The following is a 55,463-nucleotide window of genomic DNA, read 5'->3' as shown; positions in this document are numbered from 1 at the left end:
GTTCGCCGGATCGAGCACGATCTTCAGATGCTTCGATCCCATTTCGGCGATCAGCCTGGTCGCGTCCCTGGCCGAGGTGACGATGTTGGCCTGCTCGGGCTCGATGCCGAGATCGACGCCGGCGTCTTCGGCAAGCGCCAGCGCTTTCTCCATCTCGGCGGCCATGTCGGACCAGGCCGCCGGGGTGCTATTGTCGGGATGATACGCCCACTGATCGGCGGCGTTGCGCGAGCCGGTGCAGAGCGTGACCAGCGGAATGTCGAGGGCAGCAGCAGCATTGATGATGGCCGCGAGACGCCTGAGGCCACCGTCGCGCACAGCCTTGTCGGGATGCGCCATGTTGTAGGTGCCCGACAGTGCGGCGAGTGCAACCCCGGTCGATTGTGCTGCGGCGCGGGTGGAAGTGACTGCTTCCGCCGGCACGACATCCGGCATCGATGGCAGGCCGGCGCAGGCTAGATTGAACTGCGTCGTCTCATAGCCAGCCTGCTTAACCGCCGTCAGCACGGCAGCCGGCTCTGTGCCGGCAAATGTCTTGGCGAAAATGCCGAGACGCATCAGACCGCTCCCGAAACCGAGGCGAGTTCGACCCGTTCACCTGTCTCGACCGAACGCGCGATGGCGACCATGGCGCGGATCGAGGCGATGCCGTCCTCGACATTGGCGCCGCGCATCGGCGTGCCGTTCAGGACTGTATCCGCTAGGCCTTCCAGTTGGCGGCGGAAGAAGTGGCCGTCGGCGCCGAGCGGCTTGTGGGCGGTGGCGGTCTTCTCGTAAAAGATCTCGACCTCGCTGGCGCGGAAGTACCAGGGGTTGAAGGTTTTCGCGATGACGGAGCCGTTCTCGCCATAGAGCTGAAAACCTTCGTGCCAGTCCATGCGGACGGCAACCGTCAGGTCGAGATGGCCGAGCGCGCCGCTGGCGAATTCGGTCTCGACGAACCAGCAATAGGCGCCGAAGCGTTCGTTGAGGCGGGCGCGCACGGCAACGATTTCGCCGCACAGGAAACGCGCCGTATCGACGAGATGCGAGCCGTGCGCCAGCATGAAATATTGCCTGAGATCAGCCTTGGGATTGCCGGTCGGCTTCTTCGCCAGCTTGCTGGTGACCGGCAGCGGCTGAATGGCATCGGTGTTGGTGTAGCGATGGGTGGAATCGCAGTACCAGGCCTTAAGCGCCAGCACCTCGCCCATTTCATCGCGGACGAAGTCGCGCGCCGCCTCCAGCGCCGGGTCGAAGCGCTTCATGTGACCGACCTGCAGGACCTTGCCCGAGCGCCTGACCGCCTGGGCCAGCGCCTCGCCTTCCTCCACCGAGGTGCCGATCGGCTTTTCGCATAGGACATGCTTTCCCGCATCGAGCGCCTTGATCGACATCGGCACGTGATAGGCGTCCGACGTGGCGACGATCACCGCTTCCAGTTCGGGATCGGCGAGCATGGCGTCGTAGTCGGCATACATCTTTTGCGGCTCGTAGGTGGCGCCCATGCGGGCGAGCAGATCGGGTGCCGCGTCGCAGATGGCGTGGAGGTCGGCATTCCCAGCCTTCACGCAGGATTGCAGATGCGCGAACTGCGCGATGGGGCCGCAGCCGAGCACACCGACCCTGAGGCGTCTGTCCTGTTTCTTGATCATCGTCTCGTTCTTCAGGCGCCCAAGCTGCGCATTGTCTGGCGGTTGGTTTTTACCGCGCCGGCGGGATCGGCGGCGGCCGTTTCGGATTCCTCCTCCAGCACCAGCCAGCCGTTGAAGCGCGGTGCGGTGTTGGCGATCTCGATCACCGCCGGCGTGTCGCAGACGCCCTTGCCGAGCATGGCCCAGCTGCCGTTGGCATCGACGTCCTTGAGGTGGATGTAGCGGATGCGGTCGCGGTAGGTGCGCAGCGTATCGGACATGTCCTTGTGGCCGCGCAGTATATGGCCGGTATCCGGTACCCAGCCGACCAGGTCGGGGTCGAGCAAGGCAAAGATCGCGTCGTAATCGGCGCGGTCGAACAGCAGCGTGTTGTGGTGCGAGCTGGGATGCACCGCGACCTGAACACCGGCCTTGCGTCCGATCTCGCCGGCGTTGTTGTAGACATCGGCCGCGATGGCGAACTTATCCTCACGCGGGCCGTCGGACACCACCGTCGCCGAGCCCATCGACACCAGCGCGCCCGGGAAGGCGGCGGCGAAATCGATCCAGCGTTTGGCGGTCTCGAGGTCGGCGCCGATCTCCTCCTTCGACGTAAAGCCACTGTCCGAGCCAAAGGCGAAGGAAACCAGCGTCAGCCCCGACGTCTTCAGCGCGGCGGCGAACTCCTCCGGCTTGTTGCCATAATGTCCGATCATGGTGTCGGTGATCTCGATGCCCGCATAGCCACCGTCAGAGATCGCCCTCAGCAGATCGTCGGGGCCGCCGGTGAACCGGTCTCCCAGCATTTCCCAGGTGAAGGTCTGGCAGCCGACTTTGAGGTCTTTCACGTTCATCCTTTCAATCCTTGATACCGCTTACCCTGCGTCGCCGTGGGATGAACATCCTACTTGACCGAGCCCGCGGTCATGCCGGCGAGGAAGTATCTCTGGGCAACGAGGTAGATGAGCAAGAGCGGTAGCGAGCCGAGCACGCTCATCGCCATCATCTGGTTCCATTCGAAGGCATGCTGCCCCATCAACAGCTGGATGCCGATCGGGACGGTTCGCATGGACGTCGATTTCGTCAGCGTCAGCGCAAAGAGAAATTCGTTCCAGCACAACAGGAAGGTGTAGACCGACGTCGCCACGATACCAGGCAGTGAAATCGGGACAATCACCCGCCAAAGCGCGGTCCAGCTGCTGCCGCCGTCGACAGCCACGGCTTCATCGAGATCGCGGGGCAAGGTGTTCAGATATCCCGTCATCAGCAGGATCGCGTAGGGCAGCGTAAACACCAGGTAGGTCAGGATCAGTGCGACATAGGTGTCGAAGATACCGTATGAGACGACAAGCCCGAAGAAGGGGATCAAAAGTGTGATCGGCGGAATCGTCTGCGTGCTGATGATGATTGTGTTCAGGCTACCCTTGCCGCGGAAATTGAAGCGGCTGAACCCGTAGGCCGCTAGCAAGGCGATCAGCACCGTCAGCACGGTCACCGCTCCCGCCACGAAATAGCTGTTGAAGAAGAAGCGCAGCTTTACCGGGTCGCCAAGGATGGCTGCATACGCTTCCAGCGTGAACGCCTTTGGCAGGATGGTTGGTGGCAGGGCAAAGATTTCGGTATTCGATTTGAACGAGCTGCTCAGCATCCAGTAGATCGGGAATGCCGCGAAAAAGAGCCCTGCTGCAAGCGCTACATGGAGCGCGACGGTGATCAGCCTGTCTTTCGGCGTGTGCCTTTTCCTCATGGTGATTACCGAGCCTTTTGATAGCGAATATAGAACAGCGTCAGGCCGAGAGAGATCAGCAGGATGACCACGGCGCTGGCCGAAGCCTGCGACAGGTTGTAGCTCGAAAATGCCAGCTTGTACGTGTAGGTGCTGAGGACCTCGGTCGAGTAGATCGGGCCACCGCCCGTCGTTATCCAGATTAGCGGGAAGACCTGCATGGTCCAGATGAAGTCGAGCAGCGAGATGCTGATGATGATCGGCATCAGCTGCGGAATGGTGATGAAGATCAGCTTCTGGTAGGCTTTCGCCCCGTCGATATCGGCGGCCTCGTAGAAATCCTTGGGAATGCCCTGCAAACCCGCGAGCAAACTGACCATGAAGAGCGGGTAGCCCGCCCAGATATTGGCAAAAGTGACTGCATGCAGCGCGGTCTCAGGCGAGGAAAACCATTCGACCTTGGAACCGATGATGCCGATTTGCATGAGAATACTGTTCACGACACCGTTCGGCTCAAGCAGGAGGCGCCAGATCACGGCGATGATCACCGCGGTGAACAGCCAGGGCAGTATGTAGAGCACGCGCAGAATGTTGCGCAGCGCCGGATTGATGCGGTCGCTGTTCAGCATGAGCGCGAAGACCATGCCGATGGTCATGTGGAAAATGACACTCATGCATGTGAAGTAGAGCGTGTGCCACAGCGAAGCCCAGAACACGGGGTCGTCGAAGATCGCCTGGTAGTGCTTCAGTCCGGCAAAGGATGGGTCACGACGCAGCACCGCGCTGTTCTGGAACGAGTAGGCAATCACCGTCACCATCGGCAGCAGCATCAGGAGCCCGATTATGAGCAGCGAGGGCGACAGATAGAGGTAGGGTGCGACCGCTCGTTTGAGCTTGTGGTGGGAGCGCTTTTGCCGGGTCATGTGCCAACCTTGGGATACGCCTTCAAGGGAAGGTAAGCTTTCAAAAACAAGTCCACTCAGAATGCCGATCCGTTGTTGCCGGGTGGCCTGCCCGAAGTCAGGTCACCCGGTCGAAGACAGCAAACGGGAACAGGCCGATCAGAATTTCGCCATCCAGCCCTTCTGAGCGGCGGCGGCTGCTTGTTCCGGAGACTGCTCGCCGGCGAGCATCTTCTGGGCTTGCACGTCGAACTGGGTCATCAGGTCTTCAGCCACCGGCAGGCCCGTGAACTCATTGGCGAGATGACCGGTCTTGAAGATTTCAAAAGCCTTGCCGAAAGCCTTGTCCGAGGTCACGAAATCGGGCTTGGCGTTGACGTTGCCCGGGAAGGCGTTTGCAAGCGACACGAGCTTGGCGTTGACCTTTTCACTCATCAGATACTGGACGAGTTTCCAGGCCTCTTCCTGATGTTTCGAAGCCGCAGAGATGCCGATGCCCCAGGAGGCATAGGGAAGGCCGCGCTTGCCGGTATAGTTTTCCACGACAGGGACCGGGATGAGGTCGAAGTTCAGCTTGGGATTGCGCTTGCGGATGAGGTTCACATGCGCGAGCGAGTCGATCATCATCCCGACGCGGTTGTTGACGAACTCCTCGACCTTTTCCTGCTCGGTCTTAGTGGCGATGCCGGGCGAGATGGTGCCGGCGTCATTGAGTGATTTGACGAAAGTGAGCATATCCACCACCGGTTTGCCCTCAAGGTCCGGCTTGCCGCTCGCCATCATCGACTGGCCCGAAGCCCAAACCCACGACATCATGTCGTTCTGGACGCCGGATGGCGTTTGCAGCGACAGGGGCAGCACCCAGCCATACTGGTTCTGGTCGGCGTGCGTCATCTTCTTGGCGGCTTCGAGAAACTCCGCACGGGTCGACGGCAGCTTGGTCACGCCCGCCTTGGCGGCGAGGTCCAAATTCACGAAGACCGGATAGACGAACGAAGCCACGGGAAACATCACGGCCTTGCCGTCCACCTTGATGATATCCGCGACCTGGCTCTTGTCGAAACCGCTCGCATCCATCATCGGATTCATGTCGGCGAGTGCGCCCTGCGCATTCAGATTGTTCACCCAGGCGCCGTCGAGACCGACGACGTCGCTGAGCGTTCCGGTTGCAGCACCAACCGAGATCTGATCTCGCGTGGTGGCGTAGGGGCCGCTGACCAGCGTCACCTTGATTCCGGGGTTTGCCGCCTCGAACTCGTCCATGATTGACCTGAGCGAGCCAGCCGGCAATTCGGGCTCCCACCATTGGGTGAATTCCAGCGTCGTGTCCGCCATGGCGCCGGTTGCGCCAAGCAACCATGCGGCCGCGGCTATTTTCAGCATCGCGGGTTTAATACGAAACGTCATTTTCTCCTCCTTCTTTATATTCGCCCGCACAATGCGGCCGATCGTCTGATTATTCAGAAGTCTTCTTACGCAGGCGCCTCACCCTCGCCCGCGGGTCTCATCGCTGATATTCAGATTGCCAGATGCGTCTCGGGGTCGAAGAAATGGAGCTTGGTATCATCCAGGGCCAAGCTGATTTCCGAGCCGGAGCGGACTGTGCTGACCGGTTCGAATTTCGCCACCGCATTCGACGCCAGGCCGAAATCCTGCACCGCGTCAGGGTCGCCGGAGTCCACCCGGACCGCGTCGATGTTGAGATGGACGATTTGTTCGGATCCGAGTTCTTCGATCGAGGTCACCTTTGCCGGTATCGTCTGATACTTGCGGCCGGATTCGAGACTGCTGTCATAGAGATCCTCCGGTCGTATCCCGAACACGACCTTGCGCCCCGCATACGACCTCAAGCCCGGCCTGCGCACGAAGGCTGCATCCTGCAGCCGGATGGCCAAGGCGCCGGACATCAGTTCGTCGCCCGTCAGGGTTGCCTCGAAAAGATTCATCGAAGGAGACCCGATGAAGCCGGCAACGAAAGCGTTCACCGGCGATTCATAGAGCCTCTTGGGTGCGTCGACCTGCTGCAGCACGCCGCCTTTCAACACCGCGACCCTGTCGCCCATCGTCATGGCTTCGGTTTGGTCGTGGGTCACATATATGGTCGTTACGCCGAGCTGCTTTTGCAGCCTGGTGATTTCGGCGCGCATTTGAACACGCAGTTTCGCGTCCAGATTGGAAAGGGGTTCGTCCATGAGAAAGGCTGCCGGCTCGCGCACCATGGCGCGGCCCATGGCAACCCTTTGACGCTGTCCACCTGAAAGGTTCGCGGGTTTGCTGTCCAGCAGAGACGTCAGTTGAAGGGTTTTGGCGATCTCGTCCACGCGCTTTTTGCGCTCGGCCTTCGGCTTGCCTGCCAGCCGCATCGAAAAGCCAATGTTTTCGAACACGGTCATATGCGGGTAGAGAGCGTAGCTCTGGAAGACCATCGCGATGTCGCGATCCTTGGGCGGCATGTCGACGACGTCTATTCCGCCGATCCGGAGGCTGCCGCTGGTGACGTCCTCCAATCCCGCGATCATCCGCAACGCGGTGGATTTGCCACAGCCGGACGGCCCGACGAGAATCAAGAACTCGCCGTCCTTGACCGACAGGTTCAATTGGTCGATTGCGTGAAAATTGTTCCCGTATGTCTTGCAGATATTCTCAAGAACGACTTCTGCCATATTCCTCCCTCCACAAGTCTAAGCCATTGATTCTTATGATTGTCCTCGGCTTACGTTCACCTGCGAAATTTTCCTCGGATAGTTCAGGCTATGTTCCGGTATCAAGCCGCGCATATTTCAGTTCGACTGCCGACGGCGCGTTCGTCGATGCCAAGAGTTCCTTGACCTGGTCGTCGGTCGGAAGCGCCTCGCGCCCGCCCCGCCCCGTTATCGAAAGGGCCGCCGCCGCGGCCGCGAATGCGACCCGGCCTGCGGTGTCGGCCCCGCGCGTCAATGCAAGGGCATAGGCGCCATGAAAGCAGTCACCGGCGCCGGTCGAGTCGACGACGGCAACCCGGTGCGGAGGCAGGTGCCAGAGCCCTGTCTCGTCGCGTCCGCGATAGAAGACGCCTCTGCCGCCATCCGTCAGAACCACGGCGGACCGCGACGGCAACCACAATGCATCGAGTATCTCGGCCGGCGAGTGGCGGCCGGTGGCGGTCCGCGCAAAGCCGAGCGGAAGAATGAGATGGTCGCAGAGCCCGATCAGTCTCTCGGTGGCCGGGCCGTGGCTCCATTCGACATCGCCGAGGATCGCAAGGCCGAGATCGCGAGCCCGAGCCACGACATCCAGCGACCCGATCCCGTAACTGTCGACGATCAGGACAGTCGCGCGGCTGAGAACCTCGTCCGGAAAGTCCGGCGCGGTGCCCAGCATCGCTTCGTCGTCATACGCGATGAACCGCTCCCCATCCGAACCGACGGTGATCCGCGAGCGCACCGGGCGCGCGTGCGGGTGGCGCGGCGCGAACGCGGTTTCAACGCCGCTCGCAACGAGATCGCACAACACGGCGTCGTCGGCGGCACTGCCCAGCCATCCGACGAACCCGGCGCTTCCGCCGAGCCGCGCGACGGCGGCAAGTGCCGTCGCGACGTTTCCCCCGAAAGCCCGGGCACTTTGCAAAACCTTCCCCTTGCCCGCCGACAACGGCTGATCGACATAGACGATGTCGTCGATCGCAATAGCTCCGAAGCCGAGGATTGAAGGGACGGCGGGCATCGTTCAGGTACCCGCCTTCGTCAAGGCGTCTTGCGCCGAAAGGCCGTCATGGATGACGCCCCGAAAGGCGATCGCTGCCTTTTCCGGATCGCCGTGCCCCCATAGATTGCGGCCCACCACGGCACCGCGCGCGCCTGCACGGATGGCGTCCGCCGTCTGCTGAAGGGCGCCGAGCAGCGTGTCGGTCTTCGGACCACCAGCGATCACAACCGGCACCGGGCAGGTCCGAACGGTCTCTCGGAACGACTCGAAATCGCCCGTGTAACCGATCTTGATCACATCGACGCCGGACTCGTAGCCGATGCGTGCCGCATAGGCGATCTCGTCGGGGGTGAAGACGATTTTTGCCCCGTCGGTGAAATCGCGAGGGTAGATATGCGCCACCACCGGCATGCCGTAACGAGCCGCCGCGTTCACCGAATCGGTCAGCCAGCGTATGTATTTTCCCTCGGTCGCGCCACGCACCGGAATGGCCACGGCCAACGCATCGGCGCCGGCGCGCACCGCATCCTCGGGCGTTGCAATCAGTTCACTGATGCGATCGTCTGGGGTGAAGCAGCCGGCCTGGATCACCAGGGATGCCTTGCCCGCATATTGCGGCCACAGATGGCGCGCGGTGCCAGGCTGGATGCTGACGTAGTCGGGTTTGCCTACCATGACGCGTGCAAGCGCACCCGGCAGGTCGGCAAGACCTCCTTTGCGCACGTCGCCATAGCCGACAAAGTGGTCGACCGCGCCGCCAAAAAGATTCCCCGATGGATGTGAGAAGAGGCGCGCCAGGCGCACCTTGGTTCCGAGGCTCATGAGTCCAAAACTCTCCAATTGATTGATTTCAAAATCCTGGATCCAGTGTTTGCGAAAGAAATAACAAATGCAATCTTTCGAAATCTTTCGAATTCGCCTATTTTTGGTAGAGTGAACCGAGGCCAGGGCGATCGCTTGGCGCATGGGGGCAAGGACAGGCCAATGTTGTCAGAGCAGAGACGCCAATCGATCCTGGGTGAAGTGCAACGCAGCGGGCAGGTTCGCATCAAGGACCTGTCAGACGATTTTGGCGTGTCGGAAGTCACGGTGCGCTCCGACCTCGAGATACTGGATCGCAAGGGACTGCTGACCAAGACCCGCGGAGGCGCGGTGACCCGGACCACGGATTCGACCACGGCCGCGTTCGCCCGGCGGATGCAAACAAACCTCGATGCAAAGAAACGCATCGCCCGGGCAGCGATAGACCTGTTCGAGGACAACCAATCGGTCATCTTCGATGGCGGCTCGACATTGATGCAGGTTGCCATGCTGTTACCGCCGCTCAGCAATGTCGTGGTCGCGGCCACGGCGATGAATATCGTGCAGCATCTGATGCATCGGCCCGGGCTCGACGTTCACATGATCGGCGGCCGGGTCTACCCGGACACGGTAAGCACGCTGATCACCGATGCCGACACGGCTCTCGGCGGCTTGGTAGCGCATCAGGTCTTTGTTGGAGCGCATGCAATTGACTCGTCACTGGATGTGGTCGACGTGAACGAAGACATGGCGCGAACCAAGCGAAACCTCGTGCGCATGGCCCGGCGCGTTGTCCTCCTTGCGGATTCGAGCAAATGGGGCGTCAGCGGAACCTCCAAGGCCTTTTCGCTGTCGAGCGTCGATGTCGTGATCACCGACGATGGCCTGTCCGGCCCAATACGCAGCCAGCTTGATAGGACAGGGGCCAAGGTGATCTATGCCTGACCCCGTCGAGGTCCCTGGCCGCGGCGGAAATATCCGATGCGCGCATGACCCACGGCATCCGCATCGGCGGTCGGCCGTTTTTTCATGTCGGTCATTTTCTCCTCCCATGACTGGCAGCCTCCCGATATCGCGCCAGCATTTTCGCATGTTGTATAAAAATTTTACGCGCGTCAATATTTAATATGTTGTATAGCCCTTTGCGAAGGCGATCCGTTCCTTCTGGGCGGATTCGGCAGACGGTGACCGCGTTGGGAGGTACGATCGAGAATGCACGGGATATCAACGACGAAACTCGGGATCGGCGTCATCGGATGCGGCAATATCTCGATGACCTATCTGCGCAATGCCGCTCTCTTCGGCGGCATCGAGTTGCGCGCCTGCGCCGATATCTCGGCCGACATGACGGCGCTGCGGGCGAAGGAATATGGCATACGGGCACTCGGCGTCGATGCACTGCTGGCCGACCCCGAGATCGATCTCGTCCTCAACCTGACCATTCCGGCGGCGCATTTCGACATTTCGTTTGCCGCCCTTTCGGCCGGCAAGCACGTCTTCACCGAAAAGCCGCTCGCCACCTCGGCCGCCGATGGACGGCGCCTGGTCGACGAGGCGCGGTCGCGCGGGCTGCTGCTCGGCTCGGCGCCCGACACCTTCCTTGGTGCAGCCGGACGCCGCGCCCGCCGGCTGATGGATGACGGCGCCATCGGCCGCCCGGTCACCGGCACCGCCTTCATGATGGGCCGCGGCATGGAGCACTGGCACCCCAACCCGCAGTTCTACTACCAGCCAGGCGGTGGCCCGGTGTTCGACATGGGCCCCTACTATCTGACCATGCTGGTCAATCTGCTCGGCCCGGTCGAACGCGTCATGGCGATGGCGACGCGCGGCCAGGAGGAGCGGCTGATCACTGCCGAAGGGCCATTCAAGAACACCACATTCAAGGTCGGCACGCCGACCAATGTGCTGTCGCTGCTGGAGTTCCGCTCCGGCGCAACCGTCACCTTCGGCGCCTCGTGGGATGTCTTTCGCCACTCCAACCATCCGATCGAACTGCACGGCACGGAAGGCTCGCTGCGCCTGCCCGACCCCGACACGTTCGGCGGCACCGTGTCGCTGTCGAAACGCGGCACCGACTGGAGGGATTTCGCCAGCGAAGGCGAACTCTATGGCGCCCGCAACTGGCCTTATGCGGCGCCCGATCGCGCCAATTACCGCATGCTCGGCGTCGCCGATCTGGTGCGCTCGCTTCAGACCGGCAACACGCCGCGCGCCTCCGGCAATCTGGCGCTGCATGTACTGGAGATCATGGACGCTATCCTGCGCTCCGGTGAAACACAGGGCTCGGTCGCCATCGCGGGCGATGTCGTCCAGCCGGCCCTGCTGACCGAGGAAGAGGCCAGCGATCTGCTGGCCTGAGGGTATGATCATGACGCTCGATCCGGATGCGCTGCGCGTCCTCGACATGGCTCGTGCAGCCGGCGGCAAGCCATTCGAGACCGGCAGCGTGGCGGCGGCGCGAGCTGCCTACAACGCCTCGTTCCCGACGCTGCAAGGTGAGCATGAGCCGGTCGCGACGACCTTTGAACAGCAGATCGACGGGCCGAACGGCCCCATCACTGTCCGCATCCATCGCGGCATCGACGCACTGCCGAGCGGAGCGCCGGCGCTGCTCTATCTGCATGGCGGCGGCTGGGTCATCGGCAATCTCGATTCACATGACGAGATCTGCCGCCTGATGGCCAATCTCGGCAACGCCGTCATTGTCTGCCCCGACTATCGCCTGGCCCCGGAGCACAAATTTCCCGCCGGGCTCGAGGATTGCCTGGCGACACTTCGCTTCATGGCCGAGAATGCCGTCGACCTGGGCATCGACAAGGTGCGCATTGGTGTTGCCGGCGACAGCGCCGGCGGCAATCTTGCCGCAGTGCTGGCGCTGCTCGCACGCGATGGGCTCGCTCCACCACTTGCGACGCAGATCCTGATCTATCCCAACACCGACGCGCGGCAGACATCGGGCAGCTACCGGCGTTTCGGCGACGGCTTCGGCCTTACCGCGACGACCATGGCATGGTTCCGCGACCATTATGTGCGAACGCCCGACGAAATCATGGACTGGCGCGTCTCGCCCTTGCTGGCGCCTGATCTTGCCGGCGTCGCGCCAGCATTCGTGGCGCTTGCCGGCTGTGACATCCTGGCCGACGAAGGGGCAGCCTATGCGGCGCGCCTGCAGGCCGCGGGCGTGCCTGTGATCCTGCGGCAATGGCCGGGCCAGATCCATGGCTTCGTCTCGATGGGACGCCATATTCCCGCCGCCCGGCAAGCGGTGGTCGAGGGGGTGACGGCCTGGCGCCACTTCGAGGGATCGACGTCGACCGGTTAGGCCGACTGACGCATCACCAGGGTGGCACCGAGCTTGACGGTGCACGCCATGCCCTGCTTCGGCGGATCGGCCTCGTCCAGCAGGGCCAGCAGGATCTCGACGCTGCGGCCGGCCATGGCGGTGAAATCCTGCGCCATGGTGGTCAGCGCCGGACAGGTGTAGCGGCTCAGCGGATGGTCGTCGTGGGCGGCAACGCGCAGATCGCAATCGGGCCTGCGGCCGACCTTCAGGCCGCGCGAGTACGCGGCCGCCATTACGCCAAAGGCGAGACGATCGTTGGCGCACAGGATGGTGCGGCCGGGCAAGGTCCCGGCCTCCAGCATTTTTTCCGTCTGCTCGTAGCCGATGCGTTCGAAGTCCCAGGTGTAATCGCGCGCGGCCTCGATGACGGCCGGCTTGAAGCCGGCGGTCTCCATCGCGACGATGTAGCTCTCCTGGCGTTCGCCGGAGTTGTGGTTGACATGCGGAATGTCGAGATAGACCGGCGGTTCGCCCGAGCGACAGAGATAGTCGACGATGGTCGACACGCTCTGCCGGTTGTCGTTGCCGACGAACGGCGTATCGCCCTCGATATAGGTGTCGAAATAGACGATCGGAATGTCCTGCCCGAGCTTGTCGAAGACGCTGCGGTCGGAGGCAAGGCCGAGCGGGGCGATGATCGCGCCGGCCACCTTCAGCGACAGCAGCGTCCTGACCGACTCCGCCTCCAGCTTCGGCGAGCCATGCGAGGAGATGACGATCGGCCAGTAGCCTTCGTCGCGGCAACGAAATTCGATGCGGCTGACCATCTCGGCGTAGAAAGGATCGGTGATCGTCGGCACGACGATGCCGATGTTGCGGGTGCGCTTGCGGTTGAGATTGCGGGCGAAAAGGTTCGGCTGATAGTCCGAGGAACGCAGGGCGGCTTCGATGCGCGCCCGCGTCGCCGGCTTCACGCTCGCCGGATCGTCGAAATATTTGGACAGCGTCGGGCGCGACACGCCGCATGCCTGGGCGAAGTCGTCCATCGTGCGGTGCGTCTTCTCCGCCATCGATATGTTCCTGATCCCCTGCCAACGATCGGCCCCGCCCACAGTCATGCGGCCGTTGACCGGATGCGACAATGCTCGACGGAACTTATTCAGTCAATTTTCACAGTTCCCATTAGAATGCAAAAAGATTGCGTGCGTCAAATTATTTGTTAACGCTTTAAACCTGATGGCGTCAGTTCGACGAGGATAGGCTGCAGAAGCTTGCCGCTCAGCCCTCGGCTACGGGCCTGCTTGCCAAATGTCGCCATGCCGCCCATACACGGCTTGGAAATCACCCCACCCCGTTCGCCCCCCCTGCCAGGGATACCGTCCAATGTCCGTGACGCCGTGGTCAAAGCCGTGACGGATCACTCCACGCCATCGCTCGCCAGCCTGGGCTGGACCGAATTTTTCGGCGACCAGCTCGAGCCCGGCGAAGCCAATCTTGTCCCGACGCGGATCGCCACCGTCCACCGCGATCGCCTGACCGGCCTGTCCCAGGCAGGGCCGGTCGACCTGACGCTGCCGGCGCAGGCGAACACCGGTGACTATGCCGTCGGCGACTGGGTTCTGGTCGATGGGCATGAACACCTTGTGAAGCGCCGCCTGACCCGCAAGACGGTGCTGGAACGCCGCACCCAGGGCGGTGGCAGGGTGCCGCAGCTTGCCGCGGCCAATGTCGACACGCTGTTCATCGTCACCTCGTGCAATGCCGACTTCAATCCCGCCCGGCTCGAGCGCTATCTGGCGCTGGCCAACGAGGCCGGAACGACGCCGGTGATCCTGCTGACCAAGGCCGATACCGCTGAAGACGCCGAGACCTACCAGAAGCAAGCTGCGGCGTTGCAGCGTGGATTGCCGGTGGTGATGCTGAACCCCCGCACATCGGATGCGGCAACCGTCCTGGCTGCCTGGTGCGGTGTCGGCCAGACGGTGGCGCTGATCGGCTCCTCCGGCGTCGGCAAATCGACGCTGGTCAACACGCTGGCCGGATCGGCGCAGCAATCGCCGCAACAGACCGGGGGCATCCGCGAGCACGATTCCAAGGGACGCCACACCACCACGTCGCGATCGCTGCATTCAATCGCCGGCGGTGGCTGGGTGATCGACACGCCGGGCATGCGGACGCTGCAGGTCAGCGATGTCGGCTACGGCATCGACACGCTGTTTGCCGAAATCACCGAGCTTGCACCGCTCTGCAAGTTCCGCGACTGCACGCATGTGCACGAGCCGGGTTGCGCGGTTCAGGCTGCCTTGAAGGCGGGGACGCTCGACCCGGAGCGCCTTGCCCGCTGGCGAAAACTGTCCGACGAGAACCAGAACAACACGCCGGTCCAGAGCGGGCCTCGCGGAGCCAAGACTTCCGGCGGTCGCGGAAAGAGGCGCTGAACGGCGAGGACTGAGGACTTCAGAGCTGCGCCGTGCCGAAAACGCGATCCCAGAATGCCGAAGTCACACCGAAATTGGCCGTTTCGTCGATGTGGTGATGCACCGCATGACGGCGCTTGAGCGTGTAGAGATAGCTCGGATGCGCCGGGTGCCAGTGATGGATCATGTGGTGGATGCTGATGTACCACAGATATCCCAGCATCAACCCGCAGCTCACCGCGCTCGCGGTGGCGAAATCTGAGACCACCCAAACGGGCACAAACGCGACCAGCGCATGCACGCCGAGACTGAGCCAGGTTGGCGTGCCCACAGAACTGCGTTCCTCGACATGGTGACGGTCGTGCAGGTCCTTGACGTAAGGAATATGGTGAAGAGCGAACCTGTGCAGCACATACTCGATCAGCGTCCAGAGGCCGAGACAGGCGAGGACAGTGCCGATCCAGCCTGGCGCACTCTCTTCGCCAGCCTCGAGCAGCCCGGCCACTGCCAGCACGGCGATCACCAGCGGATACACCACGAAGTCGCTATAGTAGCCAATAAGACCGAGTTGCATCGTCACCTAGCCTTCGAGCCGCCAAATAAGCGATGGTATCAGATTGCCGGACTCGCGACCGAGGTGCAATGCAGACGCGCCTGACATAGCGTCGCAATCCCCTAGTGCAAGGTTCGCATCAACGATTCAAGGACCATCAGCAGGCTGCCGGCTTCGCAAATGGACGCACAAAAATGGCAAAACGCAGTGCGGGATTGCTGATCTATCGCCGCAGCGATGGCGATCTCAGGGTGTTGCTGGTTCACCCGGGCGGGCCGTTCTGGGCGAAGAAGGACGATGGCGCCTGGTCGATACCGAAGGGTCTCGTCGGCGAGGACGAGGATGAGTTGACGGCAGCGCAACGCGAGACCGAGGAAGAGCTCGGCGTCAGGGTCGACGGCACCTTCGCGCGGCTTGGCGACTACAAACAACCCGGTGGCAAGGTTGTCACGGCCTGGTCCGTCGAGGCGCGCATCGACATCGATGTGGCTGCCATCAAAAGCAACATGTTCACCATGGAATGGCCGCCAAGGTCGGGATCCCTGAAGGAGTTCCCGGAGGTCGACAGAGCGGGCTGGTTCACCTTGCCCGAGGCCGAGGTGAAAATCCTCAAGGGGCAGCGCCCGATGCTTTTGGATTTTGCCAGGCAGCAAGGCGCCGGATGATCCGCAGCCCTCAATAGGGCAGGCCGACATAGTTTTCCGCGAGCGCGGTCGATGCGGCACGCGACTGCACGAGATAGTCGAGCTCGGCCTCCTGGATGCGCTGGCCGAACTCGCCGGTGTCGGGAAAACGATGCAGCATCGTCGTCATCCACCAGGAAAAGCGAACCGCCTTCCAGACCCGTGCCAGCGCCTTGCCGGAATAGGCGTCGATGCCAACAGATGATTTCTCGATGTAGAAGTCGCGAAAACCGGCGAAGAGATAGCGCACGTCGCTGGCGGCGAGGTTGAGGCCCTTGGCGCCGGTCGGCGGCACGATGTGGGCGGCGTCCCCGACCAGGAACAGCCTGCCGAAACGCATCGGCTCGGCGACGAAAGAGCGCAGCGGCGCGATCGACTTTTCAAAGGATGGTCCGGTAACGACGCTTGCCGCGGTCTGCTCCGGCAAGCGGCGGCGCAACTCGTCCCAGAAGCGATCGTCCGGCCAGGCTTCGACGCGATCGTCCTGCGGACACTGCACATAATAGCGGCTGCGATGCGTCGAGCGCATCGAGCACAGGGCAAAACCCCGCTCGTGATTGGCGTAGACCAGTTCGTGATCGGCCGGCGGCACCTCGGCCAGCACGCCGAGCCAGCCGAACGGATACTGCCGCTCGAAGATTTTCAGCGCACGCTCGGGCACCGATTTGCGGCTGACGCCGTGATAGCCGTCACAGCCGGCAATGAAGTCGCAATCGATGCGATGCGTGACCCCGTCCTTGTCATAGGTCGCGAAAGGTGCGGCGCCGTCGAAATCGTGCAACGCGACATTTGCCGCCTCGTAGATCGTGGTCAGTCCCTCCGCATCGCGCTTGTCCATCAAATCGTGCGTCACCTCGGTCTGGCCATAGACGGTGACATGCCTGCCGCCGGTCAGTGCCTCGAGGTCGATGCGGTGCAGGCGTCCGTCGAAGGCGAGCGAGATGCCGGAATGCGGCAGTCCTTCGGCATGCAGCCTTGCCGCCGCGCCAGCCTGTTCCAGCAATTCGACGGTGCCCTGTTCGAGCACCCCTGCCCGCACACGGCCAAGCACGTGCTCGCGGCTCGCGCGTTCCAAAATGACCGTCTCGACGCCGATGCCGGCCAGAAGCTGCCCAAGCAGCAGGCCGGACGGTCCGGACCCGACGATGACGATTTGCGTGCGCATCAGTGGCCGAGACTTTCGACCTGTGCGGCCAGCTCAGCGGCAAGGCGGAGCGACGCGGCCGTCGCGATGACCATTTGCGGCAGCAATAGCCATTCCAGCGTCCAGGCAGCGCCCGAGCGCTCCTGCTCATGCACGAGCGCGTGATGCATGCCCGCAAGCTGCGTGGCGTTGAAGCGGGCAAGCGCCACCAGCGCTTCGGCCTTCACCGGGTTCTGCTTGTGCGGCATGGCCGAAGAGCCGCCGCCGCCGGAAAGCTCGATCTCGGTTCCACCTTGCGCCATCAGCGCGATGTCCTGGCCGAATTTGCCGAGGCTGCCTGATAGCAGCGACATCAGGCCGGCGAAATCGGCGAGTGCGTCACGCTGGTTCTGCCAATGCGGTGCGTCGCCAAGGCCGAGCTTTGCGGCCAGTGCTGCGCGCACCGCCGGACCTTTGTCGCCTAGCTTTTCCAGCGTGCCGGCGGCACCGCCGAACTGCACCACCAGCAGACGCCTCGACTGTTCCGACAATCTTTCCTGATGCCGTTGCAGTGGCGCCCGCCACGTCCTGACGCGATCGGCCACTTTGATCGGAATGGCTGGCTGCATGCGCGTCATTCCCTTCAGCGCCCTGCCGCCAAACCGCTCTTCGAGCGAGACGAGCCGTATAATGGTCTCGGTCAGGAGCAGGCCGAGATGCTCGACGATGGACTTCAGCCGAAACACCAGGCCGGTATCGATGACATCCTGGCTGGTTGCGCCGAAATGCACTTTATCGCCATGCGGTTCGCCGACCGCCGCCCTGATCTGGCGTACCAGTTCCGGCACAATGACGCCGTCTTTGGCGACGGCAGCCCGCAGCAAGGCGGTGTCGGGCCGGAATGTGGCAAGTGCGGCCACGATCGCGGCGGCATCATCCTTGGTGATAATCCCGTTTTCAGCTTCCGCTTGCGCCAGCGCCCGCTCGAAGGCAAGCATCGCCTCGATTTCCGCCTCGACGGAAAGATGCCGGTTCGCCTCCTCGTCGCCGAGAAGAGCGGAGAGCAGTGGATGGTCGAAGGGCGATACGGTCATATCCTGCTCCTCCTGACCATCAGCTGTCGAAGAAGACCGTTTCCTTCTCCCCCTGGAGATGGATGTCGAAAACATAAATATCGCCGTTGCGCTCGGCGATCAGCGTCGGCACGCGGACGCGGTGCTCGATGCGCGCCAGGATCGCATCCCCGGCATTGGCCTTTTCCTCATCGGAAAAATACAGGCGTGTGTGCAGGCCGAGATTGATGCCGCGCGCGACAATCCAGAGGGTGATGTGCGGGGCCATCAGGCTTCCGTCCCTGAACGGCACGCGGCCCGGCTTGATCGTCTCGAACGTGCACAGACCGGTGTCCATGTCGGTCGGGCAACGGCCCCAGCCGAAAAAGTTCGGATCGGCCGCGCCGCGCAGTTCAGCCGGCGAATTGTAAAGCCCATCCGCATCTGCCTGCCAGATCTCGATCAGCGCATCCTTGAGCGGCGTGCCGGTACCGTCGAGCACCCGGATGCGCAGGCCGATGCGCTCCCCCTTGGTCTTGTCGTTGACCATGGTCGCACCAAGGTCGGTCGCATAGACGCCGCCGATGCCGCAGAAATTGGGCGTCAGCCCGATATGGACATAAGGTCCGGCGGTCTGCGAGGGGCTTTCCCTGAGCCGGTCGAGCGACTGGGCCATCAATTGCCCTCCAGCCTGTTTTCGAACAGCGACGCGCGGCGCCCGCGCAGCACGATGTCGAATTTGTAGGCGCGCGCGTCGAACGGGATCGTCGCCTGCATGTCGAGCGTGGCGATCAGCGTTTCGACGGCGGCCTTGTCGGGGATGCCGCGCACGATCGGGCAGTGCCAGATCAGCGGATCACCCTCGAAATACATCTGCGTGATCAGCCGCTGCGCAAAGCCGTGGCCGAAGACCGAGAAATGGATGTGCGAGGGCCGCCAGTCGTTCGGCCCGTTCGGCCAGGGATAGGGGCCGGGCTTGACGGTGCGAAAGGCGTAGCCGCCATCCTGGCCTGTTATGGCGCGCCCGCAGCCGCCAAAGTTCGGGTCGAGCGGCGCCAGATAGCCGTCCTTCTTGTGGCGGTAGCGGCCGCCGGCATTGGCCTGCCAGAATTCGAGCAGCGCGCCGGGTACGCCAACACCGCGTTCGTCGAGCACCCGGCCATGGAGGATGATGCGCTCGCCGAGCGCGCTCTCGCCGGGCCTGGCGAAATTGTGGATCAGGTCGGCGTCGAGTTTGCCGAGCATGGCGTGACCGAAGACCGGGCCTGCAATCTCCGACAGCGTGTTGTCGAACGGCAGCGGCGCCTTCTGCGGCGAGCGCAGCACGGAGGTCTTGTAATTCGGTGTCAGAACAGGCGGATGCCAGGTCCGGTCGCGCTGGAAGAAGGCGCCGGTCTCGGGCCTCCGGTTCGAGCCGGACTCAGCGGTCATTCTGGCTTCCGTCCATTTCCGAAAACACGTCCTTGGCAATTTTGAAGGCACGGTTGGCGGCCGGCACGCCGGCATAGATGGCGACATGCAGGAACGCCTCGCAGATATCGTCGCGCGAGGCGCCGGTGTTGACGGTGGCGCGCACATGCATAGCAACCTCCTCATCATGGCCGAGTGCGGCCAGCAGCGCCAGCGTGACGATCGAACGCTCACGCCTGGTCAAGCCCGGCCGCGCCCACACGGTTCCCCAGGCGGCCTCGGTGATCAGCTCCTGGAAAGGCTGGTCGAAATCGGTGGCGGCGATCTCGGCGCGCTCGACATGGCGGTCGCCAAGCACCGAGCGCCGCACCGCGAGGCCGGTGCGATATCTGGCTGCATCGCCGGAGACTTCATCCATGGGTTTCTGCTCCAGGGGCAAGCGACGCGATAAAACTGCGGATCAGGGCGGTGAGCGCTTCAGGCTGTTCGACGCAAGGAATGTGTCCAGCGTCGCGGATGATTTCGAAGCGCGCGCCGGGGATCAGCTCGGCCAGCGAGCGGACGAGATCGGGAGGTGTCGAGCCATCCTGGTCGCCGGCGACGCAGAGCGTCGGCACCGCGATGCGGCGTGCAGCATCGGTGAAATCGGCATCGCGAACGGCCGCGCACGTCCCGACGTAACCTGCAAGCGCTTGCCTCGTCATCATGTTCCAGTAACCGTCGAGCTCGGCCTGACGCGCCGCGTGGAAGGCGGGGGTGAACCACACTTTGAGCACGCCATCGGCAATCGCCTGGATGCCCTTGCTTTCGACAGTCGCGATGCGTGTGTTCCAGCTGTCTGTCGTGCCGATCTTGTGTGCCGTATCGCAAAGGATCAGGCCTTCGACGATTTCAGGCCGCCTGGCATAGAGCCCCTGCGCGATCATGCCGCCGACCGACAGGCCGCACAGCACGACCTTGCTCAAGCCGAAATGATCGATGAGCGCCGAGAGGTCATCGACGTGATCGTCGATCGACCTGATGTCGCCGATGTCGGACAGTCCGTGGCCGCGCTTGTCATACACCAGCAGCGGCATTTCACCATCGAACGTCGAGACAATTTCGTCCCAGATCCGGAAGTCGGTGCCGAGCGAATTGATGAATATGATTGGGCGCGCATTGCCGGTCGCCTTGATGTGGCGATGGTGCAGCGTGATGCCGCCGACGGTGACGAATGGCACGGTTTCGATCCTCCGCCCTCACATTGCACAAGGCGTTTGGTTCGGTAAAATGATATTTTTTGGCGTTTCATTAACTCAGGGGTTATCGAATCCATGTCCGAGAGCCGCATTCGGTTCCGTCACCTGCAGGCATTCCTGGAAGTTGCGCGGCAGGGGAGCGTGGCGCGAGCGGCTGACTTGCTGCATGTCAGCCCGCCGGCGGTGACCAAGACATTGCGCGAACTGGAAGAGGCGCTGGGGGTTGCGGTGGTGGAGCGCGACGGCCGCGGCATCCGACTGACGCGCATCGGCGAGATCTTCCTTCGCCACGCCGCCACGGCGATCACGGCGCTCAAGCAAGGCGTCGATTCCGTCCGCCAGGACGGAGCGGTCAACCGGCACCCGATCCGCATCGGCGCGCTGCCGACGGTGTCGGCGCGGGTGATGCCGCTTGCCATGAGCCTGTTCCTCAAAGAGAGCACCGGTGCGGCGATCAAGATCGTCACCGGCGAGAACGCGGTGCTGCTCGAACAGTTGCGCACCGGCGCGCTCGATCTCGTCGTCGGACGGTTGGCGGCGCCGGAGAACATGACCGGCTTCTTCTTCGAGCATCTCTACTCCGAACAGGTGCTGTTCGTGGTGCGGGCGCGACATCCGCTGCTTGAGCCCGGACAGGACGTGTTCGCGCGGCTCGACGAGTTCCCGGCGCTGATGCCGACACGGGAATCGGTCATCCGCCCTTTCGTCGACCGCCTGTTCATCACCAGCGGCATGACGGCGCCGGCAACCGAGATCGAAACCGTCTCGGACTCCTTCGGCCGCGCCTTCCTGCGGCAGAGCGATGCGGTTTGGATCATTTCGACAGGCGTCGTCGCCAATGAACTCGGCAGCGGCGCCTTCGTCGCCCTGCCGGTCGACACCGAGGAAACCAAAGGACCGGTCGGCCTGACGATGCGGACCGACACGGCGCCCTCGCCGGCCTTCTCCATCCTGCTGCAGACCATCCGCGAAGCGGCGAGGCAAAGCAGTTGATGCGGCTCAGACTGGCGATCAGATCTCCCGCGAAGGCGTGAAGCGAACGCTTGCGGACCTCATGTGCCCGGGCGCCAGTACGATGCAGCCGGTCTCGATGCCCGTGTCAGCCCTGCGGTTGAAGGCATCGGTGATGTTGCTGACCGGTTCGGCGCAAAAGAACGGCTCGCCGGGCGGCGTGTAGAGGACAAGGAAATCGAGTGGCGCCTCGGCCTCGATGTCCAGTTGCCGTCCATGCTCCGGCCAGGAGATCCGGGCGCGGCGCGACCATCCGGTGAAGACCGTGTCGAAGTCCGTCTCCGACACGTCGAAGCCCGTGGTCGGGTTGGAGCCTGCAGGCGGCAGGACGTGCCGGGTGGCCAGGATTTCCGCGTCGGTCTCCCACATGCCGGACACCCGCGCCTGGACATGCGTCCACGGTGTCGATGGGAAATAGGGATGCAGGCCGAGCCCGGCCGGCATCGGCGCGTCCGACAGGTTGCGCAGCGAGATGGCGGTGATCAGGCTGCCATTGACCAGCGAGATCTCTTGCCTTGCCTCATAGCTCCACGGCCAGGAATCGGCGGCATGGCGATAGGATAGGACAGTGGCGCTGGCTTCGTGCCGCACGACGGTCCATGGCCGACGCCAGCCATGGCCATGCTCATGATGTGGATCGTCCGGGCTGGTCGGCAGTTCGACGGTGCGGCCTGCGAATGCGAAGCGGCCGTGCCTTATGCGATTGGAATAGGGAACCAGCGGGAAGCAGGCCATGGCGCCGGCATCGCGGCCGTCGATCGCCGCCTGATCCGCAGGGCGCAGCCAATCCACGACGGATCCGTTTTGCCGCCAGCGATACGACGCCAGCGCGCCGCCGGCGGCCGGCGCGATCTCCACGGTCGCAATGCCGTCGCTGATCGAGATCAGCCCTTGGTGCTGCTCGGCAACGGCAGCGGAATTCTTTGTCATCGGCACTCCCCCATCCCTTGACTCCAATCGCAATGCCGATAAGACATATCATATGAATAGTATGAAGAATAACAAATCTTTCAGTATGGCGCGTACGTCGAGAGTCGCGGTGGCGGTTTCCAGCGGCTCCACCGCTCTGCATGCGACCGTCGTCGAGCAAATCGGATTGCGCATCGTTCAAGGCGATTTCCTGCCCGGCGAGGCACTGCCCAATGCCGACGATTCAAGCGAGATGCTGGGGGTCAGCCGCACGGTGCTGCGCGAGGCGATCAAGGTGTTGGCCGGCAAGGGGCTGGTCGAATCGCGGCCGAAGACCGGCACACGGGTGCGTCCCCGCTCCGACTGGAATTTCCTCGATCCGGACGTCCTGTCATGGCGCTACGCCGGCGGTGTCAGCGCCGACGATGTCCGGGCGCTGTTCGAATTGCGCAGGGCCATCGAGCCGATGTCGGCAGCGCTTGCGGCCCAGCGCGCCACGCCAGCGCAGATCGCCGAGATCAATGCAGCTCTGGTCGAAATGGAGGCGGTGGTCGACGACGGCGACCGCTTCGCCAAGCCTGACCTTTTGTTCCACCAGACCATACTGCGCATGACCGGCAATGAGCTGATCGGCTCGCTGGCGGCACTGGTCGAAACCGCATTGGTGACGAGCTTTCGTCTTTCCAACGACAATCCGGAAGGGCAGCGCCCCTCATTGCCGCTGCACCGGGAAGTCGCCGAAAAGATCGCCGCCGGCGACGCGACCGGCGCACAAAAGGCGCTGCTGGTCCTCATCGACAATGCCGAGGAGGACGTGCGCCGCAGTGTCGAAAACCGCAACAAGCGCCGCCAGAATCGGGAGCTGGCATCGTGAGCGACACCAAACGCAAACTGCGGTCCGAGGCCTGGTTCGGCGGTGAGGGCAAGAACGCCTTCATGCACCGCAGCTGGATGAAGAACCAGGGCATTCCCGCCGACGCTTTCGACGGCCGCCCGGTGATCGGCATCTGCAACACCTGGTCGGAATTGACCCCATGCAACGCGCATCTGCGGGCGCTGGCCGATCACGTGAAGCGCGGCGTCTATGAAGCCGGCGGCCTGCCGCTCGAATTTCCGGTGATGTCGCTGGGCGAGAGCAACATGCGCCCCACCGCCATGCTGTTTCGCAATCTGGTCAGCATGGATGTCGAAGAGTCCATCCGCGGCAATCCGATCGATGGCGTCATCCTGCTGGTCGGTTGCGACAAGACCACACCGGCGCTGCTGATGGGCGCCGCATCGTGCAACCTGCCGACCATCGCCGTTTCCGGCGGGCCGATGCTCAACGGCAAGTTCCGCGGACAGGATATCGGCTCGGGCACCCATGTCTGGAAATTCGCCGAGGAGGTTAAAGCCGGCCGCATGCCGGTTGCCGACTTTCTCGCCGCCGAGCAGGGCCAAAGCCGATCGGCGGGCAGCTGCATGACGATGGGCACAGCCTCGACCATGGCCAGCATGGTCGAAGCGCTCGGCATCGGCATGCCGGACAACGCCGCGATCCCGGCGGTGGATTCGCGCCGTGGCGTGCTCGCCCAGATGGCCGGACGCCAGATCGTCGATCTGGTGCGCAGGGACGTTACGATCGCGCAGATCCTCACCAGGCAAGCGTTCGAGAACGCCATTCGCGTCAACGGCGCGATCGGTGGCTCGACCAATGCGGTGCTGCATCTGATCGCCATCGCCAACCGGATCGGTGTCGATCTCAGCCTCGAAGACTGGGACCGCCTAGGTCGTGACGTTCCAACTATTGTCGATTTGATGCCGTCGGGCCGGTTCCTGATGGAAGATTTCTACTACGCCGGGGGGCTAGCTGCGGTCATGGCGTCGCTTGATGAAGTGGGGCTTCTTCATCGCGACGCCATGACCGTCAGCGCCAAGACCATCGGTGAATTGATCGACGGCGCGCCCAACTACAACAGCGAAGTGATCCGCCCAATGAGCGAGCCGCTGACCAAGGAAGGGGGCATCTCCATCCTGCGCGGCAATCTGGCGCCTGACGGCGCGGTCATCAAGCCGTCCGCGGCAACGCCCGAGCTGATGCAGCATCGCGGCAAGGCGGTGGTGTTCGAAAACATCGAGCATTACTACGCCCGCATCGACGATCCGGAGTTGGACATCGACGCCACCTCGGTGATGGTGCTGAAGAACTGCGGGCCGCGCGGTTATCCCGGAATGGCCGAGGTCGGCAACATGCCGCTGCCGGCCAAACTGCTCAAGCTAGGCATCTCCGACATGGTGCGCATTTCGGACGCGCGCATGAGCGGCACCGCCTACGGCACCGTGGTTCTGCATGTGGCGCCGGAAGCAGCCGCAGGCGGCGCGCTGGCGCTGGTGCGCGACGGCGACCTCATCGAGCTCGACGTCGCCGGCCGCCGGTTGGAACTTTTGGTGTCGGAAGAGGAGCTCGCCATCCGCCGGCGTGACTGGAAGCCGCCGGCGTCGCCGGAGGGCGGCTACCAGAGCCTTTATGTCGAGCGCGTGCTGCAGGCCGACAAAGGCTGCGATTTCGACTTTCTCGTCGGCCGGCGCGATGCCGGCATTCCTCGGCATTCGCACTAGAGAGGCGCGCGATGACGGATGAAATCGGCTACGCGATCTATCCAAGCCTCAAGGGCCGCAGCGTCTTCATAACAGGCGGCGGCAGCGGCATCGGCGAAAGCCTGGTGCGCCATTTCTGCGCCCAGGGCAGCCGCGTCGCCTTCGTCGACATGGCCGAAGAACCATCCCAACGTCTGGTCGACGCGATTGCGGCCGAGGGACATGCCGCGCCGCTGTTCATTCCCTGCGACCTGCGCAACGTCGAAGAGTTGCAGGCGGCAGCCTTGCAGGCAATGCAGCACAATGGCCCCATCCAGGCGCTGTGCAACAATGCCGGCAATGACGACCGCCACCAGACCAAGGATGTGACGGTTGCCTATTGGGACGACCGCATGGCGGTCAATCTGCGCCACCAGTTTTTCGCGGCGCAGGCAGTGCGTCCACAGATGAGCGCGCTGGGCGGCGGCTCGATCATCAATTTCGGCTCCATCACCTGGATGGTCGGCGATCCGGATTGCCCAGCCTATGTCACCGCGAAAGCGGCTGTTTACGGCATGACGCGGGCGCTGGCCCGCGAGCTTGGCCCTGAGCGCATCCGCGTCAACTGCATGGTGCCGGGCTGGGTGATGACCGAGCGCCAGATTCGCCTGTGGCTGGACCCGGCCGGCGAACGCCAGATCGCGGAAAGGCAGTGCCTGCCCGACCGGCTGCAACCCTCCGATATCGCGCGCATGGCGCTGTTCCTGGCCGCCGACGACAGCCGCATGTGCACGAGCCAGCAGTTCATCGTCGATGCGGGCTGGGTGTGATCCGTACGGTTTCAAAGGAAGAAGGTTAGTTCATGCGTCTTGTTCAGTTCAGAATGGCCGACGGCAGCAGACGGGTGGGCCGCGTCTGCGATGACGGCAATCATCTGCACCCGCTCGAAAAGACCAGCAGCGTGCTGGAACTGGCCGAAGCGGCAATTGCCCAGGGCACGTCGATCGCAGCGCTGGTCGAGAAGCGGACCGGCACGGCGAAAATCGACTACGACCAACTGTTGCGCGATGGGCAGGTGCTCGCTCCGGTCGACCATCCCGAACCGGCGCGCTTCCTGGTCACCGGCACCGGCCTCACCCACACCGGAAGTGCCGCCGCGCGCAACCAGATGCATGTTATGACCCATGGCGAAGGTGCCGACGAATCCGATTCCTTGAAAATCTTCCGCATAGGGCTGGAGGGCGGCAAGCCTGGCTCCGGCAAGATCGGGATTCAGCCAGAGTGGTTCTTCAAGGGCGTCGGCACCTGCGTTGTCCCGCCCGGCGCGCCGCTGCCGATGCCGGCATTCGCGAAAGCCGGTGCAGAGGAAGCCGAGATCGTCGGGCTTTATGTCAATGGACCCGATGGCCATCCCTATCGCATCGGCTATGCGCTCGGAAACGAATATTCCGACCACGTGACGGAGGGCGAGAACTACCTTTATCTCGCCCATTCCAAGCTGCGCTCCTGCTCGATCGGTCCGGAACTGCTGATCGGTGACCTGCCCGAAGAAGTGCGCGGCCATTCGCGCATCCTACGCGACGGCACTGTTATCTGGGAGCAGGAGTTCCTGTCGGGTGAAGCGCACATGTCGCACTCGATCGCCAATCTCGAACACTTCCATTTCCGCTACCCGATGCACCGCAGGGCGGGCGACCTGCACGCCTATTTCTTCGGCGCGGCGGTGATGAGCTACGCCTCCGGCGTCAAGACGGCTTCCGGCGACGAGTATGAGATCCAGGCACAGACGTTCGGCAAGCCACTGCGCAACCGGATGGTGTCGGTGCCGGACGAGGGACTGGTCGCTGTTACCCAGCTGTGACGGCGCAGGCCCGAAAATTACGGTCCACCAGAACGATAATGGGAGATTAAAAATGGGACTGAAGAAAGCGTTTTTAAGACTAGCGACAATCGGGCTCAGCATCGGCCTGATGACATCGGCGGCGCTCGCCGCGAACCTTCGGGTACTGGCCTGGGACGGCTACGCCGATGCCGACTGGGTCAAGGACTTCACCGCCGCGACCGGCATCGGCGTCGATGTCGTCTTCATCGGCAGCGACGACGAGATCTGGGCCAAGATCAAGGGCAGCGAGGGCCAGGACTTCGACGTCTTTGCTGTCAACACCGCCCAGTTGCAGCGCTACATCAAGGCTGACCTGGTGTCGCCGATCGACGTCACCAAGCTCGCCAACCAGAAAGACGTGCTGCCGCGCTTCCGCGACCTGACGGCGGTCAGCGGCGTCACCAAGGACGGCAAGGTCTACGGCATTCCGTTCTGCTTCGACTCCATCGGCCTGATCTACGACACCGACAAGGTCAAGCCGGCGCCGACCTCGATGTCGGTTCTGTGGGACCCGGCCTACAAGGGCAAGGTGCTGGCGTATGATAATGGCGAGCACAATTTCTCGTTCACCGCACTGACGCTCGGCTACAAGGATCCGTTCAACCTCAACGAAGAGCAGATGGCTGCAGTCAAGGCCAAGCTGGTCGAACTCAAGCGCAACGTGCTCAGCTTCTACACCACCGCCGACGAGGCGCAGCAGATCTACCAGAACAATGATGTGGCTCTGATCTGGGCCAATTACGGCCAGCAGCAGGTCAAGGCGCTGCAGAAGATCGGCGCCCATGTCGCCTACGTCAATCCGAGCGAGGGCGCGCTTGCCTGGCTCGACAACTGGGTCATCTCCAAGGGTGTCCGTGATAATGCGGCAGCCGAGAAATGGATTGATTTCATGCTGAGCAAGAAGGTCGGCGGCGAGCTTTCCGAGCGCACCGGCTTCGGCAACACGGTGACGGAAACCGGCAGCGCCGGCGGCAACGACAAGCTGGTCTGGCTCAACAATGTCGAGGACCCGCTCAAGCGTTCGGACATGTGGAACGAGGTCAAGGCAACGCCCTGATCTTTCCGCACCATGCCTTCGAAGGACCCGGCGGTCCGGAGTTCCGGACCGCCGAAGCGTATGCGAGAGTATTTCATGAACCAGAACACCGACCTCTTGACGCTGCGGTCCGTCTCGAAATCCTACGGCACGGTCCCCGTGCTGCACGACATCGACCTGTCGATCAAGGACGGTGAGTTCCTCACCGTTCTTGGACCCTCCGGCTCCGGCAAGACCACGGTGCTGCGGCTGATCGGCGGGCTGGAACCGCTGACGTCGGGCGAGATCCGCCTGGACGGGCAAGACATCAGCCGCATGCCGATCAACCGGCGGCCGTTCAACACCGTGTTTCAGGACTATGCGCTGTTCCCGCACCTGACCGTTTCCGGCAATGTCGGCTACGGGCTTGCGGTTCGCCATGTCCAGCGCAAGGAAATCGCGCGCCGAGTCGCGGAGGCGCTGGAACTGGTCCAGCTCGGGCGTTTCGCCGACCGCTTTCCGGCGCAGCTCTCCGGCGGCCAGCGCCAGCGCGTCGCACTCGCCCGTGCGCTGATCTGCCAGCCGCGCCTGATCCTGCTCGATGAGCCGCTCGCCGCACTCGACCTCGAACTGCGCCGGCAGATGCAGGTGTTCCTAAAGTCCATCCAGCGCGAAATCAGGACCACCTTCCTGTTCGTCACCCATGACCAGGAAGAAGCCATCGGCATGGCCGATCGGATCTGCGTCATGGAGGCCGGCCATATCCGCCAGCTCGGCACGCCGCACGACCTTTACTACAGACCGAATTGCGAATTCGTCGCGCGTTTCTTCGGCGAGAACAATCTGGTGGCCGGGAAACTCGGACCGGTCCAGGGCGAGCTGCGATCGATCGAGACGGCGCTCGGGCGCCTCATCTGTTCGATCAGCGACCAGCCGCATTTGAAAGCCGCAGCGGAAGGCGCCAGCGCTTACGCCGCGTTCCGTCCAGAAGCCTTGCACCTTGCGGATGCAAAGGACACCGACAACCGTTTTTCCGGCACGATCTCCGATCTGGCCTTTGCCGGCTCGTCGACCGTCGCCACCATCATGGCCGGCGCCGACAATGCCGCGCAGCGCTTGCGGCTGCGCGTGCCTAGCCGCGTCGACGGCAGCGCGCTCAAATCCGGCGAGGCTGTATCGCTTTCGTTTGCGCCGCATGAAGGCCATCTGGTGCTGGCATGAGCGAAGCCGGATCGACACTGCCTGCGGAAAGACGGCTGTCACTGCTGGTGACGGTGCTGGCGTTTGCCTTGCCGGTGGTCTTCGTCCTGGTGCCGCTGGCGATCTTCCTCGGCTACAGTTTCTTCAGCGTCGACCAGGGCACGATCGTCTACGGCTTGTCGCTGGGCAACTATGTCAGGTTCTTCACCGATCCGGTCTTTCTGCCGGTGTTCTGGAACACCATCGTGCTGTGCGTGTCGGTGGCCATCATCTGCATCCTGCTTGCCTATCCCGCCGCCTATTTCCTGACGACGCTGAAAGGCCGCTGGCGCTACGCCTTGCTGATGCTGCTGCTGGTGCCACTGCTGATGAGCTACGTCATCAAGATCTATGCGATCCGCAGCATCCTGGGCCTCAACGGCTTCCTCAACAAGGCGCTGGTGGCGCTTGGTATCCTGCAGGAACCGTCGACGCTTTTTGTGTTCAACATGAACGCCATCCTTTTGACGCTGACCCTGCTCCTGATCCCCTTCGCCATCCTGCCGATCTTCCTGTCGCTGGAGCGGATTCCGCAGGTGCTGCTGCGCGCATCCGACGATCTCGGCGCGAGCGGCTTGCAGACCTTCCTGCGCATCACCTTGCCGCTCAGCCTGCCCGGCGTCGCTTCGGCGGCGAGCTTCGTCTTCGTGCTGGCGATCGGCGATTTCCTGACGCCGCAAATGGTCGGCGGCATCAGCGGCTTCACCTTCGGCCGCATCCTCTACAGCCAGTTCGGCACGGCCTATAACTGGCCGTTCGGCGCGGCGCTGTCGGTGGCGCTGGCCGTCGTGGTGATCGCCGCAATCCTCGTCGGCGAACGCTTTGGCCGCAACCCGGGGACTTCGGTATGAGCGCCCTGCCCCGACTGTCCACGATCTTTCTGGCCGCGATCACGACACTGGTTGCGGTGCTGCTCTACAGCCCACTGTTCGTGCCGATCGTGTCGTCGTTCTTCACCATTTCGCATGGCTCCGTCGACTGGTCGTCGCCGACCCTGTCGACCTATGTGGCGCTGGCTGAAAACCACGACATATTGGCCGCTCTGCGCACGACGCTGATCGTCGGCGTCTGCACCGTCATCCTGTCGGTGGTCAGCGGAACGCTGCTGGCGCTCTATTATCATGGGCGCCGTTCCGGACGCTCGCTGCTGCAGTTCATCATCTTCCTGCCGTTCCTGATGCCGCCGATCATCAGCGGCCTGGCGCTGCTGATCTTCTTCCGCGAGATCGGCCTCGAACGCTCGCTGCTGACGGTCGTCATCGGCCATACGGTTTTCGTGCTGGCGATCGTCTACCGCACGGTGCTGACGCGGCTGCAGTCGATGAGCCGCACGCTGGTTGAAGCGTCCTACGATCTCGGTGCCACGGGCTGGCAGACCTTCTGGCGCATCATCCTGCCGAACCTGTCGAGCGCCATGGTCGGCGGCGCCATCCTGGCCTTCGCCCTGTCATTCGACGAGACCATGATCACCATCCTGGTCACTGGCACGCAAAGCACGCTGCCGGTCAGGCTGTGGGCGATGATGCGGCTTGGCTTCTCACCCGATATCAATGCGCTGGTGGCGCTGATCCTGATGTTCACCGTGCTGCTCTGCGTGCTCGCCGCCCGCTTTCTCATCCCCAGGCAAGTTGCGACGGAACGGACGTGAGTGCCAGGCAAGAGCGCCGCAATGAGGCAGCCATATTCTTGGTCCGGCATCGATGCTGACATAATCGATGCCGGACCAAACGGAATGATGCTTACTGAAGCTTGGCCTGCAAGGCGTTGACATCGTCGGTGGTCATTTCACCGTCCGTCGCTACCTTGCCGTCGACGATCTTCCACAGCCGGAACGGGCCTGTGATGTCGCCATATTTATCGAAGGCGACCGGGCCGATGACGCCTTCGTAGCGGATCGGCTTGCCGTCCTTGATCAGGCCGAGCGCCTTGGCGAACTCTTCCTTGCCAGCAAAGATCGGCGTGCCGGCCGGATCGACCGCCTTGTACATCGCGTCCTTGATCTTGGCCGGGTCCTCAGAGCCGGCAATGGCGATGGCGAGGCCAACAATCGCGCCGGCGTCATAGGAACGGTCGGCTGCCGGATTGGTCGGTTCGATGCCGGAGAATTCCTTATAGTTCTTGGTGAAATACTCCGTCGAGGCCGTCGGGCTGGTGCCGGACGACGTGCCGTAGGCTTCCTTCAGATAGTCGGCGCCGACGGATTCGATGAAGTCCGGGCTGTTCATGCCGTCATTGAGCAGGAATTTCTGCACGCCGCCCTGCGAGATCCAGGTGCGGGCGACCGTGGCGCCGTCGACCGGTGTGCTGACGAGGTAGAGACCGTCCGGTTCACCGGCCATTGCCGCGGTGACTTCGGAGGCATAGCTCGACTGCTTTTCATTGTAAGGCGTGTCGGAGACGATGGTGCCGCCGAGCGCTTTGTAGGCACGCGAGAATTCGGCCACCATGTTGACGCCGAAATCGTTGTTGACGTGGATGATCGACAGCTTCTTGAAACCCTTGTCGATGGCATATTTGGCGGCGGCGACACCCTGCAGCGCATCCGAGGTGATGGTGCGGAAGAAGATGCCGTTGGTCTTGCCGCCGCGGCCGAGCGCGGTCAGCGTCGGCGAGGACGATGCCGGGGAGACCTGGACGATCTTGGCCGGTGCCGTGACCGATGTCAGGATTGGGATCGACACCGAAGAAATGATGCCGCCGATGATCACAGGCACTTTCTTGACCTGCACAAGCTGAGTGGCGGCGTCGACCGCGATGTTGCCCTGGCTCTGGCTGTCGCGCGTGTCGGTGACGAGATCGCAGCCGCGCACCCCGCCGGCTCCGTTGATGTCGCGGAAGGCCATCTCGACCGACTTGGCGCCGGCCTGGCCGTATTCGCCAGCCGGGCCGGTCAGCTCCATGACGAGGCCGACGGTGATCTTGCAATCGGCGGCTTGCGCAGCACCCGCCATCGTGACGAGAGCGAGCGCTGTGGTGAGTTGGAGTATCGTCTTTGTCATTGTTGTTCCCCTTTCGTTACTCGACTGTATTTGAATTCTGTAGCCTGTTCAGCGTTCCGGCACCTGCAGCCAGGTTTCATGCAGATGTCGCCATTCGACGCCGTTGGGCGCCGATGAACTGGTGCTGAAGACGGCGCTCGATTGACGGCGGCTGTGCTTGCCTGCGCGCAGCTGCGCTTCGACATAGAGGACGACGATGGTATCCGCGTCCTGCCAGCCGGGCCGGATGTCCTCGATCGAAATGGCGAAACCATCGTCGCAGGAAGCACGGCTTGCGCGGACATGGTCGACGACCGCTTCGCGATCGAGGATCTGCCCGTCCGGCGCCACCATGCTGAGGTCCTTGCCCATGGCGCGTTCGAAGCGGCCGAAGTCCACCGTGTTGGCTCGCGCGGCGACGAACCAGTCGACGAAGAAGCGGTGCAGGTCGATGATTTCGGCGCTGGCGCGTGAAAACAGGGAGGGTTCGCCGCTCATTTCTTCCCCGCATTGAGGTTGTAATGCATGATCGAACCGTGGCGGCCGCGGCGGTCGCGTTCCAGCGTGTAGACGTCACCTTCGAGGCCGGTGCCTTGCGCGATGACGGCCGCAATCCGCTCCCGGTCCTCGGCGTCGAGCGCAACGTCCATGATTTTCGCATTGGCAATGGCGTGGGCCTGGTTGCGGGCGCCGACGATGACCGCCGCCACTTGCGGCTGCTCCAGCACCCAGGCGCTGGCGATGGTGGCGACGTCAACGCCGTGGCGGTCGCCAACGGCCTTCAGCGCCTGCAGCAGGTGCTGGAACAGCTCCCAGCCGCCAAAATCGTCGATGATCAGCTTGTACTTGACCAGCGAGCGGTTTTCGAGCGGCGTGGCGGGCTCGGCCGCACCGAGCCATTTGTTGCTGAGGAAGCCGCCGGCGACTGAGCCATAGCAGAGGAAGCTGACGCCGTTCTGTTTTGCGAGCGCGGCCAGGCTGCTGCCCGGGCGCTGGTCGAGCACGGAATATTGCAGTTGCTGGCTGACCAGCGGGATGCCGGCAGCGAGTATCTCGGCGAGCCTTGGCGTGTCGAAATTGGTGGTGCCGAGATTGCGCACCTTGCCCTCCAACCGAAGCTCGTTGAGCCAGCCCATGGCATCGACATAGCGCGGCTGTTCATAGTCCCACCAATGGAACTGCACGAGATCGAGCCGCTCGGTCTTCAGCCGCCGCAATGACTGGTCGACGATGCCCCTGATGTAGTCGCGGCTGATACTGGCCAGCCGTTCGAGGTCGGGCACCAGCTTGGTGTGCACCTTCATCCTGGCCGCGACGTCGAGGCCGCGCTCGCTGGCCAGCCGCAGGCGCGCGGCACCGATCAGCTCCTCGACGCCGGTGTAGATGTCGGCGCAATCATAGGTCCAGATGCCGGCATCGAAAGTGGCGATCAGATCGGCCACCGCCTGGCTGCGGTCAATGGCGCCGTGGCCGCCAGCCAGCTGCCAGCCGCCGCGAATGACGCGTGAGATGGTGTAGCCGGGGCCGAGTTCGAAGGTCTTGGCGGTCATCTCAGGTCAACCTCTTTCGGCAGCGGCACCGCCGTCGTCTCGGCGTGGCTGAACCGCCGCTTGGCGGCCCTGACGATCCGCAGCCGGCTGCCGCAATTGGGATCGGGACAAGCGATCTCGGCGTCCGAGGTCATCCAGTCGTTCGGGTGGGTTGGGCGCTGCTTGGCTGCCAGCAGCGGCAACACGGCGGCGATCGAATAGATCGAAAAACCCTGCCCTGCCGGCATCGACAGCATCTCGCCCTTGAGCTCGAAATAATCGCCTTCCTTGGCGCCGCAATAGATAGGTTTGCCCTTGGGGATGACCGCCTCGACGCGAAGGTCGAACAGCTCGAAACTGTCGTCGGCCATGTCAGGCCTCCATCAGGCTGAAGGTGATATCGCAGGCGCCGTTGCGGCGGATGACACCGCACGCGGAGGCGAACCGGTCACGCTCTTCGACGCGCACCTGCGCCACCACACTGCCGGCCAGCCAGCCTATCGGGAACAAGAGCCGCGCGCCCTGCCCGTAGTAGAGGCCAATGTCGAAGATCGCATTGGGATTGCCGCCCCACATGCGTGGCGGCACGTAGGACAGTACGATGTCGCCCGGCTGCGGGTTCAGCGTCGCGTTCTCGGCCGGCAACGGTTTTGCATAGGCCTGGCCCTCGAGGTCGGCTGATGGAACCGGACAGGAAATCTCAGGCCCCGTCCACATCGCATGGATGCCCGGAACAACGCGTGGCGTGCCGAGATAGGCCAAGAGGAAGGCAGCGTTTTCCGGCGCCTTCTCGGGCAGCAGCAATGCCGTTACGGAAAGCTGCGAGCGCGGCTCGGTGATCCTGATGGCGGTCATGTCTGGTCTTTCGCGGCGGCGGCCTGCAGCTTGCTGCGCAGGAAGGTGAAGGGTCGGCTGATGTCGGCGACCAGCGACTCGCGCGCCGCCTGCGCATCCTGCGTGGACAGCGCCGTGACGATGCGGCGGTGATATTGGGCGGTGTCGACCTCGCCGGCTTCCGAGAAGGCGTAGATGGCGACACGAATGCAGGGACCCGATTGCAGCCATAGGCTCTCGATCATCGGGATCAGCACGGCCGAACCGCAGGAGCGGTAGATCTCGAAATGAAAGCTCTGGTTGAGCGTCACTTCGCGGTCGACGTCCTTCTTGTGTTTCAAAGCCCGCATCTCGTCCCATTCGGCGAGGATGGTTTCGATGGTGGCGATCTGGCGCGGACCCATGCGGGCGGCGGCCAGCGCGATCGCCTCGCCCTCGATCAGGATGCGAGCCCGCAGGAGATCGTCGAGGCGTTCCAGCGTGATCGGCGGCACGCGCACCGAACGGTTGGGCAGCGCCTCCAGCGCCTTTTCCGTGATCAGCCGGCCGAGCGCCTCGCGCACCGGCATGGTCGAGGTGACCAAGGCGTCAGCCAGGCCACGGATGGTCAGCACCTGGCTCGGTTCGAACAGGCCGCCAATCAGGGCGCGGCGCAGCTCGGAATACACGCGGTCCTGCACGGTCTCGCGGCCGACCGGCGCAAGCTGGGCCGCGATCACCTCGTTGTTCTTTTCGATGGCAGCCTTTTGCATGGAATTCCGTTCGTGGCCGGTTTTCGGCTTGCGGAGGAAATTAAAGCCGAATAGCGTGATCAACGCAAGTGTGATCACAAATCATAATCAGGAGGCGACAGCGATCGTCTTCGGCCAGAGGGTTTGATGAGCGAGGCAACCAAACGGCAAGGGGAAACCCGCGCGCCGGTTCTGACGGCAAGGAATGTCGTCAGGCGGTTCGGCGGCCTTGTCGCGGTCAACGACGTCTCGTTTAACGTCAAAGCGGGCGAAATCCTCGGCCTCATCGGCCCCAACGGCGCCGGCAAGACGACGATGTTCGACCTGCTTGCCGGCAGCATATTGCCGACCAGCGGCGAAATCCTTCTCAACGGCGCGCGCGTCTCGGGCGAAGCAGCACATCTGCGCATCGGACGCGGTCTCGGCCGCACGTTTCAGATACCGCGCCCGCTGCCCAACCTGACGCTGATCGAAAACATCATGCTGGCGGCACAGGGTCAGGCCGGCGAAAAGCTGCTTGCCAATTTCGTCACGCCATGGCGCGTCGCCGCGCAGGAAAGGGCCGCCAGGACAAAGGCGCTTGAACTGCTGGAACTGGTCGCCCTCGTTCATCTCGCGCATGAGCCGGCGCGCGTGCTTTCCGGCGGCCAGCGCAAGCTGCTCGAACTCGCCCGCGTGATGATGGCCGATCCGGCGATCATCTTGCTCGATGAACCGGCGGCCGGCGTCAACGCGACGCTGCTCGAAGTCATCATCGACCGCATCCGCGACATCAATGCGCGCGGTATCACCTTCCTGCTGATCGAGCATAATATCGACATGGTGACGCGGCTCTGCCATCGCGTCCTCGTCATGGCGAGCGGCCAGTTGCTCAGCGAAGGCACGGCCGAAGAGGTCGCTCGCGACCCGCGCGTCATCGAGGCCTATCTCGGAGGCGCGGCATGAGCGAGATCGTTCTCGATGTCCGCGACCTCGAAGCCGGCTACGAGCCCGGCGTGCCGATCGTGCGCGGCCCCTCGATCACCGTCGCCAAGGGCGAGATCGTCGTGGTGCTCGGCCCCAACGGCGCCGGCAAGTCTAGCTTCATCAAGGCCATCGCCGGCCTCGTCCCGATCACCGGCGGCACAGTATTTCTGGACGGCAAGGACATCACTGCCGCGCCGGCCCACACCATGGTGCGGCTCGGGCTGGCCTTCGTGCCGCAGACCGAAAACATCTTCCCACTGATGTCGGTCGAGGACAATCTAAGAGTTGCTTGCGGCATCCTTGAGCGGCGCGAAATTCCTGCGCGCATCGAGGAGATGTATGCCGCCTTCCCCGATCTCGTCCGCCAGCGCCGCACCGCCGCCGGCAACCTCTCGGGCGGACAACGGCAGATGCTCGCCGTTGCGCGGGCGCTGATCGTCCACCCCAAGGTGCTGGTGCTAGACGAGCCGTCGGCCGGCCTGTCGCCGAAATTCGTCTCGATGGTGTTCGAGATGCTGGCCGGCATCCGCAAGTCCGGCGTCACTGTCCTGCTCGTCGAACAGAATGCCAAGGCAGCGCTCGCCATCGGCGACCGCGCCTATGTGCTGGTCGAAGGCAAAGACCGGCACGAGGGCATTGCTTCCGAGCTGTGGAACGATCCGGTGGTCGCCGAACTCTATCTCGGCCAGCGCCCCCGCAAGTCCGGCACAGGAGGTGGGGCATGAGCCTGCAATTTGTCGTCGACGGATTGCTGACGGGTTCGATGATCGGCTTGGGCGCCATCGGCGTGACGCTTACCTATTCGATCCTGCGCTTCTCGAACTTTGCCCATGGCGACTTCATGGCCTGGGGCACCTATGCGACGCTGGCCGTCGTCAGCGCCATCGGCGCGACAGTCGGCAAGGTGGCACCGATCGCACCGCTGTCCTTCGGCTGGCCGCTGATTGTCGCGCTGGTCGTCGGCATGGCGTTCACCGCTTTGCTGGCGCTGCTGCTCGACAAGGTGCTGTTTTCGCGGCTGCGCTCGCAAGGCCAGGCGATCATCGTGGTGATGGCGAGCTTCGGTGCCTCGATGGCGCTGAGAAGCCTGCTCGAATTCACCTTCACCTCGCGGCCGACCTATTTCAGCAGGGCGATCCAGATCGCCATGCCGGTCGGCTTCGGCATCCGCATCACATCAGACCAGATCGCGCTTTTGCTGCTGACCGCGGTGCTGGTGCTCGGCGTGCATCTGTTGATGACGCGCACGCAGACCGGCCGCTCGATGCAGGCCCTGAGCCAGAACGCGGCACTGGCCCGCATCGTCGGCATCGACGTCGCCAGCGTGGTGCGCGTCACCTGGGTCATCGGCGGGGCGCTGGCCTGCGTGGCCGGCGTGATGATCGGCATCCTGGTGCAGATCCGCCCGTTCATGGGCTTCGACATGCTATTGCCGATGTTTGCCGCCGCCATTCTCGGCGGCATCGGCAGCATCCCCGGCGCCGTGCTCGGCGGCCTGATCATCGGGCTCGCCGAGGCCGGTGCCGTGCAGCTGATCGGCGCCGAATGGCGCGCCGCCGTCTCCTTCATCATCCTGATGGCGGTGCTGTTCGTGCGGCCGATCGGCCTGTTTGGTGTGAGGGAACGCTGATGGATCTGATCGGCTACGGCGCCTTCTTCCTGACCACCGCGCTGATCTTTTCGCTGGTCACGCTGGGGCTCAATTTGCAGTGGGGCCTGACCGGCCTGTTCAATGTCGGCCTTGCCGGCTTCGTCGCCATCGGCGCCTACACCTCGGCATTGCTGACCACTCCCGACGACGCCGCGCGGCTGGGTGGCCTTGGCCTGCCGATCGTTGTCGGCTGGGCGGGCGCCATGGTCGTCGGCGGCATTGCCGCGGCGTTAACTGGCATGGCGACGCTGCGGCTCAGGTCCGACTATCTGGCGATCACCACCTTCGGCGTCGCCGTCGTCGTGCAACTGGTCGCGCTCAACGCGCAGAAACTGACCGGCGGCCCGTTCGGCATCGGCTTCATCCCGCGCCCCTTCGGCAGCCTTGCCGAGACGCCGCTGCTGTTCAACCTGTCGAACCTTGCCGTGGTCGCGGCGGTGACTCTGGTCGCCTATCTCGCTTTGGAACATCTGTCGCGCAGCCCGTGGGGCCGCGTGCTGAAGGCGCTACGCGAGGATGAGCGGGCGGCGATCTCGCTTGGCAAGAGCGCGCGTTTCTACCGAGTCCAGGCCTTTGCCGTGGGCGGCGCCATCATGGCGCTGGCCGGTGCACTGCAGGCGCATTTCACCGGCTTCATCGCGCCGGACAATTATTTGCCGATCCTGACTTTCCAGGTCTGGGTGATGCTGATCGTCGGCGGCTCGGGCAGCAATCTCGGCGCCGTCGTCGGCAGCATCCTGGTCTGGGCGATATGGGCTGGGTCGGGCACGCTGACCAGCATCCTCTTCCCGCCGGAACAGCAGGCTCGTGCCGCCGCGCTGCAGATCGCCGCCATCGGCGTCATGCTCTGCGTTATCCTGCTGGTCCGGCCGAACGGGCTGTTCGGCGACAGGCCACGGCGGCCTTGGTTTGGCAAGCGGGCGAGGATCGCTGCAGACAGGAGCAGTTCCAGCTCATGAATGCCGTCATCCGGCAGGAAGCGCACGGCGTTTCGCTCTGGCATGCCGTCGGCCGCAATCGACGTGAGCGGCCGGCACTGCAAGGCGGGCTCGATGTCGACCTAGCAATCGTCGGCGGCGGCTTTTCTGGCCTTTCAACCGCGCTGCATGCGGCGGGGAAAGGACTTTCCGTCGCCGTTCTCGAAGCCGAGTTCATCGCCTGGGGTGCGACCGGCAGGAATGCGGGCTTCGTCGTGCCGAACTTCGCCAAGATGGACCCGGTCGACATACTGGCCCATCTCGGGCCGTCGCGCGGCGAAAGGCTGATCGATTTCGCCGCCGGCAGCGCCGACCTGGTTTTCCGCCTGATCCGGCAGCACGGCATCGACGGCGACGCCGTGCAGAACGGATGGGTCCAGCCGGCGCATTCGCCTGCGGCCTTCGAGAAGGTCAAGTCACGCGCCGGGCAATGGGCACAGCGTGGCCGGCCGGCGGTCACATTGGATCGGCAGGAAATCGAAGCAATGACAGGCGTGCCAGGCTATGTCGGCGGCTGGATGGACCGTTCCGGCGGCGTGCTCAATCCGGTCGCCTATGCGGGCGGATTGGCCGATGCGGCGGAGAAGGCCGGCGCAAAGATCTTCGAGCAGACGCGCGTCACCTCGGTTGATCGCATAGCCGATGGCTGGATGCTGAAAATGCCCTCTGGCTCGGTACGCGCGGGCAAGGTGCTGATCGCCACCAACGCCTATGGCTGGTCCCTCAATCCGTCGTTGCAGCGAACCTACTTCCCGCTGAAAGTCTTCCAGATCGCGACAGCGCCGCTGCCTCGTGAAGTGCGCAACCGATTGCTTCCCGGCGGGCAAGGTGTCGGTGACACCAGACGCAATCTGTTCACCTTCCGCTTCGACGCCGAAAACCGGCTGATCAGCGGCGGCATGCATATCCTTGGCGCCGGTGCGGATACGCGCGTACCGCAGACGATCTGGCGAAGGCTCGGCCGGCATCTCGGTCTGCCCGACCTGCCGCCGCTTGCCTACAGCTGGTCGGGAATGGCAGCGGTCGAACCGGATTTCCTGCCGCACCTGATCGACCTCGGTCCGGGACTGATCGCCGGTCGCGCCTGCAACGGGCGCGGCATCGCCATGACGACGGCGATGGGCAAGGTTCTGGCCGACTGGGCCGCCGGCACCGACGCCCGCGACCTGCCGCTGCCCTTCGCGCCGCCGGCGCCAATACCGTTCCACGCCGTGCTGCGGCACGCGCCCAACATGCTGCTCGGCTGGAGCATGCTGCGCGACCGGCTGGACGGGACGAGCTAGGCCGACGGCTCCCTGGCAGCGTCAAGGTTTGCAGACAGCACAGCGGCCGCCACGGCGATGTCCTCTTCTATGAAAATCCGTACAGTGGGACCGCTGCGCTGCTCCAGTGCGGCGACGATCTTGCGATGCGCGTCGTTGGACTGCGGGATGTAGCGATCGGCCTGCATCAGCAGCTTGAGATAAGGCCCGACCCGCCCCCAGAGGTCGCGGATCATGTTCAAAAGGATCGGCGCGCCGGCATGCTGGTAGATGGCGAAGTGGAACGCCTCGTTCAATGAGAGATAGGCCCTGGCGTCGCCGGCCTCAATGGCACGCTGCATGCCGGCGAGCGTCGCCTGGATGTCAGCCAGCCCGCTTTCGCTCATCCTGGTCGCCGCCATCTCGCCCGCCAGTCCCTCGACGGCGATGCGGATGCGCGTCAGCTCCTCGAAGGCAGGCGCGGACAGCAACGGCACGATGACCGAGCGGTTGTTCTGCATCTCGAGCAGCCGCTCGGCGACAAGCCTCTGCAGCGCCTCGCGGATCGGTGTCGTCGAGATGCCGAACGTCTCGGCGAGCTTGCGGATGACCAGCGCCTGGCCCGGGCTGAAGCCGCCGGAAATCAACTCCTGCTTGAGCGCGCCATAGGCGCGGTCATTCAGGGTCTGATGTTCAAGCTTCAGCATACGCGGGCCGCTCCGATCACCGGTTCGACAGAGCGCGATCGAGCGTCTCGGCCAGTTGCTCGGCATTGTCCCTGGCAAAGGGCAGTGGCGGCCTGATCTTCAGCACATTGCCGCGCGGACCGCAGGACGAGATCAGCACGCCGTCCTCGCGCATGGCTTCGACGACCGCCGATGTCTTGGTGGCGGCCAGAGCCTCGTCGCCGTCCGCCGTCAGCTCGACGCCGAAATAGAGGCCGTTGTGCCTGACATCAGCGACCGCGCCGTGCCGGCCCTGCAGGGCGCGCAGCAGTTCACTCGTATAGGCGCCGACATTGCGCGCATTCTCGATCAGCCCCTCGCCTTCGATGACATCGAGAACGGCGAGGCCGACAGCGGCCGCGACCGGGTTGCCGCCGAAGGTGTTGAAGTAGCCGGTGTTCGAACCGAAGGAGGCGACAAGCTGCGGCCGCACGAGCACGGCGCCCATCGGGTGCCCATCGCCGATCGGCTTGCCCATCGAGACGATGTCAGGCTCGATGCCATAGTTTGCGAAGCCCCACATGCCCTGGCCAAGCCGGCCGAAGCCGGACTGGACCTCATCGGCGATGACGATGCCGCCGGCCTTTTTGACGTGATCCGCCGCTTCGCGCATCACCGCCGCATCGGGAAAGAAGATGCCGTCGCTGGAAAAGGCGGAGTCGAGAAGCAGCGCCGCCGGCTTGATGCCTTTTGCTCGCATGTCCTCTATGGCAGCGGCGACATTTCCGGCGAAATCATGCGCGGCCCGGCCATGGTCGCGGAACGTGTCCGGCGCTGCCACCATGCGGTGGTGCGCTGGTACCCCCTTTGCCCCGACCGCCGCCGGCGACAGTTGCGCCGTCGCTATGGTGGCGCCGTGATAGGCGAAATCGGTGATGATCACCCCGGTGCCGCCGCTGGAATACTGGGCAATGCGGATGGCAAGGTCGTTCGCCTCGCTGCCGGTGCAGGTGAACATGGCGTGGCCAAGATGGGCCGGAACGGTGCCGAGTAGTTTTTCCGCATAGTCGAGGATGATCTCGCTGAGATAGCGTGTGTGGGTGTTGAGCGTTGCGGCCTGCCTCGAAAGCGCCTCGACGACGCGCGGATGGCAATGCCCGACCGAGGCGACGTTGTTGTAGGCATCGAGGAATTTGCGGCCCTGGGCGTCGTAGAGCCACACACCGCTGCCGCGCACCAGATGAATAGGGTTGCGGTAGAAGGCGCGGTAGGTCGGCCCGAGCAGCCTGGCGCGGCGTTCGAGCAGCGCGCGCTCCGATGCAGCCGCGTCGGCATTTGCGGGGTATGGCGAGGACTGGGACACGAGCATCTACTCCGGATTGGAATGGTCGAGAAAATAGCGGCGGGCATCGGTGGACGACAGGCCGTTCAACCGTTCGAGTGAAGCCCAGACTTCGGTGGCGAGGCGCAGCACGTAGTCGCGCTTGGCCGGGAAACGCTCGGCCTGCCAGCTGGCGATGTTGACGATGAGCGCAAGTCGGGCACGGATCAGATCGAAGAGAATGCCAATCTCTTCCTCCTCCAGTGGTTGGAGCGACTGATAACCTGCGACAAAGCGCGCCGCCGGTGCCAGCGGATGGCCTTCCGCCGGCCAGCGGTAGACGGCGCCGATGGCGAGGTCGCAGATCAGCGGCGAATGGATCATGTCGCCGAAATCGAGAATGCCGCTGACGACCTCCGGCCGCGAAGCATCCATCACCACATTGTAGGAATTCATGTCGTTGTGGACGATCTGCGCGCGCAGGGTGGGAATGACCGGCGCTGCATGCTGCTCGAAGGAGTCGTTCGCGCGCTCGACCATCGCCCTCCGAGTCGGATCAGTGATGTGCGCCATCATCGGCCGTGTCTTGGCGACCTTGCGGATGTCCCAGAGCAGGTCGCTGCCGGCGGCCGGGTGGAAGAAGCCGCGCAGCGCCCTGCCAAGGCGGGCGAGGAAGATGCCGAGATTGCGATCCTGCTCCTCGGAAGTCGGCGAGCGCGACAGCAACTGACCGGGCAGATAGGTCACCAGCCGGATGATGCGCGGCGCCGATCCAGCGACTCTAACCGCGAACTGCGCCTCATCCTCGAGGCTTTTGCGCACCGAGGGAACCGGCAAGGTGGGGTCGACCGCAAGTATGTGGTCGAGCGCCTTGTTCTGGAAATCGGTGAAACCAGCTTCTTCCGCCGGATGGGAGATCTTCAGGACGAACTCGCCCTCGCCGTCGGTCTGAATATGGAAATTGTGGTCGCGTTCGCCAGGCAGCGGACGCGCGGTGCCGGTCAGCCCGTAGTGCCGGCGCAGGATGGCGAGCGCGTCGGCCGTGGAAACATCCGGTGCGTCCTCGGCGAGTGTTTCGCCGAACGCATCGGGCACCGCCGCATTCATGGCTTAGCCTCGATAGGTTCGAGGCCACACCAGTCGGCGATGAACAGCGCGATCGTCTGGGTGACCTTGCGCACCGAGTCGAGATCGACGGCTTCGTCATAGCCATGCGGCATGCGGCAGATCGGGCCGTAGACGATCGCCGGCGTGTCGGCGTAGAGGCCGAAGAAACGCGCATCGGTGGTCGCCGAGGTGACGTGTTCCGTCAGCGGCTCGCCCCACACGGCGGTATGGCTGCGGCGTAGCACCGCTTCCATCTCGTCGGCGCCCTCCAGCACATAGCCCTCGGCCATGAAGCCATTGTAGGTCATCTTGGGTGGTCGGTTGGCCAGGAACGGATCGGCGCGCGCCGCATCGGCAATGCAGGCCTCGAGCTCGGCCCTGGCGTCTTCGAGCCTCTGGCCGGGATAGGTGGCGACGCGCATCTCGAAGACGCAGCGCGCCGGAACGCTCGATGTCCACTCGCCGCCTTCGATCTTGCCGAGGTTGAAGCGGATCGGATGCGGGTGATCATGGAAATGCCTGTCATCGACCTTGCGCGCGTTCCAGACGATTTCGAGCTGCTTCAGCGCCTGAATGATGACGAAGGCCTTTTCGATGGCATTGGCGCCGGCCGAAAATGCACCCGACGCATGCTGCGGATCGCCGTCGACCTCGCCCCTGAACCAGATCGGCCCGACCTGCGCCCGCATCAGCCGCGGCTCCAGCGGTTCGGGAATGAAGGCGGCGTCGGCGCGATAGCCGCGCTGCAGGCATGCAAGCGCGCCATTGCCGGTGCATTCCTCCTCGACCACCGACTGGAGATACACGTTCGCGGCCGGCTGATAGCCAAGGCTACGCAAGGCGCTCAGCGCATAGAGGCAGGCGGACAGGCCGGCCTTCATGTCGCCGGCGCCGCGGCCATGCATCCAGCCATCCTCGATCGCCGGATCGTAGGGATCGCGGACCCAGCGGTCGAGCGGTCCGGTCGGAACGACATCGATATGGCCGTTGAGGATCAGCGAGCGGCCGGTCGCGTTTCGCGGCGTGTGGGTAGCAACGACGTTGAAGGCATCGTCGTAAGAGACCGCCACGGGGGAAAAACCCGGCAGGTCGCGAATCACGTCGACATCGACGCGCCACATGTCGACCGCGTAGCCATCCGCCTCGTAGGCGGCAGCCATAAACGACTGCGCGGGGTGTTCCTCGCCACGTTGGGAGGGAAAGCGCACGAGGTCTTGCAGAAACGCGACCTGTCGGGCGAAGCCATCATCGACTGCGCTCAGAATGGCCTCATCCGCAATCCGCTCAGGCATCATATTTCACTTTCATCTGGATGGTGTATCATATCTCATATGCCATTCCTGTGAAATGCAAGAGGCATGCGCGCCAAACTTTCAGTCCAGGACTTGCCGTTCGATGCTGCCATGGTCTTGGAGAGTTGGCATCGGATGCAGCAAGCCGATACTGCTATCTCTGGAAGACATGACGAGGGAATGCGTTGATCACAGAAGACACGATGCCCGCCGAAATCACCGATCTCGCCATTGGCTACCATCGCCTGCCGGCTGGTAAGCTTGCCAATGCGGTGACCTGGATGGAAGCGCGCACGCCGCAGCCGGATCTCGCGCGCCCCTTGGGCATGACACGGATCACGACGCCCGATTGCGTTTCCTACCGGGCGATCTTTCTCGAGATCGGCGCACCCTGGCTGTGGGACCGCGTTTCCGAAATGTCCGATGCCGAAATCACCGAGCATTTCGCCGACCCGCGCCAGCATCTCTACTACGGCCACGACGAAACCGGCGCGCATCTCGGCATGGTCGAGTTCTTCGCCGCCGACAATAACGAGATCGAGATCACCTATTTCGGCCTGTTCCCGTCCCTGACCGGCCGCGGTTTCGGCAAACGGCTGATGGCCGGGGCACTGGAGCTCGCATGGCGTCTCAACCCGAGCCGCATCTGGCTGCATACAAGCAGCTTCGATCATCACAGCGTCATCGGATTCTACAGCGCCTGCGGGTTCGTGCCCTTCGCTACCGGATTTGAGATCGTCGACGATCCCCGTATCAAGGGAACCTTGCCGCGCGATGCCGCACCGCAAATTCCGCTGATCGAAGCGGAGTGGAGCGGCTGCGGCGACTCTCCCCCAGAGAGCTACAGGCTGTGCGGACCTAGATGAGAACAGCTCCGCAATCCGTCAGCCAAGCGTCGCCGCACCATCGCCGATGGGTGCGCCGCGAGACCATTCTGTCGACGCTGGAGCGTCATATCGACACCCGCATCGTGCTGTTCGCCGCGCCCGCCGGCTTCGGCAAATCGACGACGATGGCGCAATGGGCTGCGGAAATCGCACGCCACGGCAGGCTGACGGCATGGCTGTCCTGCGAGGCGACGGACAATGATGAGGGCGCCTTCCTATCGCATCTGGTGGGCGCGCTGCGCCATCTGGTCCAGAGCCCGGCGGAACTCGACCTTGCCTTCCAGTCGAGCCCCATCCCGCAGCTCGATGTCGTGCTCGCGGCACTTGTGGCGGGTCTGGCGGCGCGCGAGGCCGACATCACCCTGTTCTTCGACGATTACCACGCCGTCGAGGCGCCGGCGGTGAAGCGGTTCATGGAGCGCCTGACCCGGCAGGCGCCGGAAAATGTTGCTTTCGTCATCGGCTCACGCAGCCTGCCCGACCTGCAGCTCGGCAAGCTCCGGGTGCTTGGCGACGTTTTCGAAATCGGCCCCGACGATCTGCGTTTCGCCTCATCCGAGGCCGAAGCTTTCTTCAACGACAAGCTGGGCCTGAGCGTCAGCAGCGGCACGGTGGAGACCTTGTGCTCGCGCACCGAAGGATGGGCCGCCGGCCTGCAACTGGCCTCTTTGTCACTGAGTGCCGCGCATGCACCGGAAACCGTCATCGGCAATTTTACCGGCGCCAACCGAAACGTCGCCGACTTCCTGATGGGCGAAGTGTTCCTGGAACTGCCGCCGGCGATCGCAAAATTCCTGCTCTACAGCTCGATCTTCGAACGCTTCAGCGCCGAGGCCTGCCGGGCGGTGATGCGCGCGGCCGACGCCGAAGCGGCGATCACCGAGATCGAGACGCGCAACCTGTTCCTGGTGCCGCTCGACGAAGAGCGGCGCTGGTTCCGCTACCATCACCTGTTCCGCGATTTCCTCAGCCGCGAAATGGAACGGCGCGAACCGGAGATGATCGCGCCGCTGCATCTGGCGGCCGCCGAATGGTTCGGCGAGCGCAAGATGCTGACAGAGGCGATCGGGCACGCGCTGGCCGCCGGCGACCAGGCCCGCGCGGCGGTGTTCGTGGAGAACAATGCGCTCGACCTCATCGCCCAGTGCCAGCTTCTCTACGTGCGCCAACTGCTGGCACTGCTGCCGAGGAAGCTGATCGACCAGCGCATTCGGCTGCAGCTGGTCGTGCTGTGGTTGGCGGTGCACAGCAGCCAGCCGGAGATTGCCCAACAGACGCTGAGCAATGCGCGCAAGTTGGTCGAGACCGGACCGACCGACAGCAACGACCCAGGCACGATGACCGGCACAACGATCGAGGCTGAGCTCGTGGTTCTCGCCGCCGCCGTTCACAGCACGCTGGAGCAGTTCGATCAGGCGCGCGACACAGCCCTTGCGGCCCTGCGCGTCATCGCGCCAGATGCCTGGTTCATGGAGGGTGCTACCGCCAATGTCATTGGCTACAACCTCTACGCGCTGGGTGACCTCGACGGTGCCCGCGCCGCGATCGATGCGGCACGCCGGGCGCATGAGCGAAGCGGCAGCCTGCTCGGCGTCACCATTGCCAATTGCTACATGGCCGTGATCGAGCGTTCGGCGGGCCGCTTGCCCGCCGCCGAGCGGCTGCTGCGCAACGCGATCATCGAGGCTCGGGCGCGGATCGGTGCAAACTCCTATGCCGAGGCCCTGGCCGGCACGCTGCTTGCGGAACTTGCCTATGAGACCAATGCGTCGGGCGAAGCGCTGACCCTGGTCGAGAATCTCGGACCGCAGATCGAAGGCGCGGCAGTCATTGTCTATCCTCTGGCCAGCGTGCCGACCTATGCCCGCGTGCTGCAGCTGACCGGTCGCACCGAAGCGGCACTGGATATGCTTGAGCGCGTCTATCAACGCGTACATGGCACGGTGTATCGCCGCCTGGCATCGATGATCGTGCATGACCGCATACGTGTGCTGCTCGACCAGAACCGTATTGCCGAGGCGCGTGCGCTGCTGGCCGAGCATCGGGGCGAAGGGACCGAGGCTTCGGTGGTCATCACTACCGCCAACGAGTTCGAGTTCTTTGCCGAGGGCCGCCTGCTGACGGCCGAGAAATCCTATGCCGCTGCCGCGGGGGTTTTCGACGCGCTGCTCGAGCGCACGAAAGACAGCGGGCGCATGCGCCGCCATATATTGGCGCTGATCCTGCGCGCCAAAGCGGCCAGCGCTGCCCACGACCAACGCGAGGCCGACCGCAATCTCCTCAATGCGTTGCGTCTCGCCCAACCATCCGGCTTCATCCGCTCTTTCGTCGACGAGGGAAGGCCTGTTGTCGAAGGGTTGATGCGGCTGCGCGCGGCCCAGGCGAAGACCGATCCCGCACTGTCAGCCTATGCGTCGCGCATCATCGATGCCGCGCAGGCGATGCCTGTCGCGACGCGCAAGCTGGCCGCACCAGCCGCCGAGAAGGAACAGCTCACCCAGCGCGAGGCCGAACTGCTGCGCTATCTCACCGAGGGCATGTCCAACCGCGATATCGCCTTGGCGTTGTCGGTGAGCGAGACCACGGTGAAATGGCATCTGAAGAACATTTTCGGCAAGCTCGCGGTGACCAACCGGGTGCAGGCGGTGCGCGCTGCGCAAGGATCTGCAGGCGCCCATACCCCTCCGAAAGGAGGGGCATAGATAAGAGGCGCGACCCCACTTTCGGGTCGGGCCATCTGATCGTTAGCCTGCTAGCGTCACCTGGTTTTCAGAGGACGCTGCGGATGGCGACAGGCTACGTTTTTCACGAACAGCTGATGTGGCATGACACCGGCTCCAGCGCCGACATGATGCCGCCCGGCCGTTTCGTGGAACCCGGCCGGCATCTGGAATCCCCTGGCTCCAAGCGCCGGCTGAACAACCTCATCCAGGTCAGCGGCCTGTCGCGGCATCTGGTGCCGATCATCCCCGAGCCGGTCTCGGTCGACGACCTGTTGCGCGTGCACACGCAACGCCATGTCGACGATATTCGCATGCTCAGCGAACGCGGCTCCGGTTTCGCCGGGCCGCAGGCGCCGATCGGCCTCAACAGTTTTGACATCGCGCTGCTGTCGGCCGGCACCACCTATGCCGCGATGCGCGCCGTGCTGACGGGCCGCGTCGACAATGCCTATGCGCTGGCGCGGCCGCCGGGACACCATGCCGAGCCCGACCAGGCGATGGGCAACTGCCTGTTCTCCAACATTGGCGTCGCTGTCCGCCGGCTGCAGCATGAAGGCCTGCTCGGGCGCGCGGCGATAGTCGACTGGGATGTGCATCACGGCAACGGCACCGAGACGGTGTTCTATTCCGACCCGTCGGTTCTGACCATTTCCGTGCACCAGGACAATCTCTATCCGACCGGGCGCGGTGCGCTGGCCGACAACGGGAAAGATGCCGGCGAGCGCTTTAACATCAACATCCCGCTGCCGGCCGGCAGCGGAACCGGTGCTTATGAAGCGACTTTCGACCGCGTTGTCGCGCCGGCACTGCGCGCCTACAGACCGGACCTCGTCATCGTCGCCTCCGGCTTCGATGCATCCGGCTTCGATCCACTCGGCCGCATGATGCTCAACAGCGAATGCTTCAGGCGTCTCGCCGCGCGCATGGTTGCGCTGGCCGCCGAGACCTCGCAAGGGCGCCTGATGATGACCCATGAAGGCGGCTACTCCGAGGGCTATGTGCCGTTCTGCGGCCATGCCGTCATCGAGACGCTAGCCAATCACCGTACCGAAGTGGTCGACCCTTTGTCGGACCATATCGACGAATGGGCCGGGCAAGACCTGCAGCTTCATCAGGCCGCGGTGATCGATGCCGCCGAAGGCCTGCTCGCCGGCCTGCGCCAACGTCTCGCCAGTGCGGCCTGACGCGATGGATTTCGTCATCACCACGCTGCTCAATGCGCTGACGCTGATCAGTATCCTGATGCTGGTCGGGCTCGGGCTAGCGATTAGCTTCGGCCTGATGAACGTGACCAATTTGGCACATGGCGAGTTCGTCACCGTCGGCGCCTTCGCGGTCTATTTCGTCCAGAGCATGGGTGGCTCGTTCTGGCTAGGGCTGGCGGCTGCCCCCATCGCCGGCGCGGTGATCGGCTGCATCCTCGAATTCGCCATCATCCGCCATCTCTATTCCAGGCCGGTCTCAACTGTGCTTGCCACCTGGGGCGTCAGCCTGATCCTGCAGCAAGGGCTGGAACTGATCTTCGGTCTCGGCGCCAAGCCGGTGACGCCGCCTATCGAGGGCACGCTCGACCTCTTCTTCACTGTCTACCCGGCCTATCGGCTGATCCTGATCGGCATCGCCATGCTGACCTTGCTCGGCGTCATCCTGCTGATCAGCCGCACGTCCTTCGGTCTCGACATCCGCACCGTCATCCAGAACCGCGAAATGGCCGAGGGCGTCGGCATCAACACGCGGCGCACCTACGCCATCGCCTTCACCTTCGGCGCGGCCATCGCCGGGCTCGCCGGCGGACTGGTCGCGCCGCTGGCGATCGTGCTGCCGCAGATGGGGGTGAACTATCTCGCCAACGCCTTCTTCGTCGTCATTGTCGGCGGCGTCGGCTCGATCGGCGGCCTCGTCGCCGGCAGCGTCTTCGTCGGCGGGCTGACCAGCATCCTCAATTATCAGATCTCGCCGTCGCTGGCGCAGGCGGTCGTGCTGCTGGCGGCCATCGTCGCTGTCCGGCTTCGGCCCAACGGCCTGTTCAACGGAGCGTCGCGATGATCGCCCGCGACCGCAACTGGCTGCTGATCTTCGCCGCCTGCGTGGCGCTCGCGATCATCTATCCGTTCTTTGTCGGCGGGTATCAGCTGACCGTGATCCGCGACGCGCTGATCTTCGGCCTGTTCGCCGCGAGCCTCGACTTCTTCTGGGGCCGCACTGGAATCCTGTGTTTCGGCCACGCTGCGTTTTTCGGCATCGGCGGCTACATCATGGCGCTGATCACGCTCAACGATGCGATCTCCTTCGCCAGCCTGCTTGGCATCATCGGTGCGGTGGCCGGTGCGGCCTTGGTCTCCGCCATCATCGGCTACTTCCTGTTTTTCGGCGGCATCCGTGGCAGCTATTTCACTATCGTCACGCTGGCCATGGGCGTCATCTGCCAGCAGGCGGCGGTCTCCTGGAGCTCGGTCACCGGCGGCGACAGCGGGCTGATCGGCATTCCGCCGATTGCCTTCGATGTCGGCGGGCTGCACGTCGATCTCAGCCAGGACCTGCCCAGCTACATCTTCGTCTCGGCCATCGTCGCGGTGACCGTGCTGGCGCTGTGGTCGATCAGCCGTGGCCGCTGGGGTACGGTGCTGACCGCCATACAGGACAATGAAGTCCGGGCAGCAGCGCTCGGCCACAATGCGCCGTTGCGGCTGCTCGTCACCTTCGTCCTGTCGGCGGCGATCGCCGGCCTTGCCGGCGCGCTCTATGTCTGCATGGCGGGGTTGGTGGCACCGGATTTGTCCGGACTGCTTCTGTCGACGGAAGTCATCGTCTGGGTGGCGGTCGGCGGGCGCGGCACGCTGCTGGGGCCGGTGCTCGGCGCCATCTTCATCCAGCGTGCGCAGCAGACGATCAGCAGTTTCAACCCGAGCCTGTGGCCGCTATTGCTCGGCTGTGCCTTCGTCATCATCGTCTTCGTCCTGCCGGACGGCATCCTGTCGATCTACGCGCGACTGAAAGCCCTGTTCAAAGGCGGGAGGCGCGCACAATGAGCGACATCCTGCTCCAGGCCGAAAATGTCGGCATCCGCTTTGGCGGGCTGCAGGCGCTGGAGGCCCTGAACCTCACTGTACGCGACAAGGAACTCTGCTGCATCATCGGCCCGAACGGCGCCGGCAAAAGCACCTTCCTCAATGTGTTGACCGGTACGCTGCGCCCGACCAGCGGCAGCGTGCGCTTCCTCGGCCACGACATAGCCGGCCTGCCGCTGCATCGCATCGCCCGGCTCGGCATCGCGCGCAAGTTCCAGATCCCGTCCGTCTTCCCGAGCCTCTCGGTGGAAGACAATGTGAAGGTCGCCCGCTGGGGGGCGCCCTCGCCTGTGCGCCCGGTTGGCGAATTGCTGGAATTGGTCGCGCTGAGCAATCGCGCCGCCACACCGGCCGGCGAACTCGCGCATGGCCAGAAGCAATGGCTGGAGATCGGCATGGCGCTGGCAATCGAGCCGCGGTTGCTTTTGCTCGACGAACCCACCGCCGGCATGACGCCGCAGGAGACGCTGGCGACGGCCGATATGCTGCTACGCCTAAAGGGCGAGTTCTCGATCGTCGCCGTCGAACACGATATCCGCTTCGTACGGGCGCTGAACTGCGAGACGCTGGTGCTGCATCAGGGACGCCGCCTGCGCAGCGGTCCTTTCCATGACATCGAGACCGACGAAATGGTCCGCGATGTCTATCTGGGGAGGCGCTGATCATGCTGCGGACAATGGCGGTGTCGGCCGGCTACGGCCCGCTCCCGGTGCTGAACGGCATCGACCTCAGTGTCGCGCCGGGCGAAGTCGTCGGCCTGCTCGGCCGTAACGGCGCCGGCAAGACGACGCTGCTGCGCGTCATCGCCGGCGGCTTGCGAGCGAGCGGTGGCGCGGTGGTTCTCGGTGACAAGGACCTCACGAACGCGCCGGCCTTCCGCCGCGCGCGGGCAGGCATTGCGCATGTGCCGCAGGGGCGCGGGATCTTCAACCAGCTAACGGTGCGGCAAAACCTGGAGGTCGGCACCCGCGCTGCCAAGGACCGTGGCGACGGCGGCATTCCGGCCGACATCTTCGGCTATTTTCCAATCCTGCGCGAACGCGAAGCACAGATCGCAGGCACGCTTTCAGGCGGCCAGCAGCAGATGCTGGCGATCGGCCGCGCGCTGTGCGGCTTGCCGTCGGTGCTGCTGCTCGACGAGCCTTCGGAAGGCATACAGCCGAACATCGTGCAGTCGATCGCCGAGCTGGTGCCGCGCATCGCGCGCGAACGCAGCATCGCGATCGTGCTGGTCGAGCAGAATCTCGATCTCGTTCTCAAGGCATCGGACCGCTGCCTGGTGATGGAGAAGGGCAGGATCGTCCATGAAGGCGCGCCGGAGGCGTTCGCCGACGAGACCCTGCTGAAGGATCTGTTGGCCCTATAAGGCGCGCCTGAAGCGCGCCTGGGAGCTTGTTGACTTGTAAGGCGTGCATGGGGCGCGCCTGGGACTGGAAGGGAACACAACAATGATAAGCAGAAGAACTGTCTTGAAATCCGGCGGCGCCGCGGCCGCCTTCGCCATAATCGGTGCGCCGTCGATCCTGCGCGCCGCCGACACCGTCAAGGTCGGCCTGTCGATCCCGATCACCGGGCTGCAGGCGATCCTCGGCGAGACGCTGCTCAATTGCTACAAGCTCGCCGCAGCCGAGCTGAACGCCGCCAACGGCATTGGCGGGCGCCAGGTCGAGCTCATCATCGAAGACAACCAGACCACGACCAAGGGTTCCATCGACAAGGCGCGCAAGCTCATCAACGAAGATAAGGTCGACGTGGTCATGGGCACGATCATTTCGCCGGAGCGAAGTGCGACGCTGTCGGTGACCTCGAAGGCCAAGAAGCTGTTCTTCTACCCAACCAATTTCGAGGGCGGCGAATGCAACCGCTACTTCGTCGCCACCGGCCCGATCCCGATGCAGCAGGTCGATCCGATGATGCCGTGGGTGGCCGAGAACCTCGGCAAGACCATCTACGTCATGGCCTCCGACTATGCCTGGCCGCAGAAGATGACCGAGGCGATCACGGCAGCCTATGAGAAGGCCGGCGGCAAGATCATCGGCGCCGACTATTATCCGTTCGGCACAACGGATTTCGGCCCTGCATTCCAGAAGATCAAGTCGCTGAAGCCCGACGTCGTGTGGTCGATGGTGGTCGGCAATGACGCGGTCACGCAGCTCAAGCAGTATCGCTCTTTCGACATCAAGCAGCCGCTGATCGCGCCGCTCGACGAGGTGTTCAACAAGGACGCGCTGCCGCCCGGCGTTGCGGCCGGCACCTACGCACCGCAGCCTTACTGGATGGCGCTCGACAATCCGGTCAACAAGAAGTTCATCGCGAGCTTCCGCGAGAAGTTCGGCAAGGAGAAGATGGTCAACGGCATCGGCGAGGCCGGCTACAACGGCCTGCATCTCTACGCCCTGGCCGCCGAGAAGGCCGGATCGCTGAAGGACGATGATGTGCTCAAGGCGCTGCCGACGATCGAGTTCGACGCGCCGCAAGGCAAGATCCGGGTCGATGCCAGCAACAACCACACGCTCTGCCATTCCTATGTCGGCAAGGCGGCCGCAGACGGCATCAGCTATGAAATCGCCAAGGATTTCGGCACCATCGCGCCGGTCACGCCTTACTGCAAGCTGTAGGAGCTCCGGCAACAGCTCCAGGTAATCCTGACGGCGGCTTTGCCGCCGTCAGGGCGTCTGCGGCGCCGGCAGCCGCTCGCGCAGTTCGTCGACGAGCACCCTGGTGTTTTCGGAATAGTCGATGGGCACGACGACGAGGTGCACGCCGCCGCCGGTGAAGGCCTGTTCCAGCGCCGGCCGCAAGTCGGCGATCTCCGTAACCCTGGTCCCCCTGGCGCCATAGGCCTCGGCATATCTGACGAAGTCGGGATTGCCGAAGGTCATGCCGAAATCCGGAAATTCGTCGACCGCCTGCTTCCAGCGGATCATGCCATAGGCATGGTCTTCGAGCAGCAGAACGACGAGTTTGAGCTTGAGCCTGACGGCGGTCTCCAGTTCCTGGCTGTTCATCATGAAGCCGCCATCGCCACAGATGGCCATGACACGGCGCTGCGGATAGAGCAGTGCCGCCATCATCGCCGACGGCAAGCCCGCGCCCATGGTGGCCAGCGCATTGTCGAGCAGGATCGTGTTTGCCATGCGCGTCCGGTAGTTGCGCGCGAACCAGATCTTGTACATGCCGTTGTCGAGGGCAAGAATCCCATCCGCCGGCATCACGGCGCGGACATCGTGCACGATGCGCTGCGGCGTGAAGCGATCTTCGGTGGCGCGCGCGGCGATGCGGCTCAGAATGCCTTCCCGCAGCGGCAGCAAGGCCTGTGCATTGGGGACCTTGCCCTCGATGCGGTCGGCCAGCAGCGCCAGCGAAGGACCGAGGTCGCCGACGATTTCGGCTTGCGGGAAATAGACCTGCTCGACATCGGCTGAATGGTAGCCGACATGAATGACCTTCGGCCCCTTTGCCCCCATGATGAAGGGCGGCTTCTCCACCGTGTCGTGACCGATGGTGATGATCAGATCGGCCTGTTCGATGGCCTCGTGCACATAGTCGCGCTCCGAATGGGCTGCCGTTCCCATATAGAGCTCCGTGCCGCCAGGCACGGTGCCCTTGCCCATCTGCGTGGTGAAATAGGGAATTTGCGTCCGCAGCACGAACTGGGCGACATCGGGAGTCACGCGCGGTCGCGACGCCGCCGCACCAAACATCAGCAGCGGACGCCTGGCTTCCATGATCATACGGGCGGCGCGATCAAGCGCGCCCGGGCTGGCCAGCGGCAGTTCGACCGGATGCGTTGGCACGAGTGCTACCGGTTCACACTCGGCCGCCGCAATGTCTTCCGGCAATTCAAGATGTACGGGGCCGGGACGCTCTTCCTGGGCGACACGGAAAGCTTCGCGAACCAACGAGGGGATCATCTTCGGCGAGACGATCTGACGCGACAGCTTGGTCAGCGGCTTCATCGCCGCGACGATGTCGACGATCTGGAAGCGCGCCTGCCGGGACGACAGGATGCCCTTCTGGCCGGTGATCATGATCATCGGCATCGCGCCGAGCAGCGCATAGGCCGAACCGGTCGAAAGGTTGAGCGCGCCCGGGCCAAGCGTGGTGATGCACACACCCGGCTTGCCGGTAAGCCTGCCATAGGTGGCGGCCATGAAAGCGGCTGCCTGCTCGTGGCGGGTCAGGATCAGCTGGATCGAGGAGCGGCGGATGGATTCGACGATATCGAGATTTTCTTCGCCCGGAATGCCGAAAATCCGCTCGACCCCTTCGTTCTCGAGGGCCGCGACGAACAGATCCGAACCTTTGGTCATGACCACCTTGTATCTACACGAGAGAGATTTCGTGGGATTAGAGCGATTGAGCCAAGGTCCGGGTGGCCGCCCGGACCTTG

Annotated in this window: 56 protein-coding genes (1 of these 56 running past the window's edge); 27 read left to right on the top strand and 29 right to left on the bottom strand. The window is 63.7% G+C overall.

All coding sequences use genetic code 11. The features are described 5' to 3' along the window. The 9 genes from LB559_RS10430 to LB559_RS10390 all read right to left on the bottom strand — a co-directional run. Positions 1-558, bottom strand: partial view of a sugar phosphate isomerase/epimerase family protein gene (locus LB559_RS10430; RefSeq protein WP_224673999.1) — the 5' portion only. Its footprint begins 261 nt before the window's first position; the window shows 558 of its 819 coding nt (coding positions 1-558); the start codon lies at positions 556-558; the stop codon falls past the left edge of the window. Further along, a complete protein-coding gene (locus LB559_RS10425) occupies positions 558-1,634 on the bottom strand; it encodes a Gfo/Idh/MocA family protein (RefSeq protein WP_224673998.1) in 1,077 nt (358 codons plus the stop codon). The genes LB559_RS10430 and LB559_RS10425 overlap by 1 nt, the downstream gene beginning before the upstream one ends. 11 nt (positions 1,635-1,645) lie before the next feature. Beyond that, entirely contained in the window at positions 1,646-2,467 is an 822-nt protein-coding gene (locus LB559_RS10420; protein ID WP_224673997.1) for a sugar phosphate isomerase/epimerase family protein, read from the bottom strand. A gap of 50 nt (positions 2,468-2,517) precedes the next feature. Continuing rightward, the gene (locus LB559_RS10415) at positions 2,518-3,360 is read right to left on the bottom strand and encodes a carbohydrate ABC transporter permease (protein ID WP_013532946.1); all 843 of its coding nucleotides are present in this window, start codon (positions 3,358-3,360) and stop codon (positions 2,518-2,520) included. A 5-nt stretch (positions 3,361-3,365) separates the two neighbouring features. After that, a complete protein-coding gene (locus LB559_RS10410; RefSeq protein WP_013532947.1) occupies positions 3,366-4,262 on the bottom strand; it encodes a carbohydrate ABC transporter permease in 897 nt (298 codons plus the stop codon). A gap of 138 nt (positions 4,263-4,400) precedes the next feature. After that, a complete protein-coding gene (locus LB559_RS10405; protein WP_064995072.1) occupies positions 4,401-5,648 on the bottom strand; it encodes an ABC transporter substrate-binding protein in 1,248 nt (415 codons plus the stop codon). 110 nt (positions 5,649-5,758) lie between these two features. Beyond that, the gene (locus LB559_RS10400; protein WP_224673996.1) at positions 5,759-6,904 is read right to left on the bottom strand and encodes an ABC transporter ATP-binding protein; all 1,146 of its coding nucleotides are present in this window, start codon (positions 6,902-6,904) and stop codon (positions 5,759-5,761) included. Positions 6,905-6,992: 88 nt separating this feature from the next. Beyond that, on the bottom strand, positions 6,993-7,943 hold the full coding sequence (locus LB559_RS10395) for a PfkB family carbohydrate kinase (RefSeq protein ID WP_224673995.1): 951 nt from the start codon (positions 7,941-7,943) through the stop codon (positions 6,993-6,995). A 3-nt stretch (positions 7,944-7,946) separates the two neighbouring features. Beyond that, positions 7,947-8,747, bottom strand: coding sequence for a class I fructose-bisphosphate aldolase (locus LB559_RS10390; RefSeq protein ID WP_224674167.1), 801 nt, complete (start codon positions 8,745-8,747; stop codon positions 7,947-7,949). Between the two features lie 162 nt (positions 8,748-8,909). Here LB559_RS10390 and LB559_RS10385 point away from each other — a divergent pair, with 162 nt between their 5' ends. From LB559_RS10385 to LB559_RS10375, 3 genes are all read left to right on the top strand, one after another. Beyond that, on the top strand, positions 8,910-9,671 hold the full coding sequence (locus LB559_RS10385) for a DeoR/GlpR family DNA-binding transcription regulator (RefSeq protein ID WP_013532952.1): 762 nt from the start codon (positions 8,910-8,912) through the stop codon (positions 9,669-9,671). A 267-nt stretch (positions 9,672-9,938) separates the two neighbouring features. Then, complete coding sequence (locus tag LB559_RS10380; protein ID WP_024502557.1) at positions 9,939-11,087, top strand: Gfo/Idh/MocA family protein; 1,149 nt, start codon at positions 9,939-9,941, stop codon at positions 11,085-11,087. 10 nt (positions 11,088-11,097) lie between these two features. Next, positions 11,098-12,051 (top strand): alpha/beta hydrolase, encoded by a 954-nt coding sequence (locus LB559_RS10375; protein WP_024502556.1) that lies wholly within the window; start codon positions 11,098-11,100, stop codon positions 12,049-12,051. On the opposite strand, the gene LB559_RS10370 is transcribed toward LB559_RS10375, so the two are convergent. Then, positions 12,048-13,082 (bottom strand): LacI family DNA-binding transcriptional regulator, encoded by a 1,035-nt coding sequence (locus tag LB559_RS10370; RefSeq protein ID WP_024502555.1) that lies wholly within the window; start codon positions 13,080-13,082, stop codon positions 12,048-12,050. The genes LB559_RS10375 and LB559_RS10370 overlap by 4 nt on opposite strands. Positions 13,083-13,409: 327 nt before the next feature. On the opposite strand from LB559_RS10370, the gene rsgA reads away from it, so the two are divergent. After that, positions 13,410-14,450 carry a ribosome small subunit-dependent GTPase A gene (gene rsgA / locus LB559_RS10365; RefSeq protein WP_224673994.1) on the top strand — a complete coding sequence of 347 codons (1,041 nt, stop codon included), beginning with the start codon at positions 13,410-13,412 and terminating at the stop codon, positions 14,448-14,450. A gap of 19 nt (positions 14,451-14,469) precedes the next feature. Here rsgA and LB559_RS10360 read toward each other — a convergent pair whose 3' ends face one another. Then, positions 14,470-15,003 (bottom strand): sterol desaturase family protein, encoded by a 534-nt coding sequence (locus LB559_RS10360; protein ID WP_027163878.1) that lies wholly within the window; start codon positions 15,001-15,003, stop codon positions 14,470-14,472. 173 nt (positions 15,004-15,176) lie between these two features. Here LB559_RS10360 and LB559_RS10355 point away from each other — a divergent pair, with 173 nt between their 5' ends. Continuing rightward, positions 15,177-15,647 carry an NUDIX domain-containing protein gene (locus LB559_RS10355; protein WP_224673993.1) on the top strand — a complete coding sequence of 157 codons (471 nt, stop codon included), beginning with the start codon at positions 15,177-15,179 and terminating at the stop codon, positions 15,645-15,647. 10 nt (positions 15,648-15,657) lie between these two features. On the opposite strand, the gene pobA is transcribed toward LB559_RS10355, so the two are convergent. From pobA to pcaD, 6 genes are read right to left on the bottom strand one after another with little or no spacing between them, the layout of a single operon-like run. Further along, on the bottom strand, positions 15,658-16,830 hold the full coding sequence (gene pobA / locus LB559_RS10350) for a 4-hydroxybenzoate 3-monooxygenase (RefSeq protein ID WP_027163880.1): 1,173 nt from the start codon (positions 16,828-16,830) through the stop codon (positions 15,658-15,660). Continuing rightward, the gene (locus tag LB559_RS10345; protein WP_224673992.1) at positions 16,830-17,882 is read right to left on the bottom strand and encodes a 3-carboxy-cis,cis-muconate cycloisomerase; all 1,053 of its coding nucleotides are present in this window, start codon (positions 17,880-17,882) and stop codon (positions 16,830-16,832) included. Before LB559_RS10345 ends, pobA begins: the two co-directional genes overlap by 1 nt. 19 nt (positions 17,883-17,901) lie before the next feature. After that, positions 17,902-18,516 (bottom strand): protocatechuate 3,4-dioxygenase subunit alpha, encoded by a 615-nt coding sequence (pcaG, locus tag LB559_RS10340; protein WP_013532961.1) that lies wholly within the window; start codon positions 18,514-18,516, stop codon positions 17,902-17,904. After that, positions 18,516-19,271, bottom strand: coding sequence for a protocatechuate 3,4-dioxygenase subunit beta (gene pcaH, locus LB559_RS10335; protein ID WP_224673991.1), 756 nt, complete (start codon positions 19,269-19,271; stop codon positions 18,516-18,518). Before pcaH ends, pcaG begins: the two co-directional genes overlap by 1 nt. Continuing rightward, entirely contained in the window at positions 19,261-19,668 is a 408-nt protein-coding gene (gene pcaC, locus LB559_RS10330) for a 4-carboxymuconolactone decarboxylase (RefSeq protein ID WP_224673990.1), read from the bottom strand. The genes pcaH and pcaC overlap by 11 nt, the downstream gene beginning before the upstream one ends. Beyond that, positions 19,661-20,470, bottom strand: a complete 810-nt coding sequence (gene pcaD / locus LB559_RS10325; RefSeq protein WP_224673989.1) for a 3-oxoadipate enol-lactonase — start codon at positions 20,468-20,470, stop codon at positions 19,661-19,663. Before pcaD ends, pcaC begins: the two co-directional genes overlap by 8 nt. 93 nt (positions 20,471-20,563) lie before the next feature. On the opposite strand from pcaD, the gene pcaQ reads away from it, so the two are divergent. Next, positions 20,564-21,481: a pca operon transcription factor PcaQ gene (pcaQ, locus tag LB559_RS10320; protein ID WP_224673988.1), complete on the top strand. Its 918-nt coding sequence runs from the start codon at positions 20,564-20,566 to the stop codon at positions 21,479-21,481. Positions 21,482-21,499: 18 nt separating this feature from the next. Here pcaQ and LB559_RS10315 read toward each other — a convergent pair whose 3' ends face one another. Then, the gene (locus LB559_RS10315) at positions 21,500-22,429 is read right to left on the bottom strand and encodes an aldose 1-epimerase (RefSeq protein WP_224673987.1); all 930 of its coding nucleotides are present in this window, start codon (positions 22,427-22,429) and stop codon (positions 21,500-21,502) included. A gap of 109 nt (positions 22,430-22,538) precedes the next feature. Between LB559_RS10315 and LB559_RS10310 the strand changes: the two genes are divergently transcribed. The 8 genes from LB559_RS10310 to LB559_RS10275 all read left to right on the top strand — a co-directional run bounded on the left by LB559_RS10310 (position 22,539) and on the right by LB559_RS10275 (position 30,748). Continuing rightward, on the top strand, positions 22,539-23,282 hold the full coding sequence (locus LB559_RS10310) for a FadR/GntR family transcriptional regulator (RefSeq protein ID WP_224673986.1): 744 nt from the start codon (positions 22,539-22,541) through the stop codon (positions 23,280-23,282). Next, complete coding sequence (locus LB559_RS10305; protein ID WP_224673985.1) at positions 23,279-25,006, top strand: IlvD/Edd family dehydratase; 1,728 nt, start codon at positions 23,279-23,281, stop codon at positions 25,004-25,006. The genes LB559_RS10310 and LB559_RS10305 overlap by 4 nt, the downstream gene beginning before the upstream one ends. A gap of 11 nt (positions 25,007-25,017) precedes the next feature. After that, entirely contained in the window at positions 25,018-25,794 is a 777-nt protein-coding gene (locus LB559_RS10300; RefSeq protein ID WP_263499023.1) for an SDR family NAD(P)-dependent oxidoreductase, read from the top strand. Positions 25,795-25,826: 32 nt separating this feature from the next. Next, positions 25,827-26,825 carry an AraD1 family protein gene (gene araD1, locus LB559_RS10295; RefSeq protein WP_224673984.1) on the top strand — a complete coding sequence of 333 codons (999 nt, stop codon included), beginning with the start codon at positions 25,827-25,829 and terminating at the stop codon, positions 26,823-26,825. Between the two features lie 52 nt (positions 26,826-26,877). Further along, the gene (locus LB559_RS10290) at positions 26,878-27,903 is read left to right on the top strand and encodes an ABC transporter substrate-binding protein (protein ID WP_127367184.1); all 1,026 of its coding nucleotides are present in this window, start codon (positions 26,878-26,880) and stop codon (positions 27,901-27,903) included. A 75-nt stretch (positions 27,904-27,978) separates the two neighbouring features. Further along, positions 27,979-29,082, top strand: coding sequence for an ABC transporter ATP-binding protein (locus tag LB559_RS10285; protein ID WP_224673983.1), 1,104 nt, complete (start codon positions 27,979-27,981; stop codon positions 29,080-29,082). Beyond that, positions 29,079-29,951, top strand: a complete 873-nt coding sequence (locus LB559_RS10280; protein ID WP_063167572.1) for an ABC transporter permease — start codon at positions 29,079-29,081, stop codon at positions 29,949-29,951. The genes LB559_RS10285 and LB559_RS10280 overlap by 4 nt, the downstream gene beginning before the upstream one ends. Next, a complete protein-coding gene (locus LB559_RS10275) occupies positions 29,948-30,748 on the top strand; it encodes an ABC transporter permease (protein WP_224673982.1) in 801 nt (266 codons plus the stop codon). Before LB559_RS10280 ends, LB559_RS10275 begins: the two co-directional genes overlap by 4 nt. Positions 30,749-30,839: 91 nt before the next feature. Here the strand turns inward: LB559_RS10275 and LB559_RS10270 are convergent, their stop codons facing one another. Genes LB559_RS10270 through LB559_RS10245 form a run of 6 tightly spaced genes read right to left on the bottom strand, consistent with a single transcriptional unit; the run spans position 30,840 to position 35,193 of the window. Continuing rightward, complete coding sequence (locus LB559_RS10270; protein WP_224673981.1) at positions 30,840-32,099, bottom strand: ABC transporter substrate-binding protein; 1,260 nt, start codon at positions 32,097-32,099, stop codon at positions 30,840-30,842. 48 nt (positions 32,100-32,147) lie between these two features. Beyond that, positions 32,148-32,576, bottom strand: coding sequence for a DUF4440 domain-containing protein (locus LB559_RS10265; protein WP_224673980.1), 429 nt, complete (start codon positions 32,574-32,576; stop codon positions 32,148-32,150). Beyond that, positions 32,573-33,628 carry an aldo/keto reductase gene (locus LB559_RS10260; RefSeq protein WP_224673979.1) on the bottom strand — a complete coding sequence of 352 codons (1,056 nt, stop codon included), beginning with the start codon at positions 33,626-33,628 and terminating at the stop codon, positions 32,573-32,575. The genes LB559_RS10265 and LB559_RS10260 overlap by 4 nt, the downstream gene beginning before the upstream one ends. Continuing rightward, complete coding sequence (locus LB559_RS10255; protein ID WP_224673978.1) at positions 33,625-33,978, bottom strand: TIGR04076 family protein; 354 nt, start codon at positions 33,976-33,978, stop codon at positions 33,625-33,627. Before LB559_RS10255 ends, LB559_RS10260 begins: the two co-directional genes overlap by 4 nt. A 1-nt stretch (position 33,979) precedes the next feature. Beyond that, a complete protein-coding gene (locus tag LB559_RS10250) occupies positions 33,980-34,462 on the bottom strand; it encodes a DUF3830 family protein (protein WP_224673977.1) in 483 nt (160 codons plus the stop codon). Continuing rightward, positions 34,459-35,193, bottom strand: a complete 735-nt coding sequence (locus LB559_RS10245) for a GntR family transcriptional regulator (protein ID WP_024502532.1) — start codon at positions 35,191-35,193, stop codon at positions 34,459-34,461. The genes LB559_RS10250 and LB559_RS10245 overlap by 4 nt, the downstream gene beginning before the upstream one ends. Positions 35,194-35,319: 126 nt before the next feature. Here LB559_RS10245 and LB559_RS10240 point away from each other — a divergent pair, with 126 nt between their 5' ends. The 5 genes from LB559_RS10240 to LB559_RS10220 are packed head-to-tail and all read left to right on the top strand — an operon-like array spanning position 35,320 to position 40,049. Further along, entirely contained in the window at positions 35,320-36,117 is a 798-nt protein-coding gene (locus tag LB559_RS10240) for an ABC transporter ATP-binding protein (protein WP_224673976.1), read from the top strand. Beyond that, on the top strand, positions 36,114-36,863 hold the full coding sequence (locus LB559_RS10235) for an ABC transporter ATP-binding protein (RefSeq protein ID WP_224673975.1): 750 nt from the start codon (positions 36,114-36,116) through the stop codon (positions 36,861-36,863). Before LB559_RS10240 ends, LB559_RS10235 begins: the two co-directional genes overlap by 4 nt. Beyond that, a complete protein-coding gene (locus LB559_RS10230) occupies positions 36,860-37,768 on the top strand; it encodes a branched-chain amino acid ABC transporter permease (protein WP_224673974.1) in 909 nt (302 codons plus the stop codon). The genes LB559_RS10235 and LB559_RS10230 overlap by 4 nt, the downstream gene beginning before the upstream one ends. Further along, complete coding sequence (locus tag LB559_RS10225) at positions 37,765-38,748, top strand: branched-chain amino acid ABC transporter permease (protein WP_024502529.1); 984 nt, start codon at positions 37,765-37,767, stop codon at positions 38,746-38,748. Before LB559_RS10230 ends, LB559_RS10225 begins: the two co-directional genes overlap by 4 nt. Then, positions 38,745-40,049, top strand: coding sequence for an NAD(P)/FAD-dependent oxidoreductase (locus LB559_RS10220; protein WP_127388239.1), 1,305 nt, complete (start codon positions 38,745-38,747; stop codon positions 40,047-40,049). The genes LB559_RS10225 and LB559_RS10220 overlap by 4 nt, the downstream gene beginning before the upstream one ends. Here the strand turns inward: LB559_RS10220 and LB559_RS10215 are convergent. Genes LB559_RS10215 through LB559_RS10200 form a run of 4 tightly spaced genes read right to left on the bottom strand, consistent with a single transcriptional unit; the run spans position 40,046 to position 44,392 of the window. Then, entirely contained in the window at positions 40,046-40,714 is a 669-nt protein-coding gene (locus tag LB559_RS10215; RefSeq protein ID WP_024502527.1) for a GntR family transcriptional regulator, read from the bottom strand. The genes LB559_RS10220 and LB559_RS10215 overlap by 4 nt on opposite strands. Positions 40,715-40,730: 16 nt before the next feature. Next, entirely contained in the window at positions 40,731-42,041 is a 1,311-nt protein-coding gene (locus LB559_RS10210; RefSeq protein WP_224673973.1) for an aspartate aminotransferase family protein, read from the bottom strand. Next, on the bottom strand, positions 42,042-43,100 hold the full coding sequence (locus LB559_RS10205) for a phosphotransferase (RefSeq protein WP_224673972.1): 1,059 nt from the start codon (positions 43,098-43,100) through the stop codon (positions 42,042-42,044). Beyond that, positions 43,097-44,392, bottom strand: coding sequence for an ArgE/DapE family deacylase (locus LB559_RS10200; protein WP_224673971.1), 1,296 nt, complete (start codon positions 44,390-44,392; stop codon positions 43,097-43,099). The genes LB559_RS10205 and LB559_RS10200 overlap by 4 nt, the downstream gene beginning before the upstream one ends. A 203-nt stretch (positions 44,393-44,595) precedes the next feature. Between LB559_RS10200 and LB559_RS10195 the strand changes: the two genes are divergently transcribed. From LB559_RS10195 to LB559_RS10160, 8 genes are all read left to right on the top strand, one after another. Next, positions 44,596-45,258 (top strand): GNAT family N-acetyltransferase, encoded by a 663-nt coding sequence (locus LB559_RS10195; protein WP_224673970.1) that lies wholly within the window; start codon positions 44,596-44,598, stop codon positions 45,256-45,258. Then, complete coding sequence (locus LB559_RS10190; RefSeq protein WP_224673969.1) at positions 45,255-47,981, top strand: LuxR C-terminal-related transcriptional regulator; 2,727 nt, start codon at positions 45,255-45,257, stop codon at positions 47,979-47,981. Before LB559_RS10195 ends, LB559_RS10190 begins: the two co-directional genes overlap by 4 nt. A gap of 83 nt (positions 47,982-48,064) precedes the next feature. Beyond that, the gene (locus LB559_RS10185) at positions 48,065-49,186 is read left to right on the top strand and encodes a class II histone deacetylase (RefSeq protein ID WP_224673968.1); all 1,122 of its coding nucleotides are present in this window, start codon (positions 48,065-48,067) and stop codon (positions 49,184-49,186) included. Continuing rightward, positions 49,131-50,048 carry an urea ABC transporter permease subunit UrtB gene (gene urtB / locus LB559_RS10180; protein WP_224619834.1) on the top strand — a complete coding sequence of 306 codons (918 nt, stop codon included), beginning with the start codon at positions 49,131-49,133 and terminating at the stop codon, positions 50,046-50,048. The genes LB559_RS10185 and urtB overlap by 56 nt, the downstream gene beginning before the upstream one ends. Then, entirely contained in the window at positions 50,045-51,031 is a 987-nt protein-coding gene (locus LB559_RS10175) for a branched-chain amino acid ABC transporter permease (protein WP_224673967.1), read from the top strand. Before urtB ends, LB559_RS10175 begins: the two co-directional genes overlap by 4 nt. Continuing rightward, complete coding sequence (locus LB559_RS10170; RefSeq protein ID WP_013532995.1) at positions 51,028-51,732, top strand: ATP-binding cassette domain-containing protein; 705 nt, start codon at positions 51,028-51,030, stop codon at positions 51,730-51,732. The genes LB559_RS10175 and LB559_RS10170 overlap by 4 nt, the downstream gene beginning before the upstream one ends. A gap of 2 nt (positions 51,733-51,734) precedes the next feature. After that, positions 51,735-52,436 carry an ABC transporter ATP-binding protein gene (locus tag LB559_RS10165; RefSeq protein ID WP_063171570.1) on the top strand — a complete coding sequence of 234 codons (702 nt, stop codon included), beginning with the start codon at positions 51,735-51,737 and terminating at the stop codon, positions 52,434-52,436. Positions 52,437-52,539: 103 nt separating this feature from the next. Continuing rightward, on the top strand, positions 52,540-53,688 hold the full coding sequence (locus LB559_RS10160; protein WP_411970035.1) for a substrate-binding protein: 1,149 nt from the start codon (positions 52,540-52,542) through the stop codon (positions 53,686-53,688). A 48-nt stretch (positions 53,689-53,736) separates the two neighbouring features. Here the strand turns inward: LB559_RS10160 and LB559_RS10155 are convergent, their stop codons facing one another. Continuing rightward, positions 53,737-55,383 (bottom strand): acetolactate synthase large subunit, encoded by a 1,647-nt coding sequence (locus tag LB559_RS10155; protein WP_224673965.1) that lies wholly within the window; start codon positions 55,381-55,383, stop codon positions 53,737-53,739. Between the last annotated feature and the right edge of the window lie 80 nt (positions 55,384-55,463).

The organism is Mesorhizobium sp. BR1-1-3, from assembly GCF_020165455.1.
GTDB lineage: Bacteria > Pseudomonadota > Alphaproteobacteria > Rhizobiales > Rhizobiaceae > Mesorhizobium > Mesorhizobium ciceri.
This window is presented reverse-complemented; position numbering and strand designations above follow the sequence as displayed.

Bases quoted from the DNA above. Each gene is read 5' to 3' on its own strand.
- LB559_RS10290 (WP_127367184.1), top strand. From the start codon at position 26,878: ATGGGACTGAAGAAAGCGTTTTTAAGACTAGCGACAATCGGGCTCAGC.
- LB559_RS10400 (WP_224673996.1), bottom strand. From the start codon at position 6,904: ATGGCAGAAGTCGTTCTTGAGAATATCTGCAAGACATACGGGAACAAT.
- LB559_RS10300 (WP_263499023.1), top strand. From the start codon at position 25,018: ATGACGGATGAAATCGGCTACGCGATCTATCCAAGCCTCAAGGGCCGC.
- LB559_RS10210 (WP_224673973.1), bottom strand. From the start codon at position 42,041: ATGCTCGTGTCCCAGTCCTCGCCATACCCCGCAAATGCCGACGCGGCT.
- urtB (WP_224619834.1), top strand. From the start codon at position 49,131: ATGCCGCCGAAGGCCTGCTCGCCGGCCTGCGCCAACGTCTCGCCAGTG.
- LB559_RS10270 (WP_224673981.1), bottom strand. From the start codon at position 32,099: ATGACAAAGACGATACTCCAACTCACCACAGCGCTCGCTCTCGTCACG.
- pcaH (WP_224673991.1), bottom strand. From the start codon at position 19,271: ATGACCGCTGAGTCCGGCTCGAACCGGAGGCCCGAGACCGGCGCCTTC.
- LB559_RS10375 (WP_024502556.1), top strand. From the start codon at position 11,098: ATGACGCTCGATCCGGATGCGCTGCGCGTCCTCGACATGGCTCGTGCA.
- LB559_RS10355 (WP_224673993.1), top strand. From the start codon at position 15,177: ATGGCAAAACGCAGTGCGGGATTGCTGATCTATCGCCGCAGCGATGGC.
- LB559_RS10410 (WP_013532947.1), bottom strand. From the start codon at position 4,262: ATGACCCGGCAAAAGCGCTCCCACCACAAGCTCAAACGAGCGGTCGCA.
- LB559_RS10425 (WP_224673998.1), bottom strand. From the start codon at position 1,634: ATGATCAAGAAACAGGACAGACGCCTCAGGGTCGGTGTGCTCGGCTGC.
- pcaC (WP_224673990.1), bottom strand. From the start codon at position 19,668: ATGGATGAAGTCTCCGGCGATGCAGCCAGATATCGCACCGGCCTCGCG.
- LB559_RS10165 (WP_063171570.1), top strand. From the start codon at position 51,735: ATGCTGCGGACAATGGCGGTGTCGGCCGGCTACGGCCCGCTCCCGGTG.
- LB559_RS10175 (WP_224673967.1), top strand. From the start codon at position 50,045: ATGATCGCCCGCGACCGCAACTGGCTGCTGATCTTCGCCGCCTGCGTG.
- LB559_RS10415 (WP_013532946.1), bottom strand. From the start codon at position 3,360: ATGAGGAAAAGGCACACGCCGAAAGACAGGCTGATCACCGTCGCGCTC.
- LB559_RS10245 (WP_024502532.1), bottom strand. From the start codon at position 35,193: ATGCAAAAGGCTGCCATCGAAAAGAACAACGAGGTGATCGCGGCCCAG.
- LB559_RS10250 (WP_224673977.1), bottom strand. From the start codon at position 34,462: ATGACCGCCATCAGGATCACCGAGCCGCGCTCGCAGCTTTCCGTAACG.
- LB559_RS10240 (WP_224673976.1), top strand. From the start codon at position 35,320: ATGAGCGAGGCAACCAAACGGCAAGGGGAAACCCGCGCGCCGGTTCTG.
- LB559_RS10420 (WP_224673997.1), bottom strand. From the start codon at position 2,467: ATGAACGTGAAAGACCTCAAAGTCGGCTGCCAGACCTTCACCTGGGAA.
- LB559_RS10215 (WP_024502527.1), bottom strand. From the start codon at position 40,714: ATGCTGAAGCTTGAACATCAGACCCTGAATGACCGCGCCTATGGCGCG.
- araD1 (WP_224673984.1), top strand. From the start codon at position 25,827: ATGCGTCTTGTTCAGTTCAGAATGGCCGACGGCAGCAGACGGGTGGGC.
- LB559_RS10235 (WP_224673975.1), top strand. From the start codon at position 36,114: ATGAGCGAGATCGTTCTCGATGTCCGCGACCTCGAAGCCGGCTACGAG.
- LB559_RS10405 (WP_064995072.1), bottom strand. From the start codon at position 5,648: ATGACGTTTCGTATTAAACCCGCGATGCTGAAAATAGCCGCGGCCGCA.
- LB559_RS10185 (WP_224673968.1), top strand. From the start codon at position 48,065: ATGGCGACAGGCTACGTTTTTCACGAACAGCTGATGTGGCATGACACC.
- LB559_RS10195 (WP_224673970.1), top strand. From the start codon at position 44,596: ATGCCCGCCGAAATCACCGATCTCGCCATTGGCTACCATCGCCTGCCG.
- pcaG (WP_013532961.1), bottom strand. From the start codon at position 18,516: ATGGCCCAGTCGCTCGACCGGCTCAGGGAAAGCCCCTCGCAGACCGCC.
- pcaQ (WP_224673988.1), top strand. From the start codon at position 20,564: ATGTCCGAGAGCCGCATTCGGTTCCGTCACCTGCAGGCATTCCTGGAA.
- LB559_RS10315 (WP_224673987.1), bottom strand. From the start codon at position 22,429: ATGACAAAGAATTCCGCTGCCGTTGCCGAGCAGCACCAAGGGCTGATC.
- LB559_RS10385 (WP_013532952.1), top strand. From the start codon at position 8,910: ATGTTGTCAGAGCAGAGACGCCAATCGATCCTGGGTGAAGTGCAACGC.
- LB559_RS10260 (WP_224673979.1), bottom strand. From the start codon at position 33,628: ATGACCGCCAAGACCTTCGAACTCGGCCCCGGCTACACCATCTCACGC.
- LB559_RS10200 (WP_224673971.1), bottom strand. From the start codon at position 44,392: ATGCCTGAGCGGATTGCGGATGAGGCCATTCTGAGCGCAGTCGATGAT.
- LB559_RS10170 (WP_013532995.1), top strand. From the start codon at position 51,028: ATGAGCGACATCCTGCTCCAGGCCGAAAATGTCGGCATCCGCTTTGGC.
- LB559_RS10370 (WP_024502555.1), bottom strand. From the start codon at position 13,082: ATGGCGGAGAAGACGCACCGCACGATGGACGACTTCGCCCAGGCATGC.
- LB559_RS10360 (WP_027163878.1), bottom strand. From the start codon at position 15,003: ATGCAACTCGGTCTTATTGGCTACTATAGCGACTTCGTGGTGTATCCG.
- LB559_RS10265 (WP_224673980.1), bottom strand. From the start codon at position 32,576: ATGAGCGGCGAACCCTCCCTGTTTTCACGCGCCAGCGCCGAAATCATC.
- LB559_RS10220 (WP_127388239.1), top strand. From the start codon at position 38,745: ATGAATGCCGTCATCCGGCAGGAAGCGCACGGCGTTTCGCTCTGGCAT.
- pobA (WP_027163880.1), bottom strand. From the start codon at position 16,830: ATGCGCACGCAAATCGTCATCGTCGGGTCCGGACCGTCCGGCCTGCTG.
- LB559_RS10285 (WP_224673983.1), top strand. From the start codon at position 27,979: ATGAACCAGAACACCGACCTCTTGACGCTGCGGTCCGTCTCGAAATCC.
- LB559_RS10345 (WP_224673992.1), bottom strand. From the start codon at position 17,882: ATGACCGTATCGCCCTTCGACCATCCACTGCTCTCCGCTCTTCTCGGC.
- LB559_RS10275 (WP_224673982.1), top strand. From the start codon at position 29,948: ATGAGCGCCCTGCCCCGACTGTCCACGATCTTTCTGGCCGCGATCACG.
- LB559_RS10390 (WP_224674167.1), bottom strand. From the start codon at position 8,747: ATGAGCCTCGGAACCAAGGTGCGCCTGGCGCGCCTCTTCTCACATCCA.
- LB559_RS10395 (WP_224673995.1), bottom strand. From the start codon at position 7,943: ATGCCCGCCGTCCCTTCAATCCTCGGCTTCGGAGCTATTGCGATCGAC.
- LB559_RS10255 (WP_224673978.1), bottom strand. From the start codon at position 33,978: ATGGCCGACGACAGTTTCGAGCTGTTCGACCTTCGCGTCGAGGCGGTC.
- LB559_RS10380 (WP_024502557.1), top strand. From the start codon at position 9,939: ATGCACGGGATATCAACGACGAAACTCGGGATCGGCGTCATCGGATGC.
- LB559_RS10155 (WP_224673965.1), bottom strand. From the start codon at position 55,383: ATGACCAAAGGTTCGGATCTGTTCGTCGCGGCCCTCGAGAACGAAGGG.
- LB559_RS10205 (WP_224673972.1), bottom strand. From the start codon at position 43,100: ATGAATGCGGCGGTGCCCGATGCGTTCGGCGAAACACTCGCCGAGGAC.
- LB559_RS10190 (WP_224673969.1), top strand. From the start codon at position 45,255: ATGAGAACAGCTCCGCAATCCGTCAGCCAAGCGTCGCCGCACCATCGC.
- LB559_RS10280 (WP_063167572.1), top strand. From the start codon at position 29,079: ATGAGCGAAGCCGGATCGACACTGCCTGCGGAAAGACGGCTGTCACTG.
- LB559_RS10230 (WP_224673974.1), top strand. From the start codon at position 36,860: ATGAGCCTGCAATTTGTCGTCGACGGATTGCTGACGGGTTCGATGATC.